The following is a 55,751-nucleotide window of genomic DNA, read 5'->3' on the forward strand; positions in this document are numbered from 1 at the left end:
CAATAATCCTGCGGGCTTTTTCACAAATTCCTTTAAACGGATTTGCTCTAAACTTTCATCCAATGCCAATTGTGCTTCTGGATCTAAACGAGAAAATAAGCTCTTCTTGACTCGCTTATCTCGTGGTGCAGCGAGTAGTAAATTTTCCATGACTGTAAAATTTTCAAATACCGTTGGTTTCTGAAATTTGCGCCCAATCCCAGCTTCCGCAATTTCCTCTGTGCCCATTTTGGCAAGATCATAGTTTTGTCCAAAAAATGCCGTGCCCGTGGTTGGACGAGTTTTACCTGTGATCACGTCCATTAAGGTCGTTTTACCCGCACCATTTGGTCCAATGATGCAGCGTAATTCACCCTCGGCGATGTACAGTGATAAATCATTTAACGCACGAAACGAATCAAACCACACACTGACTTTTTCTAAATACAAAGCAATCCCGTGACTAAAATCTGCACCTTGGGTTTTGGCACGACCATAGCCCTCACCAAGTTGACCGCCATGTTGAGCTGAGTCTATGAATAAATCACTCATTTAATTGCTCTCCTTTTTAAAACGATCAAATAAACCAATCACGCCTTTAGGTAAGAAAATCGTCACTACGATAAATAGCGCTCCTAAGATCAGTAACCACGCTTCGGGCGCAGCCACCGTGAAATAAGTTTTCACCGCATTAATCAAACCTGCCCCTAAAATCGCCCCAATCAAGGTGCCACGACCACCTGCGGCAACCCACACTGCCATTTCAATCGAGTTGACTGGATTCATTTCACTTGGGTTAATAATGCCAACCTGTGGCACATACAACGCCCCTGCGATACCTGCAATCACTGCCGATAGCACCCATGCTGAAAGCTTGTACCACAGTGTGCGATAGCCCAAATATTGCAAGCGGTTTTCACTGTCACGAATCGCGCCAAGAACTCGACCATAAGGACGATTCATCAGTTGACGTAAGCCGATAAAACACAGCATTAACACCAAAGCAGTGACAAAACATAAAGTGGCACGCATTGGTGCAGAAGTGATATCAAAACCCAATAAGGTTTTAAAACCCGTGAAGCCATTGTTACCACCAAAACCTGTCTCATTGCGGAAGAACAAGAGTGCCGCTGCAAAGGTCATGGCTTGAGTAATAATCGAGAAATACACGCCTTTGATTTTGGAGCGAAAGGCGAAGAAACCAAAAATAAAAGCAACTAAGGCAGGTACAGATAAAACCAAGATCATTGCCCAAGCAAAATGCTCAGTGCCCACCCAATACCAAGGGAGTTCTGTCCAACTGAGGAAACGCATGAAATCAGGTAAGCCATCGCCTGCGGATTCACGCATCAAATACATGCCAAAGGCGTAACCACCGAGGGCGAAATATAAACCGTGCCCCAAGCTTAAAATCCCCGCATAGCCCCACACTAAATCCAATGCCAAAGCGACCAAAGCCAAGCACATGATTTTGCCAATTAACGTAATCCAATATGCTGACAGATAAAATGCTGAATCAGGGGATAACAGATGTAACCAAGGTAAGCTCAATAACACGGCGAAACAAATCGCAATCGCAATTGCGCTATACGGTTTATCTGCAAATAAAGAAGTGATTTTCATTGGCTTACTCCACGAAACGACCTTTGATGGCAAACAAACCTTGTGGACGCTTTTGGATAAACAAAATCACAAGAACCAAGAGAATAATTTTTGCTAAAACCGCACCTAAACCAATCTCCAAAACTGTACCGCTAATCCCTAAACCTAAGGCTGCAAGTACCGCACCCCATACTTGGCCCACACCACCGACGACAACAACAAGGAAAGCATCGATAATGTAGTTTTGTCCGAGATCAGGGCCAACATTGCCGACTTGTGCTAACGCACAACCTGCCAATCCAGCTAAACCTGAACCTAAGCCAAATGCCAGCATATCGATACGTGCAGATCGAATGCCCACGGCACGCGCCATTTGACGGTTTTGTGTCACAGCACGAACAAATAATCCGAAACGGGTTTTGTTCAATAAGAAAACTAGAAGCAGTAAGACCGCCACAGTAAAACCAATAATCGCAATACGGTTATATGGCAACATCAGGCTTGGCGTCAGGGCAATACCACCACTGAGCCATGCGACATTGGACACTTCAACGTTCTGTGCGCCAAAGATCATCCGAACCGATTGCATCAAGATTAAACTCACACCAAAGGTTGCCAATAATGTTTCCAATTGGCGACCATAAAGCGGGCGAATCACAGTACGTTCAATCAACATGCCGATCAACGCACTCACCAGAAATGCAGCAGGAATCGCAGCCAATAAATACCAATCGACTAAGCCTGCAAAGTGCGTTTTAAAAAAACTTTGAATGACGTAAGTGGTATAAGCACCGATCATGATGAGTTCACCATGTGCCATATTGATGACACCAAGCAAACCATATGTAATCGCAAGACCAAGCGCTGCTAAAAGTAAAATACTAGCGGTACTGAGACCCGAAAATACATGCCCTGACCATTCACTGATTTGAATACGTGTTTTAATTTTATTTTGTGCTTCAATTAAAGCTGCTTTCAATGCGGGATTATTTTGTGGTTGTTCTAAACTTTGATTGATTAATGCCAATACATCTGGACGATTTGAATCCGCCAAAACTTTTACTGCTTCGATCTTGGTGAATTCATCTGAACTATTAAAATCTAAACGAGCTTTCAGTTGTGCTAAACGGGCTTTAACACCTTCACTTTTTTCATTGAGATAGAGTTGTTTGATCGTTGCGACATCAAGCTCATCCAAGTTATTTTCTAAAATATCAACAGCGGCTAAACGTTGTGATGCATCATCAGAATTCAATTTAACTTTGGCTTGTCCAAAGTTCAGTGCCTTACGCAAGGTATTGACCAAAGTCACTTGAGACAAGTCTGAAGGCCAAGTTTCGATCACTTGTAGTTGTGGGTAACTTAATAATTTTTCATCGTTTTTTAGAATATAAGTATTGCCTGCGCTATCAGTATATAACTCATTTTGATCAATATACGCGACCAATTGATCCAGTTGCTCAATACTGGCTGGCCATTGATTCAACATGGCACGACGAGTAGCAAAGTTAGATTTAACAAAAGTTTGGATGGCATCCTGAGAAGTTGTAGACGTCACTGTTGTTGGTGAAGTGACTTCTGCCCATGCAGGATTAAACATGATCTGTGCCATGATGCAGAGCATTGCCAAAACATAGTGTTTCGCCATAAGACTCCCCTTATATTTTCTATTTAAACCAATCAACAAGAAATAAAACTAAGAAAAACCTACTGCCGAAACAGCAGGTTGCATAGGAAAATTATTTAGGAATATATGGGCTCCAAGGCTCAGCTTTGATGGTTTGAGGCGTTTTATAAACCACATCAAATTGCCCATCACCACGAATTTGCCCAATCATCACAGGCTTATGTAAATGGTGATTGATTTCATCCATTTTGAGGGTATAACCCGATGGTGCTGCAAAAGTTTGACCTGCCATTGCATCACGAACTTTATCAACCTCTGTAGAACCTGCTTTTTCGACCGCTTGTTTCCACATATTGATACCCACATAGGTGGCTTCCATCGGATCGTTGGTCACAACTTTGTCGGCATTTGGAAGCTTGTATTCCACTGCATACTGTTTGAATTTATTCACAAACTCGGTGTTTTTCGGATTTTTAACTGACATGAAATAGTTCCATGCCGCTAAATGACCCACCAATGGTTTGGTATCAATTCCACGTAATTCCTCTTCGCCAACTGAGAAAGCCATCACTGGAATATCAGCAGCTTTAATACCTTGGTTGCCTAACTCACGATAGAAAGGAACATTGGAATCGCCATTGATGGTGGAGATCACCGCAGTCTTTTTACCTGCGGAGAATTTCTTGATATTGGCAACAATAGTTTGGTAGTTGCTATGACCAAATGGCGTGTACTCTTCCATGATGTCTGCATCGGCAACACCTTTAGATTTCAGGAATGCACGCAGGATTTTATTGGTGGTGCGTGGGTAGACGTAATCTGTACCGAGTAAAACAAAACGTTGTGCTTTACCGCCCTCTTCTCCCATCAAATACTCAACTGCAGGAATCGCTTGTTGATTCGGTGCTGCACCTGTATAGAAAATATTTTTTGATTGTTCCTGACCTTCATATTGCACTGGATAGAACAATAAACCATTTAACTCTTCAACCACAGGAAGAACCGACTTACGTGACACCGATGTCCAGCAACCGAAAATAACGGCAACTTTGTCCTGAGTAATTAACTGACGTGCTTTTTCAGCAAATAGCGGCCAATCTGATGCTGGGTCAACAATGACAGGTTCTAGTTTTTTACCCATCACCCCGCCATTGGCATTGATTTCATTAATGGTCATCAATGCAGTATCTTTCAGAGAGGTCTCAGAAATTGCCATCGTGCCAGAGAGTGAATGTAAAATCCCCACCTTAATCGTATCGCCATTTGCTGCAGGTGCCGCTTTCGTTTCAGTTTTTGTTTGTTCTATTTTTTCGGCTGGTTTTGAACAACCTGCCAGACCTACCCCCATCATCGCTGCCATAAGAACGGACATTGACATTAATTTGTTTTGCATCTTTGTTCTCCACAGATTGATCTTTTGATTTTTACTGAGTGGAGTTATTCAATTTTTATGCCAACAATTTAAGCTATTGTTTTATTTTAATATTTATCGGATCAAATAAATAAGAATCCAATCTTGTATACAACATTGCATACAAAAAGAACGAGATGAACTAAAATGATGCGGATTTTTTAAATGATTTGCTAACACATTAATATTCGTTTGTATTAGACCAATAACCTGTAATTAGGGCACTCTTAATTTCCTGATGATCGTATATGTAATCAGGTTCATCTAACAAAAATTGTAAATAGTCTGCAACAACTGCACGCTGTTCGGCATTAAACAAGCAAAATTTTCTTTCTGTATGATCACCTAGATGTATCAATGTAAAAGTGAGCCCATGTAAATAATCACCATTTAAACTTGCCAATAAAAATGCAGGTAAATGAAACAACATACCCTGAGCATCAAAGAAAGTTGGACTGCTGTTACAGCGATTCAAGTCATTGATTGAGATATTATGCCAGTCTAATTTTTCATCTTTGGCACGATAAGCCAGACACTCTGCCTGACTGGCATAATCATCTATTCCTTGCGCTTCATATAAACCAATACCCTCTTGCAAGGTGACCCCAACAAAAGCACTCTCAATCTTTTGTCTAAGCTGATCCAACTGCTGCCAGCGTGGTAATAACTCTTCAGCTTCTGCAATTGTAATGGGATCATAGCCTCTGCGACGCATTTCCTGAATATCATCAGGTGAAGGATATTGTTTCATCACACCACGATATCCGCTAAATTACCTTTCTGTTCTAACCAATGCTTACGATCACTCGAACGTTTTTTTGCCAGCAATTTATCTAATAACCCTGCGGTAAAATGCGCATCATCCAGATCAAGTTGCACCAAACGGCGCGTATTTGGGTCCATCGTGGTTTCACGCAATTGACTCGCATTCATCTCACCCAATCCTTTAAATCGAGTGATTTGCGGATTTTTATTACCTTTCACTTTTTTCAAAATGCTTTCGAGTTCACTATCATCCAACGCATAATAAACATCTTTACCAATATCAATACGATACAGTGGTGGCATTGCGACAAACAAATGACCATCTTCAACTAAAGTCGGGAAATGTTTCACAAACAAGGCACAGAGTAATGTCGCGATATGTAGACCATCCGAATCTGCGTCGGCAAGGATACAGATTTTGCCATAACGCAATTCAGAAAGATCATCGCTGCCTGGATCAACCCCAATCGCGATGGCAATATCATGCACTTCCTGCGAGGCCAGCACTTCATCCGAAGACACTTCCCATGTATTTAGAATTTTTCCACGAATCGGCATAATCGCCTGAAAATTCTTGTCACGCGCTTGTTTAGCGCTTCCACCTGCCGAATCCCCTTCGACAATAAATAATTCGCTGTCTTCACGGGTTAAACCGACACAATCTGCCAGTTTTCCGGGTAACGCAGGACCAGAGACGATCTTTTTACGCTCCACTTTTTTCGCTGCTTTTAAGCGACGTCCAGCTTTAGCAATTGCCATTTCAGCTAACTGCGTTGCAATCTCAGCATGTTGATTTAACCATAAAGCAAACGCATCCTTGGCGATATTCAGCACAATATTGGAGGCTTCACGACTGGATAAACGCTCTTTGGTCTGCCCCGAAAATTGAGGTTCTTGGAATTTCAGCGATAGAATGAAATTGACCCCATCCCAAACATCTTCTGCCGAAAGTTTCATATTACGTGGTAATAAATTGCGTAATTCACAGAACTCTCGTAACGCCTCCGTGACCCCTGCACGCAATCCATTGACATGGGTCCCACCTTGCGCGGTTGGAATCAGGTTGACGTAGCTTTCCTGAATCTGCTCACCACCCTCGACATTCCAACAGATCGCAAATTCACAAGCTGCTCGCTCTGCTTGTCCACTACTGACAAAGGCAGGATCAGGTAGAATCTCTCGATCCTCAAGTTCATCCATTAAATAGTCGACTAGACCATTTTCAAACTGCCATTCAATTTTTTCATTATTGATTTTATCGTCATAAATAATTTTTAAACCTGCCGCTAAAACGGCTTTAGCTTTCAAATTATGCTTCAATGCTTTTAGTGCAAATTTTGGACTATCAAAGTATTTTGCTTCTGGCCAAAAGCGAACGGTTGTTCCTGTCGCACGTTTCGCCACTTTACCTTCTAACACCGATAATGGTGCAACAGGTTCGCCTTGTTCAAATGCCATTTGATACAAGTTACCCTGGCGTTGTACCGCAACCTCAACGCGTGTTGATAAAGCATTCACGACAGAAATACCGACACCATGTAAACCACCAGAAAATTGGTAATTATCGGTACTAAATTTTCCGCCTGCATGTAATTTGGTCAAAATAATTTCAATACCACTTTGTCCATATTCAGGATGAATATCGACTGGCATACCTCGTCCATTATCTTCGACTGACAATGAACCATCTTCATATACGGTGACACAAATTTGATTGGCATGTCCTGCAAGTGCTTCATCCACCGCATTGTCAATCACCTCTTGCGCCAAATGGTTTGGACGTGAGGTATCGGTATACATACCGGGACGACGACGAACAGGATCTAAACCTGAAAGAACTTCAAGGGATTGTGCCGTGTATTGTGTCACTGGGTCTGACTTCCTTATTAGAGGGCTGCCGATAAAAATCGGAGTACGAAAGGTAATTTTTCTTCAAAATCATCCATTGCATGATTACCATCAGCGTCGGTTAAAATCAATGCAGATGGCTGTGCTGCACTATAATAGCGTTGTGCCTGCCGATAATCCAAGACTTCGTCACCTCGTTGCAACAGTACAAGAATTTTATCAGCATGCTTTAACTTCGTGTCAGCAATTGATTGTAATTGCTGCAATTGGTCGGCATCGAGTGTCCATGATTCAGTCACCTTGAGTGGAATTTGCTCAATCCCGAATAAATCTTCGAATAACTGCCATGGTTGCATGGCTGGATTAATCAGTACAGCAGGACAAGCATATTTAGCGACAAAATATGTCGCATAAAATCCCCCTAAGCTACTTCCAACCAACACCACTTGGTCACGTGGTAGACTTTCGATCAACCCAGAGATTTTTTGCAGCACCTTATCGGGAGATCGATTCAGATCGGGCAAATGCACTTGAAACTGATCGTGATTTGCACAATATTGACTCAATTGCTGCCCTTTTTTTGACATGGGGCTGCTTTGAAAGCCATGTAAATAAATAAATTGCATACGCACCATAATAGGCAACAGCTTGACTTATTATCAAATAAATCACATTATTTAGGTTAATAGATAAATAAATAACAATATAAATTACATTTAAGCTTGATATTGTCTGACACAAAAAACGATAGTGCACTCCGTTCATCAGTATTCTAAAAAAATTACTTATGAAACACATAAGATGTAAGCGTTTGTTGTAGTTTATCTACAGAATATTAAGTCAATTACTTCAAACCTTCGGTATATATCAAGGATGGGGAAATCAATATGCCAAGTTTAACGCCTCTGCATGAAACCTACTGCAAATGGGACAGTACACCCCCGAGTCAGGCAGATGTTTTGGAAGGTTTGGCGCAAGTTGTGAGCACGAGCTTAAGTGGTGTTCACGAATTGGTGCAATTAGTGCAAACAGAAGTGTTACGGACAACACTTGGTTTAAGCGCACAAAAAGCTAAAAATTTACAGAAACTTCCACAGTTACAAAAATTTTATCAATTTTCTTATGACACATTACAGAAGTACGGTAGCAGTTTTCTTGCACCAAGTTTACGTCATATTATTGAAAAATTCCCTGTGCTGCATGATAAACCCCTGACACCAACACTGCATTTCGTGGTGGGTGCATTAAACGGGATTTTTGGAGACTTTTTCTTAAAACAACACAACCCAATGGCTTTACCTATGGTGCTTTATGATCATTATGGATCATTACAACAAGGTGAATTAACTGGTCGTATTGTCATTCTTACACATGGTCTGTGTATGAATCATCTCAGCTGGTCAAATAGCCGTTATGGTGGAATTGGTGAACGTCTGCTTGCGCAACGGGACAACAACACCATGTTATATCTGAACTACAATACAGGGCGTCGTATTTCTGCAAATGGTCGAAGCTTTGCCAATGTACTTGAAGATTTAGTACAACGAAATCCAAGAATCACCAGCATTGATTTAATCGGACATAGTATGGGTGGCTTGGTTTCTCGTAGTGCCCTATTTTATGGCAAACAGAATCTCTATCAATGGGTGCATATGGTTGAGAATTTAGTTTGTATTGGTTCGCCACATCATGGTGCGGCGCTAGAACGCTTTGGTTTTATTTTGCAGGATAAATTGGGCGCGTTTCCTTTTATTAGCTTAATTGGTCAACTGATCAACATTCGTAGTAATGGTATTTTAGATTTGCGTCATGGCAGTGTTCGAGATGACGATTGGGAACATAATAATGCACGTATTGGCTTTGCTGATGATAATCGTAAACCTGCACCATTACCCTCTCATATCAATACCTTCTTAATCGCAGGTACTTTAGAATTTGAGAAATTGCGTAATAAAGCACTCTCTGTCATTGGCGATTATTTGGTCAGTGTGGAAAGTGCGCTAGGTGAACATCAAAATCCACGCTTCCAACTCAAATTACCAGAAACCCATAAAGCCGTATTCTATGGTTTAAACCATTTTGAAATTCAGTACCATTCGAGTGTTGCTGAACAGATTACACGTTGGTTATATCCCGATGTTGACGAAGTCGTTGAGGAAGGTATCCAAACACATTTAATCAATGTTCCGAATAATTATACTTTTGATGATTTAGATGGCATCGTAGAAACCTGATGTCAGTCTTCTTGATCTAAAAAAAAGCCAACGTATCGTTGGCTTTTTTATTATTTAGCAACACTATAATGTCTAAACAACTGCCACAAACATACCAATAAGATCAAACTAAAATACAGCAACGACCACACGGGTAGAGATTGTCCTAAGAAAGTCCAATCTATTGCTGCACATTCGCCTGAACCTGAAAGCACTTCCTGAAATACCGCTTTCATTGGCAATGCATCAACTAAATAGTCCAAGCCTGGACCACAACTTGGCACCTTATCAGGTGGTAAATGCTGTAGCCAAACATGACGAGATGCCACGCCCACTGACCAACCGATGGATAGGGTTGCTAATAGTGCATAAAAACGTTTAAAACCATTTGAAATCGGATTATGAATAAATGCGACTAAGGCAATCAATCCCATTCCAATTAAGCCAATACGTTGGAAAATACACAGTGGGCAAGGCTCCAAACCTTGCACATGTTCTAAATACAACGCAAACGAGATACCAATAATACTCGTTAGTACCAATAATGCACTAACTAAGCGGTAAGTCCATCGCATGGGAAGTCCTCTAAAATTTTAACGGTATTGCGCAAGATATTGTTCAAAGCTGATGTCGTTATCTTGTTCAAGTTGCGCCTGTTTTTGCAACGATGTTTGCGCTAATTCTGCAAAATATTGTTCTCTTTCTGCACTCAATTGATGTTGTTCATAATGATTGACATGTTGTTGAGCCATGATACTCCCAAAGCTCCATGTCCCACCATTATCCAAAGTATCTTTAATCACATGCGCGGAAAGGGTATTTTCAACATGATCTAAACGCTGCTGCATCACTTGGATTGCCTCAGAATATAACTGTGAACCATCCATTTGATCTAACAAAATAGCGCAGTCTTGAATCGCATTTAAATGACGTTGTGCCCAATCATGCAGTGAAACTATTGTTTCACCTTCTATAATTTTAGCATCTACTGCACGTCCACGATTGACCACTTCAGTTTGATTATGATCAATTTGCTCTTGCTCTTCTGCAAACAAATCAGGACTGTCATTTAATAAACAATACAATGCTAAACTTTCAAGAAAACCCGCTGAAATTTCATCAATTCCAATCGCACTATAAGGGTTCACATCTACGGCACGTAATTCTACATACCCAACACCACGATTCTTCAATGCTTGTGATGGGGTTTCACCTGCTTGTGGTACTTGTTTCGGACGAACTAGACTGTAGTATTCATTTTCGATTTGGAGCACGTGATCATTGATTTGAATCGGCTCACCCTGTTCATCATTTAAACCTAAATCGGTAAATTCAGGATAAGGGGTATGTACCGCTTTTTGTAATCCATCAAGATAATCGTGTAGATCGTTATAATGAATGCCCAATTCTTTTTGTGCTGAATTTTGGTAGCCCAAACGCCCCATGCGTAAGGCAGTTGCCTCAGGTAAATAGAGAGTGCCCTTGACCAGTGGCTGTAGATGATGTTCACGGCCTGTTAGGAAACAGCGGCAGACCGATGGGCTTGCACCCAACAGATACATCACTAAAGGGGTAAGTCGGATAAAGTTCCGAATCAGGCCAAAATAACGATGGCTACGATAATCCTGCAAACTGAGTTGTTTTAATTCTGGCTTGGTTTCATGTTGTTGCAATACTGCAAACAATTGATCCGGGAAAGATAAGTTGTAATGCACGCCAGAAATGGTTTGCATACGGCGGCCATAACGTACACCTAAACCATGACGGTATAAGGTTTTAAAGCGGCCAATATTAGAAGTGCCGTACTGTGCTAATCGAATATTTTCTTCATTATCATCCAACATACACGGCATGGACAGTGGCCATAATCTTTCGCCTTCTTCTAGCTGCTGATGTACCACGCTATGAATATCTCTTAATTCATCTAATGCAGCCGTGATGGTTGTTTTCGGTGTAGTAATAAACTCCATCAATGCTTCTGAATAATCTGTCGTAATATGCGGATGTGTTAGTGCAGAACCTAAAGCTTCAGGATGATTTTTTTGTGATAAAAATCCATTGCTTTGCATACGTAAACTTTCGCGTTCAATGCCGCGTAGCATCCCCTTTAATAGCGAAGCATCTACACAAGTCGGTATCACAGAGGAAGAATGTATGCTGGGTTGATTCATAATTTATATGCTCGCTTATTTAAGATCAGCCAACCACATAAATGGTCGCGACTTGGTTATTCTGCCAATTATAACGACAATTGTGATCTAGTCATCTGATTTAGTTTGGCAATTTTTATCACAATCTTGTTATATAAGACATGCTGAAATTGTGATTTTATTAAAAATAAATCTTCTCATGAGCACTGAACTATGCAAGCACAGGACATTATTAACTTCTGGTTTGACCCTGAGCATCGTTCACTTTGGTTTGCCAAAAGTGATGAGTTTGATGCAAAAATTCGCGACCAATTTCAAATAATTCACCATCAAGCGATCCAAGCAGAGCTTTGGTCTTGGCGACACACACCAGAGGGTCGTTTAGCCGAAATCATTGTGTTGGATCAATTTTCTCGCAACTTATACCGTGATCAAGCGCAAGCTTTTGCCTATGACAGCATGGCATTGATGCTTGCTCAAGAAGCAATTAGTTTACAACTCGATGCTCAACTGAATCCCGAACAACGCTCATTTTTATATATGCCATTTATGCATAGTGAATCTAAATTAATGCACGAGTTTGCTTTAAAACTGTTCCAACGTTTAGGGAACGAAATTAATTTGAGCTTTGAAAAAAAGCATAAAGTGATTATTGACCGTTTTGGGCGTTATCCACATCGCAATGCCATCTTAGGTCGAAGCTCGACACCTGAAGAACTGACCTTTTTAACACAACCGAATAGCAGCTTTTAAGTCTCTCGTCCCCTGAGATATTGAACATAGGAATTGCAAAATGAAATCTTTATTCATATGTGCCCCTCTCCTTGTTACATTAACACTGGCAGGATGTGCAACTGTTCCATCAAAACCCAAAACCTTCGATCAACTGGGTCAATTCACCGCTTATCCACTAAACAATAAAACGTTCCGTGTCGGTTTTCAGGCAGATAATAATTTGAGTTATGGTACGGCAGAAGAAATTACTTTACTCAAAGCCGCACAAACTACAGTCAAAAACGGTTTCCGTTATTTTACCGTTGTTGATGATCCAAGTAATGCACGACATAAAACGCAACGCCAAGCTGTGATTTATCCGACACCCTCTTATTACCCATATGGTTATTATCGCCGACATCCTGCCTTTTGGCCTGACCCATTCTATGATATGCCTCAAGTGGTCAATCTTGATCCAATCCAAGTGTCGTATACTATCGAGTGTTTTCAGACTCAGCAGCAATCACCTGATGCTTTTGATGCGCAACTCATTTTGCAATCATTAGGGCAAAAATACGGATTGAGTCCAACAGGAGATGTGTTGCAGCCCCCTGCGCCACCTCAAAACAAAAAGTAAATTGATAAGGATGACTCAATGAATTCAGTCGAAGAAATTCACGTACCGAGCCTGCAAAGAAGTAAGTACTTCGCCACTATGGCATTGATCATTGCGGTTGTAGCATGGATTGGCTTAATGGTCGCGGCGCATTTTTTACCTGAATATAAATGGGTCATTCATATTTTTATGTTAGGTGCGGAAGCAGGTGTAGTTGGTGGGCTGGCTGATTGGTACGCTGTCACTGTACTTTTCCGCAATCCTTTTGGAAAAATGCCTTTACCCAAACTATTGCGTGACCATACCGAAATCATTCCACGGAATAAAGCGCGTATTGCAGAATCAATGGGCCGCTTTGTACAAGAAAACTTTTTATCTCCTCAAATCGTTGAACGCAGTTTAAAAAATGCTGACCTCAGTTTGGCCGTCGGTCAATGGCTAGCCAACCCTCAAAATAACCAACAAGTCGTACAGATGATTCAACATACTGTACCGAAAATTTTTGAATTTGTGAGCCAAGATCAAATTGCCTACTTTGTGCAAAACAATAGTGTGCAATGGGTACGCAGTACCAAAATCAATAAACTCGCCAGTGAAATGTTACGTGCTGTTTTGGAAAATGATTTCCATCAAGACGTATTACAACGCGGTCTTGATCTGGCGCATGAGTGGATGGTCTCTCATCCTGAAAAGGCACGAGATCTATCACGTAAACTGTTCCAAGAATTAGGTGTTTGGAAACTAGCCAAAGGCGCAAGCTGGATTGGGATTGATGTGCAACAACGGACAATTGACTCACTGATTGAAAAAGTTGAATCGATGTTGGCCAACCCTGAACATCCGTGGCGGCAGGACATTGAAACCACCACGCATAATCTGATGTTGCAGCTTGCGGACAGCAACAGTGAAGCCAGCAAGCGCTTAAATCAGAGCAAGGATGATGTGCTGGACAGTCCACAGGTGCTGAACTTTATTAGTGGTGCTGTGGCAATTTTATGTGATGCGATTAAAACGGATTTAATGCAGGCAGATTCTGGTATTGCAACGAATTTACAGGCGGCATTACAACAGCTTGGTGAAAGCCTGATTCAGAATGAAAAAGTACGTCAAGTATTGAATGAGAAAATGGTCGGCTTAGCGACTAATTTCAGTGAGCAATACAGCGACAAGATCATCCGTTATATCAGCGAACGTATCCACGAGTGGGATTCACGCGAAATGATTGCCAAAATCGAAAGTGAGGTCGGTGGTGACTTACACATGATCCGTGTCAATGGCGTGATTGTCGGGGCGTTTATTGGTTTGGCGCTGGGTATCATTCGTGCCATTGTTGAAAATGTTTTGTAAATAGCAACAGAACGATGGGGGAATTTGCTCCTCATCGTTATGCAGATTGCGCCAGTTGCTGTTTACTTTCTTGATAATAACGAATCAAAGTATCTGTATCTTGTTTTAAAAATGCAGTTAGATAGGCTTTCACTTGTACCAATGAAAGTTGTTTAAAATGAACTTTTTCTTTCGCCTGTCGTGTAACTAATCCAAATATTTGTTTTTTAGGGACAACCACTGGAATGTCTGTCTTGACGATAAAGTTAAGTTCCTGAGATGATCCGTAGGTATTCAATACGATTTCTATGGTCTGTTCTGTCTTTTCATCGGTAATGGTAAACGTTGGGCTAGCACCATCAAGCTGCAGCCAACGGCTTAATTGTTTTTTCCAGCCCATTTTATCAAAACGAGTTAATACCCCAATGGTATTCAGTGCCTCAAGCTGCTCTACATCTTTTAAATCAATATGATGTGGGTAGCGTATTTTTAGATCGAAACTGTCCATTACTCTATGTCCCATTTCACGATAATTGGTATTTAATTGAACCCCTCGATAGAAATTATAGCGCTTTACAGCAGCAACTAAAATAGCGTATCATCATGAAAAACAACAATTTTTTAGACAATTTTCAATAAAAAATGACCAATTCCGTCACTATTGTTTTTATTCAGACACAATTACCTGCTTTTTCCTGACATAAGACACCTTTTTCAGTCGATTAACGGCAAAATTCAACATTTACCTTAATCACAATAACTTGGTCAGGCATCACTTTTCACTATACAATCACGGCAAAACAAAACGTCAATCAGGTTAAAAACAATGTTGCAGCTTCAGTCAAAACTTCCAAGCCAAGGCGTGACTATTTTTAGCGTGATGACTGAACTCGCACAACGACTGAATGCACTGAATCTGTCTCAAGGCTTCCCCGATTTCCCTGCTCCACCTGCATTGCTTGAAGCGCTGAGCCAAGCCACGCTTTCAGGTTATAACCAATACCCTGCGGGAGATGGTGTTTTAGTACTCAGAGAACAACTGGCCAAACAGTTTTTACAACGAGATCAACTGCAACTCGATCCTGTCACCGAAATCACCATTACCCCTGGCGCAACCATTGCGATTTTTTGTGCCATTCAAGCCTGTATCCATGCAGATGATGAAGTTATTATTTTTGACCCGAGCTATGACAGCTATGCCCCTGCAGTACAACTGGCAGGGGGGAAATCCGTTCATATTCATTTAGAGGTACCAACATTTCAGGTGAATTGGCAAAAAGTTAAAGATTGTATCAATGCAAAAACTCGCATGATTATCGTCAATACACCGCATAATCCGACTGGTGCGATTTGGTCAGAACAAGACTGGCATCAACTGATTGAACTCATTCAAGATAAAAATATCGTTGTGCTCTCTGATGAGGTCTATGAACATCTCGTTTTTGATGGACAAAAACATTTTAGTGCACTGCAATTCCCCGAATTACGTGAACGCAGTTATGTAATCGGTTCTTTTGGCAAAAGTTATCATGTCACAGGTTGGAAAACGGGTTATTGCGTTGCAGCACCACATTTAATGCGTTTGTTTCGTCAAATATATCAATTTGCCAATTTCTGCGGCACCACACCTTGCCAAATAGCATTAGCGAACTATATGCAGCAACATCCTGAGCACGTTCAGGAACTCCCGAACTTTTATCAGGCAAAACGGGATCTTTTTAATACCCAAATTCAAAACTCACGTTTGCAATTTATTCCATCACAAGGCACTTATTTCCAAAATCTCGATTATAGTGCGATTCGCCCTGACTTGAATGATGTGGAAATGTGCCAATTCCTCGCAGAGCAACACAAAATTGTCGCGATTCCTATTTCCGTTTTTTATCAACAAGCGCCCGAGTCACTACGCCTGATTCGATTCTGCTTTGCCAAAACTGATCAGACTTTACAACGTGCAGGAGCAATCCTTGCAGAGTGTTGATCAACAAAAATAAACCGAACAATCATGACGTCAATATGACCGATGATGGTATGGTGGAAAAATAGAAACGTTTCTGGGCGAAGCGTGAAGGAAATAGAATGACACCCCGCCAACCTTTGGTCATGCAACCCAATCTCTGGAAAACATTTTTTGTTTTTCTGGTTCCCTTGATTGCCACCAACATTTTACAGAACTTATCAGGAACGATTAATACCATCTTTGTCGGACAAATGATGGGAGTAGATGCGATTGCTGCGGTGTCTGTATTCTTCCCAATTCTTTTCTTTTTATTGGCATTTGTGATCGGGATCTCCGCGGGAACGACTGTACTGATTGGACAGGCATGGGGTGCGCAAAATCTTGAAAAAGTCAGAAGTGTGATTGGCTCTACCCTATTTATGACCTTGATTGGTGGCAGCATTATTGCTGTTTTAGGTTGGAGCTTTGCCGAGCATATTTTGCAATTATTAGGTACAGATCCTAAAGTCATGCACCTCTCTCTGCCCTATGTTCGATGGATGCTGGTGGGTAGTCCATTATTGTTTGTCTATATTATTTATACTTCGATTTTACGCGGTGTCGGTGATAGTGTTACCCCTCTAATTGCATTGAGCCTAACCAGTCTGATTGGTTTGACGGTCACGCCTGTTTTGCTCAAAGGCTATTTTGGATTCCCTGCTCTAGGCATTGTCGCGCCTGCTGTTGCAACAATCATGGGATATGCCGCAGTCCTTATTTTTCTGAGCTTCTATCTCAATTATAAGAACCATCCACTGAAAATAGATGCCCGTCTATTGAAAAGTATTCGTCACGATAGCAACCTAAGCAAACTAATCTTAAAGCTTGGTATCCCAACAGGCATCCAAATGGTGACAACTTCATTGGCAGGCTTAGTCATTATTGGTTTGGTTAATCGTTATGGCGCACACGCAACTGCCGCATATGGCGCAGTCAATCAAGTTCTGAACTACATTCAATTTCCAGCCCTCTCTATTTCAATTGCGGCTTCTATTTTTGCCGCTCAAGCGATTGGTGCAGGCAAACCCGAACTATTAGCCAAAGTCACACGAACCGCTTTGGGAATGAATGTCATATTCACGGGCAGTTTGATCACTTTAGCCTACTTATTTTCCAAATATTTAATGGCTCTATTTATTACCGATCACAGCGTCATTGAACTTGGGCAGCAGCTCTTATTTATTGTGTTATGGTCAATTTTATTCTTCGGTGCGAGCGCTATTTTTGCTTCAATCATGCGAGCTAGTGGAACCGTCAATGTACCAATGATGATTAATATTCTCACTATTATTTTAATTGAAGTTCCTTGTGCCTATTGGTTTAGTTCGTTATGGGGCTTAACGGGCATTTGGACTGCTTACGCGCTTTCTTTTGTGTGCTTATGTGTATTACAAGCCTCTTATTATCAGTTCGTTTGGAAGAAAACCAAGATCAAAGTCCTTATTTAAAAATTTCTTTGATCCTCAAATAAAAAAGCCATTCTCTAAGAATGGCTTTTTCTATCATGATGCCAAGACTTACATCATTTTCGTTGCAATCGCTGCAAGACGTTGATAACCCGTTGGGAATAAACGCTGGAAAGAATCCACAATACGCGCATCTGTTCCAATTAACAGACGGCGTTTATCTTTCAACACTGCATTTAAAATCTGACGTGCAGCTTCTTCTGGCGGTGTACGTAAGAATTTATCAAACTGCTTGATCGATTTGTTTGGATCCATGCCCAAGCTCTTTAAACTGTCATTCATTTTCGCCGCTTTTGCGATATTGGTACGGATACCACCTGGGTGTACACAAAGAGAACTTACGCCACTCTTTTCAATATCAAGTTCTTGACGTAATGATTCAGTAAAACCACGTACCGCAAATTTTGTTGCATTGTATGCAGATTGTGTTGGTTGCGAAGTTAAACCAAAAATACTTGAGATATTGATGATATGACCATCTTTGGTTTGCTTAATGAATGGTAAAAATTCTTTGGTGCCGTAAACCACGCCCCAGAAGTTAATTCCGACGATCCACTCTAAATCTTCATAACTTGCGCCTTCAACAGTTGAGCCAAGTGCCACACCTGCGTTATTAAAAATCATATTCACTGAGCCATGATCTTGAACAGTTTCTTGCGCCCATTGCTTCACCGCTTCACGGTTTGAAACATCAAGAACTTTGGTCGTTACTTTGATTGGATTTTGTTTTACCAACTCAACAGTTTGCGCTAATCCTTTCTCATTGATATCACTCAATGACAAATGGCAACCTTGTTTAGCCAATAAAATTGCCAATTGCTGTCCAATCCCAGAACCTGCACCTGTGATCGCTGCGACTTTATTTTTAAAATTTTTCATTGCCTATCCTTTGTATTTCGAATGATATGCACACATTTGTCTTGATCATGTGCAGTTTAAGCTATAACCAATATAATTTTGACAATACGGGTTGTCAATATAGTACACTACAGCTTTAAGACAAATGGCAATAACCAACATATTGCTTGTCATATTAGGTCTATTTACATTTCATGACGTAAGATGTTTAGACACGATGAAATAAGTTTTACGAAATTTAGTTATTATAAATTCGCAAGACCTGTTTAAAATGCAAATAAATCTTAGACATACGATTTAAAGACTTTTTAGGGAACGGTTTTTCCATGGCAACTGAAGATCTAGCGACACGCAAGAAAAATAATACCGAAGCGAAAGAGCGCCAGTTTAAAGGTCTCTCTTTAACTGAACGCAAAGAAGCTCGCCGCGAAAAATTGATTGAAGCAGGCATTGCGACCTATGGTACACAGGGTTTTTTTTCGGTCACTGTCAAAGATGTCTGTAATGAGGCGAAGCTGACTGAGCGTTATTTTTATGAATCATTTAAGAAAAGTGAGGAACTTTTCCAAACGGTATTCTTAAAAATGATTGGCAAAATGCAAAATTGTTTAACCCAAGCTGTGCTCATGGCTGCACCTGAACCTAAGAATATGGTCACGGCAGGTTTATCCGCATTATTAAGTGCAATTAAAGATGACCCTCGTATGGCACGAATTATTTATATCGATGCCATGTTGGTTCAAGACCTGCATAATCAAGCCACGATTCAGGAAACTTTGACCCAATTTGATCGTATTATTCAAGCATTCATGATGATTACCATGCCAAATGTGCCACAAAGTGATGAAGAAGTTTCATTAATGGCAACAGGTTTAAATGGATATGTGACGCATATTATTATTCGTTGGGTTTCCGAAGGTTTTAAACAGCCTTTAGAAGATGTGTTATCTGCTTGTTGTGCTGTGTTTTTATCATTTATTGAAACCACCTCACAAAAAAATTAAAATCGTTTTACAGTTTTGTGACGAACAAAATAAAAAGGTTTCGATGGTATTAACCAAATGAATTCATTTATTTTATTTGCAAACAACTTGTCATTATTTGGTCACTACTCTGCCTTAGAATTGTCACAATTTATTGCTAAATTCGACTTTATTAACTCTTTTGCAATGATATTGTCATAATTAATCTTTGTAATAAGCCTGTCATAACAACAAAACGGTTCACCGTTACAGATTTTAAGGGTATTGCGCAGTGAAAGATGACTATATTTTAATTGTCGATGATGAGCTACCGATCCGCGAAATGATCCATACCTCTTTGGATATGGCAGGCTTCCAATGTTTACAAGCTGAGGATGCAAAACAAGCGCATCAGATTATCGTCGATCAGCGTCCTGCTCTTATTTTGCTGGATTGGATGCTACCGGGTGGTGTCAGTGGTGTAGATCTATGCCGTCGTCTCAAACGTGATGAAAACTTAGCTGAAATTCCTGTCATCATGCTGACAGCACGTGGTGAAGAAGACCATAAAGTGCAAGGGCTAGATGCGGGTGCAGATGATTACATGACCAAACCATTCTCTACACGTGAATTGGTTTCTCGTATCAAAGCTGTATTGCGTCGTGCAAATGCACTCAGTGGCGAAAAAGTCATTGATGCTAATGGCTTAATGCTTGATCCAGTCAGTCAGCGTGTGAGCTTTGGTAACAGTATTCTCGATATGGGTCCAACCGAATATCGTTTATTGGCTTTCTTTATGACGCACCCTGAACGTGCGTATACACGTGCACAATTACTGGATCAAGTTTGGGGCGGTAATGTCTATATCGAAGATCGTACCATTGACGTGCATATCCGACGTTTACGCAAAGTCTTAGAACCTTTTGGCGTAGATCGTTTTGTACAAACAGTACGTGGCACAGGCTATCGTTTTTCTACACGAGCTGATTTAGCAGCAGGTTAAAATCCTTTATGTATGAACCTTATCCCGTCCCTGAACTGGCACGTGAACATCAACGTTTCCGTCACAGCAATTTATGGACGTTTGCAAAACAAGATCTAAGACTGCTACTTTTTTTCTTATTGATTGCGAGCTTAATTGGATTCGGGGTTGGATACTTTTGGAGCTGTATTTTTGTCGCGTTTGTCGTTTTTTTTATACTCCAACTGCGCTCACTGTATTTAGTCAATGAGTGGATCTCAAATCGTCCCTATGATGTTCCCCCAAATCTAAGCGGTATTTGGGGTGCATTATTATTTAATGTCTATCGAGCGCAGCGACAAGAACGTATCGTTCAAGCCGAAATGGTAGGTTTGATTGATCGTGCTCAATCATCTCTGGTTGCATTGGCGGAAGCTGTCGTTTTGATTGATGACCAACATCAGATTGAATGGTGGAACCCCGCTGCCGAAAAGTTATTAGGTATCAATCCTTTGGATCGCGGACGTAATTTACTGGCTATTTTGCGTCAACCCAGCTTTATTGAATATTTTAATCATATCGATCAAGCACCTGATGGTATCCGTTTACAGGCTCAAATGGACGAAGACCGATATGTGCAAGTCAAGTTAACTCGTTTTGGTGGTGAAAGCCGCTTATTGGTGGCATATGACACTACTCGCGTACATAATCTTGAACAAATGCGTAAAGACTTCGTGGACAACATTTCTCATGAATTACGTACACCGCTCACCGTATTGAGTGGTTATATCGAAACATTTATCGATCAAGATGACATTACTCCTCGCTGGAAACGCGCTTTCACTCAAATGCAATCACAAACCAAACGCATGAATGCATTGGTGAATGATTTATTGCTTTTATCCAATTTAGAGAACAATAAAAAAGTTGCTAAAAATCAAATTATTGACATGGCAAATTTGATGAATCAATTATTTGATGATGCGCGTGCTTATAATCTCGATTATGGTCATACTTTAAATTTAGATATCGACAGTCATTGTGATTTAATCGGCTCTGATATGGAAATTGCCAGTGCGTTTAGTAATTTAATCACCAATGCAATTAAATACACACCGAAAGGTGGCATTATTACGATTGGCTGGCATGAAGATGGCGATCACGCTTACTTTACCGTACAAGATAATGGGATTGGCATTAATCCAAAACATCTACCCCGTTTAACTGAGCGCTTCTATCGTGTTGACAGCGCACGTAGCCGTCAGACAGGGGGGACAGGTTTAGGCTTAGCAATTGTCAAACATGTGTTAATGCAACATGGCGCCCATTTAGAAATTAGCTCCAAAGAAAACGAAGGCTCAACCTTTACCGCTGTCTTTCCCAAAGAACGTTTGTATCGTATAGGTTAAAATAGAGGGAGCTAAAATTGCTCCCTAAATATTTGATATTACAATTTAATTACAATAATAATATAATAATATTTTGATTAATTTCACCGCTCACACATTTCTCTTTAGACGTAATATATTTTATGAATTCTCATTTCTTTCGTAGTTTCGCCTTTCTCCTAGGCTTAAGTAGTTCATTTTCAGCAATCGCCATGCCTACTGATCCATTGATCGGTACTTGGAAAGTGGTAGATGAACGGAGTGGTTCTTATCTATCTGATATTGTGATCAGACGTAATTCTAAAACTGAACAATACAGTGCTGTCATTGTGAAAATGTACCCTCAAGGCAAAGAGGCGATTCCTACACTATGCACCCCTTGTACTGGTGCTTTAAAAAATCAGCCGATTATTGGTATGGAAGTACTGAGTAATCTTAAAATGCTGAATCTAAATGAAGAGTTTGGACAAGGTGTATGGATCAATCCTTATGATGGATATAAATATACTTTGAATGCGCGTTTAAGCAAAACAGGTAAAATGCTCACAATAAATGCGAAAAACCCGAATAATAATACGTTTAGAAATATGACGTGGATTCGTCTCTAAATTTGAAATCTTTCCTTCAAATTAGATTAAAAATCCATCAAAAAGAGCGTATATAAATACGCTCTTTTTTCAAATAATTCTTTGATTTTGAGATCAATAACACATAGATAAAAATACATTTCAAATGAAGGAATGACTTAAACAGATACAGGTTTCGACTCTACCAAATGACTGGGTAAATCAAAAATATGGTCGAAAAGATAATTATAAACAAAGGTATAACAAGGTATCAGAACCATCAGGCTTAAATCTAACAAAAATGCTTTTATTAAACTGATCTGCATGATCCTAGACAAGTTATTGTGGCGAGTAAACATTATGCTTTACCCGATCCACGCATTCTGGTTTCTGAAACTTATTGGATGACTGATAATTTGTCGATGGCAATTCAGATGGTCGAGCAAGGATTGGGCTGGGGAAATTTTCCCCTTTCTGTTGTGAAAGCGCATTTTAACCAGCAAAGTTTAGTTCGTTTAGCATTTAGTGATACGACCAATCGGTTAGATATGCCAATTCATGCGATTTGGCCAAGCTACAAACCGCTCAGCCAATCTCTGCAATTTCTTATTGAGTTTTGGGCAAAACAAATTCAAATCGAATAAAAAAAAGCCCGACATCCTGTCGGGCTTTTTCGTATTTCGCACTTTAGGTATAACTCCTGTTCTACCTCACGTCCTGATGCTCAAACTTATCATTCTTGTTTTATGTTTTGGAACTTCCTGTTCCTGATGAGTTGATATTAGGTGATTTGGATCGGTACGAATATGGGTCATTGACTGGAATTGGTGTAAGAAAAAACGTACAGATACGATTAGAGCTCGGCAAAACATATCAAAATTTCTTAGAGAGAATATAATTTTTTTCAAATCGACCTCTCTACAGGCTATTGAGATTTAAAAAACGAATAGGATATCGATCTTAATAAAATAAGATCAAAGCATTTCACATAGTGCCAATTGTGTTAAATTAATCAGTAATTTTTTATAAATAATAGTAATATATTTTTTTAATTTGGCGAACTATTATGTCTAATACCAATAGAGTAAACTCATTTAATGACTTCAAAAATGCCATGCCTCACCAAATTAATGAATATTTTTCTAATAAAAAATTAGAGGAGTTATCAATTCATGAATTAGTTTATACTTATTTGAATGTGAACTGGAATGTAACTAAACTTAAAAATCGTAAAGTTAGTACAAGCTTGCATGATTTAGTAGAAAATATTAGAGCTTCTTACAATAATAATCGAACTAGAACTTATACACCATTACTTGGTTGTTTTATGATTTTAGATCAGTTGGGTAGTATTGTTAATGATCCAAATAAATCATTAAAAAATGGAATAAAACAGATTCTAGATTTGCATACATATGATGAAAAAACTATCCAATATTTATTGGCTCTAAGGAATGGACTAATCCATGATGGGAGTTTGACTAGTCGTGCGCAATATGCAGGACAATATCATACTATTCTTAGACTTGAACCGACATTAGCAACAACCATTGAATTTCCATCAACTGATTGGAATGGTGTTTTTGAAAATGAATTAAGTATTTACTGCTCTAAAATTAATTCAAAGCGATTTTTTGATGAGGTCTTAATAATAATTGACTTGGTTAAAGAAGCTCTCTTGGATAACCGATTAAACTTAAAGATAAGTGATGAAAAAGAATTTTTCTATAAGTTTTTATTTTAAATATTTTCTAAAACCAACATAATACGCCTTATGCGAAATACGTAAAACAAAAAGCCCCTATCTAGGGGCTTTTTAAACTCAACTCTAAATTAAACCGAGTGACCTAAACGCTCACCCATCACTACAGTAGAATTGGCTTTAAACTGCTCTTCCCACACCATTTTATCTTTTTCAAATAAAACCACAGCAGTAGAACCTAAGTAGAAACGACCTAACTCAGCACCTTTATCTAACTGCATTTGATGATGCTGTAATTCAACTTTACCTGAAGGTTTTACCTTACCTGTTGCAACAGTTTCAATCCCAGCCACAATCATCGCACCAACTAAAACCACCGCCATACGACCAAGTTCTGTATCAAACAAACATACCATCCGCTCATTACGCGCAAACAAACCTGGTACATTTTCAGCAGTCGTTTGATTAACTGAGAACAACTCTCCTGGAATGTATAAAGTTTCAGTCAATGTACCTGCAAATGGCATATGTACACGGTGATAATCTTTTGGTGATAAATAAACAGTTGCAAACTGACCATCTACAAATGGCTTTGCAAGTTGCGGATCACCAATCAATTTCTCTACAGAAAAACTTTGACCTTTGGCTTGGAAAATATCACCTGCCTCGATCTTACCCAACTGAGAAATTGCACCATCTGCAGGACAAACAATACTATCTGCACGCTCGTCCACACCGCGTACACCTTCCTTCAATGCACGGGTGAAGAACTCATTAAATGATTTATATTGATTCGGATTAGTCTGCTCAGCAATGCTCATGTCAATGCCGTATTTCGCTTTGAATGCCTGAATCACAGCAGTTTTTACCAAAACATTTTCACTGGCTGCCACTTTGCCGATAACACGGCTCAGTTGATGTTGAGGTACTAAGTTTTGTGCTTTGATAAAAAGTTGTTTTTTTAGGTCTGCTGAAAAACTCAAGATGGTGACTCCCCTGAAATAATAGGACTATCGAGGCGATTGCCCCATTCACTCCACGCACCATCGTAGGCTCTCACTTGCCAATTGAGTAATTTTGCCAAGATATACGCCAAGCCCGAACGGTGATGTGACTGACAATACACCACCACAGGTTGTTGTAAATTAAAGCCTAATTGTTCCAAACGTTGTTGAGTGCGTTCAAGCGGGTGTAATTTTAGATGATTTTCACGATTTAGGGCAGTACTCCATTCAAAATGCAAAGCATTTGGGATGTGACCACCACGTCGCGCAGCAAGACGTAAACCCGTATATTCATCTATGGTACGGCAGTCCCAAAGTTGAATATTCTTATGATTGACTTCATTGAGGAGTTCATCATATTCAATACGATGCTGTTGTACTGCCTGCTCATCAATAGCAACTAACTCTGCAACAGGTTTATATGGTTCAACTTCAGACGTGGTTGGTAAACCTGCACCTAACCAGCCATGAATACCACCATTAATCAAACTGGTGCGGTTAAAACCAAGACAATGTAAATTCCAGATTAAACGCCCTGCCCACGCACCACCTTCATCGTCATAAACGACAATATGATGTTGAGATGAAATATTTAATTTTTCGACGAGAGCTTGTAAACCTGCTAAATCAGGTAATACACCATTCGCTTGTTCATGCTGTGCAACCAAGAATTTAGGCTGTAAATGAATGGCATGGGGAATATGCAATTGTTCATAAACCGATGCTCGGCTTAAATCAACGACACGAATCAGCTCATGTCCTAAATAAGGTACAAGTTCTTCAGGCTCAATCAGTAAACCCAGTTTAAAATCTACATCAGTCATTTTTATGCTATTTTCTATCCGCATTGAATCAATTTTAACATAGCCGACTTTTTATCTTTGTCTGATTTTTTGCTTTCAATTAGCAGAAAATCAGCTATAGATTAGCTGACCTCTTCGATCTCAAACACCTGTCTTAAATATGCAAGGAAAGTTTCATTGTCAGTCATGGTTTTGCCCGAACTATCGGAAATTTTGGCCACCGATTGACCATTACACTCAACTAACTTCAATACAATATTTAGAGGTTTTTGCCCCATATCATTGGTCAGATTCGTCCCAATACCAAAACTGACTTGAAAACGATCTTTAAAATATTGATGCAATAGCCATGCTTTTTCTAAATTGAGACCATCACTAAAGGTCAGCATTTTGGTTTTGGTATCAATCTTTAATTTGCGGTAGTGCGCATACGCTTTATCCCCCCATTCATAGGGATCGCCACTGTCATGACGTAAGCCATCAAACAGCTTGGCAAAATACAGGTCAAAATCACGCAGGAACGCATCCATTCCAACCACATCGGTCAAAGCAATGCCTAAATCGCCACGATATTCTTGCACCCATGCTTCTAGAGCCGCTTTTTGAAAATTACGTAATCGGACATCTAAAGCTTGAAACGCTTGTAAAAACTCATGTGCCATGGTTCCAATCGGGCTAATACCCAACTCTTTCGCCAATAGTACGTTGCTGGTGCCACGAAACACTTGCGGTGCAGCCTCATGAAACGCCTGCACTACATGCTTTTGCCAGTCAAAACTATAACGGCGGCGAGTACCAAAATCTGAAACCAAAAATGGCGGATCATTGTCCTGCTGTAGCTGGGCATAGTGTTGCAGTTGGACCAACTTGTGCTGTAATCGGCGCTCACCCTCAACCCAGACCTCATCGGTACGGATGCGGCGGAAATACAACTCATTGACGATCGCCAATACAAAAATCTCAAACATCATGGCCTGAACCATCGGCCCTTCAATCCGAATATCTAACCGACCTGATTCATCAATACTGGCTTGGATAAAACGTCTTTTTAGCTGGAATAATTCAAGGTAATCAACAAAATCACTTTTGATGAAACGTAAAGAACGAAGATATTGCAACTCATCTTCAGCAAAACGCAATTCACAGAGTAAATCAAGCTGATGATTTAGATCTTCTAGAATCTCAACCAAAGGATAAACCGTATCTTCTAAGTTTCGACAGCGAAATAAATACACGCTATGCGTCTGTGGAAATTGATGCAGCACCACTTGTAGCATGGTGAATTTATATAAGTCAGTGTCGAGTAAAGATCGAATAATGGCAGACATAGCGGATGGTTATAACCGATTCTTTTGCATAATAGCTATTCTTATACAACCAAATGGCTGGGATTGAATAGTAGACTTTTGCTGCACAACTCATTTTTATATGCGGTGTCTGTTACACTGCCTCACTCTATTTCACCTATTTTTTAATCTTATGCGCGCATTAATTCAACGAGTTTTAGAAGCGAAAGTCGTGGTTGAGGGTCAAACCACTGGCGAAATTCAGCACGGCTTACTCGTATTCTTAGGTCTAGGTAAAAGCGATACTTTAGAGCAAGGACAAAAGCTCATTGATAAGATTTTAAAATATCGAATATTTGATGATGAACAAGGCAAAATGGGGTGGAATCTAAGCCAAGCTCAGGGTGGACTTTTATTGGTTTCACAATTTACTTTGATGGCGCAAACACAAAAAGGCTTACGCCCTGACTTTGGACCTGCCATGCCGCCAGCCGAAGCGAAAGCTTTGTATGAGCAATTGGTTGAGTATGCACGTCAACAATTTGCTCATGTCCAAACAGGTATTTTTGCTGCTGATATGAAAGTTCATTTAATTAATGATGGGCCTGTGACTTTTAATTTAGAAATTGAATAAATGAGACATAAAAAAAACTCCCTTTTAGGGAGTTTTCTTTCAGGTTGGTTTATTTACCTGTTTTTTCTTTAATAAATGCACGTGCTTGGCGAATTTTTTCTTTTACTGGTTTTGGCACTTTCGGTGGAATCAATTTAGCTGCTTGGTTAAACCAAACTAACAAGCTGAAGTCACCTTCCATTTTAATGCTGCCATCTTGCATACCTGTCATGAATGCAGTTGGATCACCCTTCACCAAAGTTTTTACGCCTTGCTCACTTGAAGCAAATTGCAAAATAAAATCAGCTTTTTCAGGACTACCCGCAACCGTATCAATTTTGCCACGGTTCACAATAATCTGGCGTGCCAAACCTAAATCTGTACCAATTTGAATACGAAATTCACGATCATGAACCAATTCAATAAACTTTGGGCTTGTACGTGCCAATTGCTTCATACGTAACGCCAAACCTGCCACTAATAGATCAAGTGGATCAGTGCTTACATCAACGATCGGTAACTGAATCACAGGTAAAGAAGAAAGCTTCATGACATTTATGCCTACAGTATAATGATGAAAATTAAGACAACCGTATCCTAGCACAATTGTCGATAGGTCTGTAAAAGCTTTGTTGCAGAAAGTTAGCACAAAAAAGGCATGCTGAGCATGCCTTTGATGTAGTTCAAATTATTATAAATTATCGGCTAGAACATTGTTGTTGGTCATCCTTATAGACTGGCGTATGTTCAATATACTGACGTTTCGCCAATTGCTTTTGTGTTTGTTTGTCTTCACGTAAAAGTATGAATGTAACCGTTACCATCGCAAGGCTTAAGGCTGTCAAATAACTATAGGCGACCGACATTTCGAACATGGTTTGCATACCAAAGCGCACCGCTTCTAATAATCCCCAACTCAACATACCCGCTAGCATAAAGCCTAACCAACGACGATAAGGAGAAAAGAAAACAGCAATAACTGCGACAGCGATTAAGCCAAATCCAACCCACATGGTGAAATTCGCTGCTTCCATAGAAACCTCCGTCTTTAAAAAGTGGTTTGGATCGTGTCCAAACCTCATATTTGTTCTGTAATCTCTAAACAATATTCGGTGTTGCATTAACGTCTTTATGCATTATGGAGGGTTTTTTATAGAAAAAAAGAGCTTGAAATTAACCATACGACACAAGGTGTCGCAATATGCTTTTGTCATTACATTTTTTAAAATTACAAAAGTCTCAAAGTGCTATATAGCATCAATTACGGCGTGTCATTACAAAAAAATATCGATCTTTTTAATCATTCAGAAACTTTTTTCAGAATTTTTTTATCGTTGTTTTTCTATACATTTAGACATAAATATGACGGAATTGTGACGTATTTAAAATAAAAAATGCCGCTTGAAAAACGGCATTGGATAAAGCTTAAACAATTTGGGCATTTTTAGAACAATCCGTCTTTAAGCACGGTTCAGGTCCTTGTCATGCATTCCTAGCAAGTACAAGACACCATCCAGACCGACACTTGAAATTGCCTGATTGGCATTTTGACGCACCAGTGGTTTAGCGCGGAACGCCACGCCTAAACCTGCGATTGATAGCATTGGTAGATCATTAGCACCATCACCAACAGCCATCGCCTGCTCTAATGAGATTCCCATTTTGTCTGCCAATTGACGCAATAATTCAGCCTTACGTGCGCCATCCACGATCGCACCTTTGACTTCACCTGTCACCAACCCGTCTTGTACATCTAAAATATTGGCATGTACCTCATCAATACCGAGCTTTGCTTGTAAATATTCAGCAAAATACTGGAAACCACCCGATAAGATTGCCGTTTTATATCCCAATGCTTTCAGAGTTGAGATTAAACGTTCCGCCCCTTCCGTCACGGTTAAACGTTCTGCAATTTTAGGTAATACAGAAGCATCCAAGCCTTTTAATAATGCAACACGTGCACGAAAACTTTGTTGGAAATCGAGTTCACCTTGCATGGCACGCTCAGTAATTTCAGCGACCTGTTCACCGACACCTGCTTCTAGCGCCAATTCATCAATCACCTCTTGTTCAATCAAGGTTGAGTCCATATCGAAACAAACCAAACGACGATTACGACGGTAAGCATTATCTTCTTGTACCGCCACATCAATATTCAGCTCACCTGACAAACTCAAACATGCAGCTCGCATCGCTTGTGCATCCAACATTTGTCCACTTAAACCAAACTGAACACAGGCACGACGTGGAAATTGGCTTTCTCCATCGAGATCTAAACGACCAGATAAGCGTGTTACTGTTTCAATATTGAAGCCCTGACTCGATACAATTTTAGTGACTGCCTGCAAATGCGCAGCGGTAAGCTCTGGTGCAAGTGCCGTCACGATATAACGGGTACGCCCACCTTCACTCACCCATTGATCATATTCTGCGTTGGAGATTGGTTTAAATCGCACAGTTAAGCCAATATCATGTGCTAAAATCAAAATCTCTTTCATTGCTAATGCTGTTGCAGTCTCATTATCCGAAGCAACAACAATTCCTAAAGTGAGTTGATTATGGATAACAGCCTGACCCACATCGAGTATTTGCAAAGAATGCACGGAAAGTACCTGCATTAATCGAGTAAACTGATTCGGTTGATCTGGTCCTAAAAAGGATATAAGAATGATTTCACGCATGAATTGACTCGTGTTTGAGCGACAACTATTGTATGTAAGAATCATAACATAACCTGACCTGAATCTATTTGACTCTTATTTATCTTGGAAGTTTAACTTGAATGCGCCACGCCAAGGGCTATTTGCTAGCCTGCTGATCGTAAGTTTTGCACTGCATACCTTTTTACTGGTGATTGCAACGACACATCAACTCAATGAAAACCGCACCAGTCAGGGACAACTGATGACCAGTCAGCTTGTGGCAGATAGCCTTTCAGAACTGGAACCTGCCAACACGGTCTCATTGGCACTGGTGGCCAACCGTTATGCAACCAACCCAAGTGTCGCATCCATTCGTATCCTCGATGCCAATAAACAAGTCCTTGCAACCAGTGGTATGGCAAAGACGCGTCAAGGTGAAGTCTTTGTTCGAGATGCACTACAAAATGAAAAGAAAGTTGGAACGGTTGAAATTACGCTTATCCAACCAAGTATTGGTGAAATCTTACGCACGCAGTGGCTGGCGATTTTGGCATCTTTATTTATTCATGGGTTGATCTGGTTGGCGTATCGTGCCATTGCACGTCCAACCCGTAGTGAATATTTAGCTCGTATTAACCAAGAAAATCATCTTAAACATGAAATTCAACGTTTAACTCAGGCTCTCGCACTTGAGAAGCAAAATACAGTCACGTTAGTTGCACAAGCACAGCAACAGGCAAAAGCTCAACCAAAATCACGTATTGAAAAAGCTTCAACAACAGATCAACAAGTCAATTTAGATCATCAAACCGTCGCACTGAATATCCAGTTTTATGATCCAAAACAACTGTTGAGCAGTGTCAACCAATCCGTTTCTGTGCCTTATTTTAAACTCTGTCAATTATTCTTGGATAAAAGCATTGATCTCTGTGCGAAGCATTACCAACTCGACGCTGCACAAATGAACGTCGTTCAAGAATTTAATGCTGAAGGCGCAACCTTGTCGACGACATCAGAACATCCCCATGCATTAGAATGTCTGATGATGATTGGTGCTGTTTTCCAGTTATTGGCAGATGTTTTATATAAGCGTTATCGTGAAGATAAACGTTTTGCACTACAAACACGCGGTGCTGTTGCTAGTGCTGTAGACGCGATGCAATTAGATGCGATTGAGGCAGCCAAGCGCTTAACTCAACACTTACAAGCCAAGGAAGCAGCTTTACACCTCAATCATGAGCAACTCAAAACGGTTCAAAACAGTTATGAATTAGTTGTGATGCCCAATCCGAGTAGTATTATGACTCGTCATGCCTTTATGATTAATGGCATGAATGAGCAATGTGCCACCGTGGCACAAAACCTGCGCACTGAAATTTTGATGGGTAAAAAAGTAAAAGCTTCGACTGAATCTTAGCTCGATCGAATGTATCGGTTCAAATTCAAAATGCAACGCTCCCTTACAGGGCTATAAATGCTCATTAGGATAAAGCGTTGCTTTATTATTTGCTTGATTCACTTTTTTAATTGATAAAGAAGCACAGGCGAAATTTATTAAAATACGGTAAACTACACCAGATTTATCGAATACTAGTGCCCTAAAAGGCAGCATAAAAGGTGAAAGCGAATGCCGCTGAGTCGTGTTGAAGAGCTTGTCGCAGATATTCGTGCAGGCAAAATGGTCATCCTGATGGATGATGAAGATCGTGAAAATGAAGGTGACTTGGTCATCGCTGCAACGCATGTTCGCCCTGAAGATATTAACTTCATGATTACGCATGCGCGCGGCCTAGTTTGCCTAACTTTGAGTCGTGATCGCTGTAAACAGCTTAATTTACCGCTAATGGTAGATCAAAACGGTGCACAACATGCCACTAACTTCACGCTGTCAATTGAAGCAGCCGAAGGAATCAGTACGGGTATCTCCGCTGCTGAACGCGCGCATACAATTCGCACCGCAGTTGCAGCACATGCTAAACCAAGCGATATCGTTCAACCTGGTCATATTTTCCCATTGATGGCTCAACCAGGCGGTGTATTGCACCGTGCAGGTCATACGGAAGCAGGGTGCGACCTCACCCGTTTAGCAGGTCTAGAGCCTGCCTCTGTTATCTGTGAAATTATTAATGAAGACGGTACCATGGCACGCCGTCCAGACTTAGAAGTTTTTGCAGAAAAACATGGTTTAAAAATCGGTACAATTGCGGATCTGATCCATTACCGCATGACCAATGAACAAACTGTTGAACGTTTGTCTCAAGAAACCATTGATACTGAATACGGTACATTTGAACTGTATAAATATCGTGAAATTGGTAATCCAGATATCCATTTAGCTTTGGTAAAAGGCGAACCAAAACAAGGCATCACCACTGTTCGTGTACATGGTTTTAATCCTGTTCGCGACTTATTAAAATTAAATAAGGCCGATGGTTCGGCAGCGTGGAATCTTGATCTTGCAATGAAAACGATTGCTGCAAGTGACCGTGGTGTATTGGTTTGGATTGGACAAGATCACTTGGAAGATTTAGGTCATGCCATTCATCACCTGAATCAGCCAAAGCCATTGAAATCCAATGCTGCCCTTTCCCAGCAATATCAAACAATTGGTGTCGGTGCACAAATTTTACGTGATCTTGGTGTTGAGAAAATGAAGTTGTTGAGTTCTCCACTTCGTTTCAATGCTTTATCAGGATTTCATTTAGAGGTAGTGGAATATATCACTGCCGATCAAATCACAGCAAAATAATCGAGGTTGCTATGGCAATTCGCCGAATTGAAGGTTTATTACATCTCGCAAGCGAAGGTCGTTATGCGATCTTAGTAGGACGTTTCAACAGCTTCGTAGTTGAACATTTACTTGAAGGCGCGATCGACACTTTAAAACGTCATGGCGTTTCAGAAGATGCGATTACTGTTATTCACGCACCAGGTGCGTGGGAACTTCCTATCGTTGCAAAAAAATTAGCGGCTTCAAACAAATTTGATGCCATCATTGCACTCGGTGCAGTGATCCGTGGTAGTACACCACATTTTGATTTTGTTGCAGGTGAATGTGCGAAAGGTTTAGGTGTAGTTGCACTTGAAAGCACAATGCCTGTGATCAATGGTGTCTTAACGACAGACAGCATTGAACAGGCAATCGAACGTTCAGGTACGAAAGCAGGAAACAAAGGTAGCGAAGCTGCATTGACTGCAATCGAAATGGTTAACTTATTAAAGGCAATTTAAAGCATGTCGCAAACACTTCAGGCCGCTTATGCAGCGAAACGCAAAGCACGTCGTTTTGCTGTACAAGGGATTTATGAATGGCAAATGAGTCATAACCCTGTCCATGAAATTGAAGCACGTACCCGTGTTGAAAATGCAATGCACAAAGTTGACCTTAACTATTACCATGAATTGCTCACTCAAGTGGTTGCTCAACATGAAGCTTTAGATGAGTTACTCATCCCTGTACTTGATCGTGAGTTAACTGCACTAGATGGTGTAGAACTTGCAACCTTACGACTTGGTGCTTATGAATTACGAGATCATCTCGAAGTTCCATACCGCGTTGTACTTGATGAAGCAATTGAGCTAGCAAAACACTTTGGTGGTGCAGACAGCCATAAATACATCAATGGTGTATTAGACCGTCTTTCATCAAAGCTTCGTGAAGCTGAAAAACAACAAGCAAAATAATAGGCTTGATGTTGCATGGCTGAGTTTTCAATTATTGAGCGGTACTTTAAACGTACATCAAAATCTGATGTCAGTTTAGGTATCGGTGATGACTCAGCCATTGTTACCCCTCCTCCCTCACAACAACTCGTGATCTGTGCAGATACATTGGTTGCTGGTCGACATTTTCCCTTAGATACCTCTGCCCATGCCATTGGCTGGAAAAGTGTCGCGGTCAATTTATCTGATCTCGCCGCAATGGGTGCAAAACCCCATAGTATTTTACTCGCACTCAGCCTCCCTACCGTTGATCATGACTGGTTGGCTGGATTTAGTCAGGGTCTTTTTGATTGTTGCGATCAATTTGGTGTTAGCCTAATCGGTGGCGATACTACTCAAAGTACCCAACTGACCATCACGGTCACGGCACTGGGCTGGATTGAACAAGGTCAAGCCATCACGCGTGCTGGTGCACAAGTCGGCGACTATGTCTGTATTAGTGGACAGATTGGTGATGCCGCGTTTGGATTAAAACACTTAGGACATCCTCTACAACAACGCTTAGATTATCCAACACCTCGTTGTAATTTGGGGCAACAGCTAAAAGGTTTAGCCTCAAGTATGATTGATGTCTCAGATGGACTCGCACAAGATTTAGGACATATTCTGAACGCCTCAAAAGTAGGTGCAACATTACAGCTTGAGCAACTTCCGATAGATCAGTCACTAAAAGAATTAGATTTGAGACAAGCTTGGCATTATGCGCTTGCAGGTGGTGATGATTACGAATTATGTTTTACAATATCACCTCAAAATTTTGAAAAACTGTCGCGACAACAATTAGATGTTCCGCTTACAATAATTGGCAAAATTACCCAACAAACTGGATTGTTATTTGAGTATATGGGTGAAAATTACCCACTACAAATTCATGGATACCAACATTTTGCATAAGCCTCCCATTCACTTCAAACAGATGACTTGGTTCGATCGCTGCATCGTTTTCTGCGGGGTTGGATTTGGTTCTGGCCTAGCGCCCAAAGCGCCTGGAACATTCGGTTCAGCCTTTGCCCTGCTGTTTGTGCCATTGTGGCTACAATTAGGTTTCTATGGCAGCTTGATTGCCATTCTGATCATGTCTTTGGTGGGCATATACATCTGTGGGCAAACAGCGAAAGTCATTCATGTACACGATGATGGTCGAATTGTGTGGGATGAATTTGCAGGACAATCTATTACGCTCCTACCCTTGCTCTATCTACAGCAATTAAATTGGTTATGGGTCATTGTCGGTTTTATTTTTTTCCGTATATTTGACATCTGGAAACCATTTCCGATTAGTTGGGCAGACCAAAAAGTTACTGGTGGTCTAGGGATTATGCTTGATGACATCATTGCAGGTCTTTGGGCTGCGCTTTGTATTTTTATTATTCTTTTTTATTTTTTGACTTAAGCCATTGAATTAGAGTTAGTTATGTCAACAACTGTTATTATTCTTGCAGCGGGGAAAGGAACGCGAATGCGTTCACAACTACCAAAAGTATTACAACCACTTGCAGGCCGCCCCCTCCTCGGTCACGTCATTCAAACGGCGAAAAAATTACATGCCCAAAATATTATTACGATTTATGGTCATGGTGGTGAACTCGTTAAGCAAAGCTTTGCTGCTGAACAAATAGAGTGGGTTGAACAAGCAGAACAGTTAGGAACAGGTCATGCTGTTCAAATGACTCTCCCTGTATTACCTCAAGATGGTATTTCTTTGATTTTATATGGGGATGTTCCTCTGGTTCGTCAAAGCACGCTTGAGCAGTTGCTTGAAGCTTCTAGCCAATCTGGTATTGGTATGATCACCCTAAATGTTGAAAATCCAACAGGCTATGGTCGTATCGTTCGTCAAGCAAATAAGATTCAAGCGATTGTTGAGCATAAAGATGCCAATGACGAACAGCGTCTAATACAAGAAATCAACACGGGTATTTATTGTGTAAGTAATGCCAAATTACATCAATGGTTGCCAAAACTTTCGAATAACAATGTTCAAGGTGAATATTACCTTACGGATATCGTGGCAATGGCCGTTGCGGATGGCTTAGAAATTGCTTCAATTCAACCTGAGCTTGAATTTGAAGTTGAAGGTGTGAATGACCGCCTACAACTTGCAACTTTGGAACGTCAATTTCAGCAACAACAAGCAAAAGAATTAATGCAACAAGGCGTACATTTAATTGATCCAAATCGTTTTGACCTACGTGGAACTGTGAAATGTGGTCAAGATGTACAAATTGATATCAATGTCATTATTGAAGGTGATTGCGAATTAGGTGACAACGTTCAACTTGGCGCAGGCTGTATTTTAAAAAATACTCGTATTGCGGCAGGCACTAAAGTTCAAGCCTATAGCATTTTTGAAAATGCGATCGTTGGAGAAAACACTCAAATCGGTCCTTTCGCCCGTCTTCGTCCAGGTGCAAATCTTGCGAATGATGTGCATATTGGCAACTTCGTCGAAGTTAAAAATTCTAATATTGGTGTAGGCTCTAAAGCCAATCACTTTACTTATCTAGGTGATGCAGATATAGGTGCTGATTGTAATATTGGTGCAGGCACAATCACTTGTAATTATGATGGCGCAAATAAACATCGTACTGTGATTGAAGACAATGTATTTATTGGTACCAATAACTCATTGGTTGCACCAATTAAAATTGCTCAAGGTGCAACCACAGGTGCAGGCTCAACTTTAACTCGAGATGTGGCAGAGCATAGTTTAGCTGTCGAACGATCAAAACAGTTTGAAAAAGCAAATTATCAGCGCCCCCAAAAGCTGAAAAAATAAGAGGATAAAATTATGTGTGGTATTGTTGGAGGCGTTGCTCAGCGTTGTGTAACTGATATTTTGATCGAAGGACTTAAGCGTCTTGAGTATCGTGGTTATGACTCTGCTGGTTTAGCATTACTCAATAATCAAAAAATTCTACGTGAGCGTCGCGTAGGGAAAGTTGCCAATCTTGCCGAAGCTGTTTCAGAACAACATTTAACGGGTCATATCGGAATTGCACACACACGTTGGGCAACTCATGGTAAACCAACTGAAAATAATGCACATCCACACGTTTCTGGAAATGTCGCTGTCGTACATAACGGTATTATTGAAAATTACCAAGAATTAAAAGACGATCTACAAGCCTTAGGTTATGTATTTACCTCTCAAACAGATACCGAAGTTGTTGCTCATCTTGTCAACGATGCTTTAAAGCAAACTGATAGCTTACTTGAAGCTGTACAAAAAGTTATTCCTCGCCTAAAAGGCGCTTTTGCACTGGGTATTGTGCATACCGAACACCCTGATGAACTGATCACTGTGCGCGAAGGTTCACCATTGGTGATCGGTGTAGGTATTGGCGAGAACTTTATTAGTTCAGACCAATTGGCTTTATTACCTGTTACTAATCGCTTCGTTTATTTGGAAGAAGGCGATATTGCCCGCTTAACCCGTAACAGCATTGAAGTATTTGTTGATGGTGAACGCGTTGAACGTCCAATCAAAGAACTGGATGCAACCGTCAGCAATGCATCAAAAGGCGAATATAAGCATTTCATGCTCAAAGAAATTTATGAGCAACCAGAAGCGATTCAACAAACGATTTCACAAGCATTAAATGGCAATAATTTGCGTGAAGATTTTCTTCAACATGCCAATGCGGATTTTGACAAAATTCAGCAAGTACAAATCATTGCCTGCGGTACTAGCTACCATGCAGGTATGATTGCAAAATACTGGTTCGAGCAATTGATTGGTGTACCTTGCCAAGTTGAGATTGCCAGTGAATTCCGTTATCGCACGCCTGTCATTGTTGCTCATACACTGTATATCTGTATTTCTCAGTCTGGAGAAACTGCGGATACGTTGGCTGCATTACGCGAAACACAAAAACGCGCTCAAGCTCAGAACATCGACATTAGTACCATGACCATTTGTAACGTTGCCACTTCATCAATGGTTCGCGAAACAGATCATCATTTACTCACGCTTGCAGGTCCTGAAATCGGCGTTGCATCAACCAAAGCCTTTACCACTCAACTTGCAGCATTGATGTTGTTGATCTTAAAAATTGGTCAAGTTAAACAACGTCTTGCAGATGCTCAATTGAAGGAAATTACAGAAGCGCTATGGCATTGCCCGAAAGTAATTTTAGATACTTTACAAGGCAATACTGAAATTCTGCGTCTATCAGCACTCTTCGTTGAGAAAAACCACTGCTTGTTCTTAGGACGTGGCACACACTTCCCTATCGCTCTAGAAGGCGCATTGAAACTGAAAGAAATTTCATACATTCATGCTGAAGGATATGCGGCTGGCGAATTAAAGCATGGTCCATTGGCTTTAGTAGACAATGAGATGCCAGTCGTGATCTTGGCTCCACAAGATGAAATGCTCGATAAGTTAAAATCGAATATGGAAGAAGTTCAAGCTCGTGGTGGAGAACTATTTGTTTTTGCTGATGAAAACAGTGGTATTCATGGTAAAGATCGCCAACATGTCGTTCATGTTCCAGCTGTCAATGAATGGTTAGCACCAATTGTGTACAGTATTCCTGTGCAATTGCTCTCGTATCATGTGGCTGTATTACGTGGTACCGACGTTGACCAACCACGTAACCTTGCCAAGAGCGTAACAGTCGAATAATTACAAAATAAAAAAAGGAGGGTTATGTATGAGAGCAATAAAGTATCATCCTAAGTAATATAGTTTCATCTTAGGTAATAAAGTATCATCTCATATTGATCAAAATGCACTTTAGAGATGTAGGTACTATCGTATAGCAAATATTAAAGGATGAAACTTTATTACTTCTACTTTTTGAAATACGAGAAGAATTTATAATGTAGGATGAAACTTTATTTTTCTTAAGAATCTTGCTAAAAGCCTAAAATCAATAACTTGTATTGATTTTAGGATGATACTTTATTACTCAACCACAGGTTAGCCCTCCTTTTTTATTGCCATTGATGATCAGATTTAAGCCACATACCGACTGCTTTTATGATTCAAAAGAATAATTGAATTTAAAATAACAGCCCCTAAAATTGAAATTAGAATCAATTTCCAATCTACGAAAAACAACGAAACTAATAAGATGGTAACATCAATTCCCATCTGCACTTTACCTGCTGGAATGTTAAAGCGTTCTTGTAAATATAGAACCAAGAGGTTGATTCCTCCTAAGCTTGAACGATGGCGAAATAAAATCAGAAAGCTTACCCCCATCAACACATTCGCAAAAATCGCAGCATAAATTGGATTTACACTAGATAAATGAAAAAAATGAGGAATAATTTCAGTAAAACCAGCTAATAATCCAACGGCAATAAATGTCTTGACGACCAATGCCATGCCCATTTTTTTATAAGCAAAATAATAAAATGGAATATTGATCAGGAAAAATAAGATGCCAAACTTCAGGTCGGTAATATAGTGGATCAACAACGATAAGCCCGCTGTACCACCTGTCATAATCCCTGCTTGCTGCAATAAATTCATGGCAAACGATAGAATGAATGTACCAATTAACATGGCCAATCCATCTTCAATCTTAGAGTGTTGGTCAATCACGGGCATGACTGGACTGACCAAAGATATATTCTGATCGGTATTCATAAGGATAGAACTCAATAGGAGAACAACAGCAGGGAGAAAGATCTTTCAAAGAAAGACATGGTATATTTGATCATTTTTATTAAAATTTCGCAATTTATTCTTATATTTTCACCATAAATGCAATTTATACTCAAAATATCCTTTTTTGAATAATCTTTATGCAACAACGTCGAATGCTTCAGTTTGAATGGTATTCATCTAAGAGAAAGATTTTTTACTTAATCGCGATCCCATTTTCTTTTAATTTTTCCAACACAATCGATGTATTTAAATTACTGACGCCAAAGTTACTAGATGACAAAATCCCAATCAATTTGACCATTTCATCTAAATTTTTCACTGCAACCTTCAGTGCAAAATCATAACTTCCTGTGAGTTTATGAATATCTTTCACCGCAGGTTCATTTAAAAGAAAGTCAACAAAGCGATCGTGTGTCGCATCATTGTAGTTTTGCAATTTCACTTCAATAATACCCATGATCGGTGTCGGATCTGCGCTTAATGCGATTTGCGCATAGTAACCCGTAATAATTTTATTTTGTTCAAGCTGAATACGACGACGTGAACATTGAGAAGTTGATAATCCCACCAATTCTGCTAATTCTTGATTAGCTAATCTTCCATTCATTTGTAAATAATGAATAATTTTCTGATCAAAATCATCAAGTTCAGCTGACATAAAACGCTCAATTCTGTCTGAAGTTAGAGTTTAACTGATATTGATTTATCAGTTTTATAAGTTTAACGCCTTTGGATCAAGCGGCTCAAGCTTATGACAAAATTGTAGTCGATTGAATACGCTCAATCCCTTGCTCTAACATTCTTTGCCATGCGCTTTGTAGTGAACCATCCAAATCAATCGCTTTACAGGCATCTTCAATCACATAAGTTTTAAAGCCCATCTGTGCAGCATCTAAGGCGGTCCACGCCACGCAAAAGTCTGTGGCAATCCCTACGATATATACTGTATCAATTTGATGTTCTGTTAAATAACCCTTTAAACCTGTTGGAGTTTTACGATCTGCTTCCATAAAAGCAGAATAACTATCAATATCTGGATGAAAGCCTTTACGAATTATCAGTTGTGCAGTTGGAACATCCAAATCAGGATGAAATTCCGCATCGTGAGTGCCTTGAACACAATGTTTCGGCCATAACACTTGGGTACCATATGGCAATTCAATAGTTTCAAACGGTACTTTATTGTCGTGATTATCTGCAAAAGAAATATGTTGCTCAGGATGCCAGTCCTGTGTCAGCACGATATGCTCAAACTTTTTTGCAAGTTGATTAATAATCGGAATAATTTGATCTGCTTTTGCAACGGCCAAATTCCCCCCAGGAGTAAATCCATTTTGGACATCAACAACAATTAATGCGACATGATGAGTTTGTGTCTGCATAGCATGCTCCAGTTTTAAGCTTGTATTTTTACAATACCCTGCTGATTATGTTCTGGCTACTCATGTTTTCACTTTTACAAAAGATGAAAACGATTCAAGATAAAGATGAATTAAAGTTTTCCACAGTTTGACTAAAGCATATTGTTCTTATGCCTCCGATCAGTCATAATTTGCGTAATTGTCATTCAACCCGATCGAATTGTTGGATGACCAATCAAAATACTGCAACCATCCAATATTTCGTTTCAACTAATTCAATCTCGGATGGGAAAATAGGATAGTTTTTTAAAATGACTCAGCTAGCACAGAATATTCAAGGCTCAATTGTCGCAATCGTCACCCCTATGTTTGAAGATGGCAGCGTAGATTGGAAGAGTCTTGAGAAGCTCGTTGAGTGGCATATTCAACAAGGTACACATAGTATTGTTGCGGTCGGCACGACGGGCGAAGCGTCTACATTAAGCATGGAAGAACACACACAAGTCATCAAAGAAGTGATTCGTGTAGCCAACAAACGTATTCCAATTATCGCAGGCACAGGTGCAAATTCAACGCGTGAAGCGATTGAATTGACTAAAGCTGCAAAAGAATTAGGTGCTGATGCGGCCTTACTCGTTACGCCATATTATAATAAACCAACACAAGAAGGCCTATATCAACACTACAAAGCAATTGCTGAAGCCGTTGATATTCCACAAATTCTTTATAATGTACCAGGTCGTACTGGTGTCGATATGCAAAACGAAACCGTTATTCGTCTTGCTGATGTTAAAAACATTATTGGTATTAAAGATGCAACAGGCGATGTACCACGTGGTCAAGCCCTCATCGAAGGTTTAAATAATAAAATCGCTGTTTATTCAGGTGATGATGAAACTGCTTGGGAACTGATTTTACTGGGTGCAAAAGGTAATATCTCTGTAACAGCCAATGTTGCACCAAAGCAAATGAGCGAAATTTGTGAAGCTGCGTTAGCTGGAGATAAAGCAAAAGCACAAAGCTTGAATCAACAAATTGCAAATCTACACAATATTTTGTTTTGCGAATCAAACCCAATTCCTGTGAAATGGGCATTGCATGAGATGGGCTCAATTGGTACAGGTATTCGCCTACCATTAACCGCTCTAGCACAACAATATCGTGAACCGCTCCGCACAGATTTAAAAGCTGCGGGAATTATTTAATACGAGCAATTTATGATGCAATTACGTCTTGGTGTTGTCCTAGTCATTTCAGCTTTAAGTTTGGCTGGTTGTGGTCGTTTTGCCCTCAATAATCATTCTTTAGATTATAAAAAAGCACAAGCACTTGAACCACTCAAATTTCCTGAGGGCATAACGGCAAGACCATTTACGCCATTGTATCCAGCGCCTACGGTTGATCCACTTGCAATTGAGCATGCACCAAAGCTTGAAAATGAAAGTGGCAACCGCTATGCATTGCCTCGTCCAAAAGCGATGCAAAATTCAGCCGATAATACTTCAGCAACCGCTTCAACAGTGGGTCGTCCACAGCTTGTCACTGATGGGAATAAAAACCCATTACTCAAAGTTGATGGCCCGACAGCAAGTGCATGGCAATATACTTTTGCAACCTTGAGCAGCCTCAACTACAAAGTTATTTCACAAGCAGAAAATGGCTATGAAGCAACGATTAAAGTAGGTGATCAAAATTACCTACTTAAATTATCGGCTGTAGGCTCAAGCAATACAGTTGCGCTATTCAAACTTGATACAACATTTGCAGACCCTGCCGTTGCAGCTGAAGTGTTAACCCAGATTTACCAAAATTGGCCAGCCTAGTCGTTTACTAGGCATACTTTTTCAAAAGGTTCCCCCATGTTAAAACAAACCTTGCTCTATACTGGTAAAGCAAAATCTGTATATGAAACAGATAATGCTGATCACCTGATTTTAGTCTTTCGTGATGATGCATCAGCATTCAATGGCGAAAAAATCGAGCAACTAGATCGTAAAGGCAAGGTGAACAACCGTTTTAATGCCTTCATCATGGAAAAGTTGGCTGAAGCGGGTATCGAAACTCATTTTGAAAAGTTACTTTCTCCAACAGAAGTGCTTGTGAAGAAATTACAAATGATCCCTGTTGAATGTGTTATTCGTAACTACGCAGCAGGTTCATTATGCCGCCGTTTAGGTGTTGAAGAAGGTAAAGAGTTAACACCACCAACATTTGAATTGTTCTTCAAAGATGATGCGCTTGGCGACCCAATGGTCAATGAATCTCAAGCAATTGCTTTAGGTTGGGCAACAGCACCTCAACTTGAAAAAATGAAAGAACTGACTTACCAAGTGAATGATGTACTGAAAGCATTATTCGATGCAGGTAATATGATTCTTGTTGATTTCAAACTTGAATTCGGTGTATTCCACGATCGTATCGTATTGGGTGATGAATTCTCTCCAGACGGTTGCCGTTTATGGGATAAAGACACCAAGAAAAAATTAGACAAAGACCGTTTCCGCCAAGGTTTAGGTGGTGTGGTTGAGGCTTATGAAGAAGTTGCTGCACGTTTAGGCATTAACTTAGATAATATCTAAGCCTTAAGCTGCCGTTCTTAATAAAAACCAGCCTGATTAGGCTGGTTTTTTATTGGTTTATCTAATTTCCCAGTTTCTGATAAATCAGATTCCCTTAAGTTATCGTGCCCTTATGTTCATCTTCAAAATATTGATAAGCTGCCCAATCCGTCATAGATTTTAAAGCCATATAGGGACTCACGCACTCATCTGCACCTAATACATAATTACTGCGTGTCACTCGATTTACAGTTGCATCTAACATCATCAAACTATTCGGCGACACAACTGGTGCATCATGATGCTCTGTAAAAATAAGCTGTTTCTTCAAAGCACTTGCAGTCGGTGAAATACGTGCTGCTCTCGCCTCACCTAAGGTTTGTTGACGATGCCAATCCCCCCCAATAGAACGTATGCAATGAGAAGAAAGATGGAATAATATCCAAGGCTTTCAGTTGATCCAGTTGATCGTCACGAATCGTTTGAGGACGAAATGAATACTGTGAAATTAAAATATCTTTGTAAGGCTACTAGAGACTTTAATTGCAATATCATCCACATAGCGACTATAGGGAGTAGCTAAAACAATACTTATCATCACTGTAAACAAACTCGCCCACAGACCCGCTACCCAATACGAAAAACCCAATTGAATATGAAATAGATTAAAACAAGGAATTGTTAAAGCATAAATCACAGCAAGATGAATTAAATAAATAGAAAATGAGATCTTGCCTAAGAAAACTAAAAATGGTGAATCAAAAAATTGTGCTAACCATTTGCCTTTTAATACCGCATACACGATACAAAAACCGCCAATAAAATTCAGATAATCGTAGGTTTGCTCACCTAAAAATTGAGCAAAAATCCGATAACTCAGACTTTCATTATGCGCACCACAGAAATATAGCCCCAGCGTGAATAGCAACACAGATAGCCCTGTTGCTAATTCTGATGCATATAGAAGTAAACCCATACCTAAAATAAAACTCAGGATACCGAGTAATACTGTTTGTGAAATCGTATAGGCTGTCGCAATACTCAACAGCAAGAACAGACCTGCAAGCATCGGTCGTTTGCTATAAAAATAACTGGCGAAATAAATTACCAATGAACCGAGCAGCTCAATCTGCATCGTCCACAACACCCAGTTATAGCTTGAGTCCCCAAATAAAAACGCTCCGATACTGCCCTCATACAAAGCTATACTTAATTTTGGATAAGGATTTGCCAAAGCGGCCCCCCATTCAGAAACATGCGAAACATCAACAGGAAGGAAACACACGAGGTAGGCAATAATACAAGAGATAAACGCGGGAATAGCCAAACGTGGATAGCGTTTCAGCAATGACTTTTTTAATCGCTCAGTGGCATTGGGCTTGTTTAAGTTGGACAGGCTCAGTACATAGCCGCTCAGGACAAAGAACACAAAAACTGCGCCTGTTCCTGAATAGAAAAATGCCAGTGGTGAGTTATGCAACAGGGCGAAAAAATTATATTGCGGAACCGCACTTTCTCCAAAATTATGCAGTTGTGGAAAGAATGTCAGCGACAGGTGCGACAACACCACTGCAAGGCAGGCCAGACCCCGAATACTTTCCGCAGCATTAATTTTTTGGGTGGACATTGATGGAACTTTATCATCCGTGATATGCCGCGATAATGCGATCTTTTATATGAAGTGTCTAGTAGCCTCTTACAAAAATATAGTGACTATAAAGCACTTAAATAATAATTCCGCTATACACTTAAACTAAGTTGATGATTTCACTCGAGTCGAATACCAACATAAGATCGACCCAATACACACCATAAAAGCACCATACCAAAAAGAAATCGTCAGTGGCGTACTGAGTAAGATTGCAGAGCAAAAAGCTGAGAATACAGGAATGAAATACGAAGCACCTGCCAACAACGTGACATTGCCATGCAAAATCCCGACATTCCATGCAGCATAACCAAAGCCCATAGCGGCAGCGGCAAAAAGTAAGGACGTGGAAGATGACCAATCAAAATCAAATGCGCCGCCACCGACTGCACCAAAATGCGAACTGACATCCTTGATCAAAGCAACGATCATGCTCCAAAGGAAGATCGCAAGCAATCCAACGAATGTGGCTTTTTTTGAGTTCATGTTGAAATAAATCGAATATAAAACCGCAGCAAAATTCCCATTTACAGTTTTGGGAACTTGACTAGGTGAAATGTGAAAATACAACTCATCTATTTAAACAGATCTTTATTGCTGCTGTTGTTCCTGCTGCCAACGGCGTTGCTGCAAACGTTCGGCTTCAACTTCACGTTTGTTTAAGGCACGCTCATACAGCTTCGTACCCCTCAACTCAGGCGGCAAATATTCCTGTAAAACAAAATGCTCAGGGTAATGATGCGGATAGAGATAATCCACGCCATAACCTTGTTGCTTCATCAATTTGGTTGGCGCATTACGTAGATGCAACGGCACAGGTAAATTCGCAGTTTTTTCGGCAAGCTCCAAAGCTCGGTTAATGGCGAGATAGGTACTATTACTTTTCGGGCTGGTTGCGAGATATACAGCACATTGACCTAAGATAATTCGTGCTTCAGGCATACCGACCGCTTGTACTGAACGAAAACACTCACCTGCCAACAACAAGGCATTCGGATTCGAGTTGCCAATATCTTCTGATGCTGCAATCAACATTCGACGTGCAATAAAAACAGGGTCTTCACCACCTTTGAGCATGCGTGCCATCCAATATAGGGTCGCATCCGCATCGCTACCACGAATCGACTTGATAAAGGCCGAAACCAAATCATAATGCTGCTCACCTGATTTGTCATAACGTGCAATATTCTGCTGTGCGACTTTAACCACAATTGCATTGGTCACGATATTTTCAATATCAGGCTCAAAAGTACTGGCAATTAAATCAATCAAATTAAGCGCTTTACGTGCATCACCCGCAGCAAATTGAATCAGCGCATCATATTCTTCAATCTGAATAAAACGCTCTTTCAAAAACTTATCACTTTGAATGGCTTTATTGATCAGGGTTTGAATCGCATCAGCATCCAAACTATTTAAGGTATAAACCTGACAACGAGAAAGCAGTGCACTATTCACTTCAAAAGATGGATTCTCTGTGGTTGCACCAATCAAAGTGATTTTGCCTTTTTCAACTGCATTCAGTAAGGCATCTTGCTGCGACTTATTAAAGCGGTGGATCTCGTCAATAAACACTACTGATGTCAGTAAATCACCGCTTTCCGCAATCACTTCGCGCAGCTCTTTTACGCCCGTACTTAATGCAGATAAACTAATAAAAGGGCGATCAACTGCCTGTGCCAATAACAAAGCAATTGTAGTCTTACCCACCCCTGGCGGCCCCCAAAAGATAATCGAAGGCAAATGCCCCTGATCAATCATTTGGCGTAACGGTGCATGCTCACCGAGCAAATGATCTTGCCCGATGATTTCTGACAAATCACGAGGGCGTAAGCGTTCAGGTAAAGGAATATGCGTATCTGACATCATCACGGACTTTATACTGTTTTATCCTAGTCTATTGCGTCTGGTTCAAATCTACAATTTGAATCTGCAACCACGCGACATTCTATTGCGCAGTATTCTTTTGAAGTAACTGCTGCATGACATGGTAGCTTGCAGTAATTCGAGCTTCATTCGGAAAATTAGTGTTAGCGAGCATCACAATTCCAATCTTCTGCTGCGGAATAAATGCAGCATAGGCACCAAAGCCATTACTTGAACCAGTTTTATTAAACAATGTTGCTGCTGGAGCACGCTTTGGTTGTTTGATCGGTGTGACGATATGACTTTCTAAAGCCATTTTGCTGGAATTATCTTGTAAAAGTGTTTCAAGCTTAACAGGATAAGCATATTGCTCCCAGCCTAGCCCTTGGGTCATCGCACCAACTTTAAAATATCCCACATGCGTTGTTTCAACCGCTGCTCTTAAAGACTGTTTTAGCTTTTGTGGGTGAATTTGAATATTGTCGTGCCGTACCAACGTTGGTCTTTGGCTGCCATCTTTGAAAATATTGAAGCATGTCCTGCTGACTAACAACTTCATCTGGAAATTGCAGCGGAAAGCCACCTGCAGTATATATACCTAAATTTAAAATCGTAGCTTTATTCACTGCGGTATTTTTTAATTCTGGGAAATACTTGGCGGGATGATCCGACAATAATAACTGCCCTTGCGCCTGTGCATAGCCCGCCAAAGTTGCATTAAAGGTCTTACTGACTGAGCCAAGTTCAAATAAAGTATGGTTACTTACGGGTTGTTGGTTTGATTTTGATGCCAAGCCATAATTGATAAAATAATGCTTACCATCGAATGTGACACCGACCGCTAATCCAGGAATCTTATATTGATCTAATAATGGTTTAAATTGTTGATCTACAATTTCCCTAACTTGCTGCTCACTGAGCGGTTTTGCCCAAATCGAAGAATTACAGAATAAAAGCCCTGCAAGTAAAAAAAGCATTCTTGATGCGATCATGTCTATTTCCCAAACCCATTTCATTCAAACAAAGAGGCTCTCAAACCACATCGAACTCTCAGTGTTCATCATATGGGAATGTATAGATAAAATACTGCTAAAGTATTGTTTTTTATTGATAAAAAACACAGTTATAAGAAATATATATCAAGATCTAACGTACCCAACGTACGACATAATCTTCTATATCATCTTCATTTATATCTTGTTCTGAAATACAGCGTCCAGCAGCCGATTTCTTCGCTTTAATCACACTCTGACGTGAACCCGTATTTAAATAATGCCATGACGGTAAATTTTTACCTTCATTCAAACGACGATAAGCACAACTAGGAGGTAACCATGTAATTGTTTGCAATCGTTCAGGTGTCAATTGAATACAATCTGCAACATGCTGTTGACGATTCGGATAATCAGAACAACGTGCCGTTTTACAATCTAATAATTTACATGCAACTTTGGTATATGCGACTTCTGCCGTTTCTTCATCTTCAAGCTTAACCAAACAACATAAACCGCAACCATCACACAATGCCTCCCACTCAGTATTATTCAACTGATCAAGTGGATATAGTTTCCAAAAGTTAGCGCGCAATTCGGTAGACATGGCAAATGTTTTAGGCTTTAAAAATTTGTGTTGATTATAGCATTTATTCTCAATCAAGCCGTTTTCCAAGCGACTTAAGCGATTAACAATACTTAAGTTATTGAACATTTCAACCACAGAAACACCACATTTGGTGCGAAAAATACACGCTATAGTAATCTCATAACGATAAATTTAGGAGTAAGTAATATGTTCCGTTGGGCTATTATCTTTGCAGTGATTGCATTAATCGCCAGTTTATTAGGTTTTGGTGGTGTTGCTGGTTTATCCAAAGACTTTGCCGTCATTTTATTAGTGGTCGCGGCTATTCTTGCTGTAGTGGGTTTCTTATCACGCGGTAAAGTTTAGTTTAAACAGAAATAAAAATTCAGAAAGAAAAAAGAAGAATCGCCGTATTCTTCTTTTTTTATTATCATCATTTCAGCCGAATAAAAATTTGTCTTTCCGCTAGCATCATCAATTTTTTGCTGTTTTATGCTTTAATCAAAGCATTGAAAATATAGATCAGGATTAAAAAATGAGCTTTCCAATTACAACGCGTGAAATTGAATATACCGCCCCAGATGGTCAACGCCTTATTGGCTATTTTGCGACACCTATCCGAGATGTACCAGTTGCAGGAGTTATTGTTGCTCCAGAGTGGTGGGGACGTACCGAATATACCGAGCAACGTGCGCGTGAACTTGCAGAACACGGTTTTGCCGCTCTCGCAATTGATATGTATGGAGACAAAAAAGTTACCTCTGATGTTCCTCAAGCATCTGCATGGATGATGCAAACATTTGATCATGTAGACACCGTGGTTGAGCGTGCTCAAGCAGGCTTAGATGCTTTAAAAGCACAACCAGAGGTCAATACTGAAAAATTGGCAGCAATTGGTTTTTGTTATGGTGGTAAAGTAGTTCTGGATTTGGCGCGATCTGGTGCCGATTTGAAAGCTGTAGTGACCTTCCACGCGAATTTAAGCCCGAAAGCACCTGCACAAAAAGGAAAGATTCAGGCTGAAATTCTTGTATTACATGGTGAGATCGACACCATGGTTTCTTTAGATGATGTCGCAAGCTTCCGTCAGGAAATGCACGATGCAGAAGTCGATCATGAAGTGATTATTTTTGAAAATGCCAAACATGGCTTTAGTAATCCCCTCGCAGATGAGCGAGCTAAAGCAAATAATGTTGACTTAGGCTATAACGCCGAAGCTGAACATCAAGGATTAGAAGCCATGTATGAATTACTAGATAAACATTTAACCTGATTCAAAATATTGGCATAAACTTTCACAAAGACTTCATTCTGTGTAGGTGGCATTTATGTCTCCTACACACGAACAAATGTTTTTATCATTTAAATAAGTCCACGATTATATTTTCATTATACTAAGCCTCTGCTTTTGATTGTTCTGATTCATGTCTGATTTCTCATTTTCTGATGCACTACTCACGTGGTTCGACCAACATGGCCGCCACGATTTACCATGGCAAGTCGCTGATGATCCCTACAAAGTGTGGGTATCAGAAATCATGCTACAACAGACTCAAGTTAAAACTGTTCTGCAATATTTTGATCGCTTTATCGAAAGATTTCCAACCGTAGACGATCTTGGTCAGGCCAGTTGGGATGAGGTTGCCCCTTATTGGGCTGGTTTAGGCTACTATGCCCGTGCACGCAATCTGCACAAAGCCGCTGTTATCGTAAAGCAGAAAGGAAAGTTTCCTGAAACATTAGAACAGTGGATTGAATTACCAGGCATTGGCCGTTCAACCGCTGGTGCATTAATGTCTCTTGGCTTACGACAATATGGCGTCATTATGGATGGCAATGTGAAACGAGTTTTAGCACGTTTTTTTGCGATTGAAGATGATTTATCCAAGCCACAGCATGAGCGTGCTTTATGGCAAATTGCGGAACAGCTGTGTCCGAAAGAACGTAACCATGATTACACCCAAGCAATCATGGATTTGGGTGCTACAGTCTGCACACCGAAAAAGCCTTTGTGTTTATACTGCCCAATGCAACAACACTGTCAGGCCTATCAACAAGGTTTAGAACAAGAACTCCCATTTAAAAAAGCAAAAAAACCTGTCCCTGTTAAAACGGCGAATGTGCTCCTAATTCAAGCAGGTCGTGAGTGGCTTTGGCAACAACGTGAAGCCCACGGTCTATGGGGAGGTTTGTATTGTCTGCCTATCATTGAAGAGGCAACTGAATTACAACAGATTGAACAACAATTTAAGCTGCAAGCTCAAGTATCATCACTACAGATTAGTCATAGTTTTACTCACTTTACATGGATACTGCATGAACAACTGTTCCACGTGGAACATGACCAAAAAGAACAGCTCAGCATTGAACTGAATGGAATATGGCTCTGTCCAGAAGCCGCGATTGCCAAAGGCATTCCAACGGCCATGAAAAAACTGATTACAGCCAAACAAAAGGCCTAAAACCTGCATGCTGTAAATTCGAACGCAAGGAGTTTGTGTGCGTTACCTGATTTCCCATACGGTTCTTGCCCTATTGATGCTGATCCTTTCAGCCTGTACCACTGCACCAAAGAAGCCCGTGCCCTTGCCTAATACACAGGTGAACAAGCTCCAGATGATGCGTCTGGACAGTCGCCTGCCCGTTCCCGTCAAGGGGATCAGTCGAACTCAATTGCGAGATAGCTGGGGCGCAGCACGCAGTCAGGGGCGTAGTCATGAAGGCATTGACATCATGGCGGAACGTGGTACGAAAGTGTATAGTGCCACTGAGGGCTTAGTGGCTGATTTACGTAATAATAATCTAGGCGGCAAGGTGATCTGGATTCTTGGACCTGCTGGTTCATGGCATTATTATGCACATCTGGATGGTCACAAACGTGGTCTCAATGTTGGGGATTATGTCCGCAAAGGTGACCTGATCGGCTATGTGGGCAATACAGGCAATGCTCGCCATACCGCCCCACATTTACACTATGGCATTTATCTCAATGGCAAAGGGCGTGGCGCAGTCAATCCATACCCATACTTACGTTAGGAATACAGCATGTCAGAAGCATTGATTGAACGTCTGGTTGAATTTGCAGAATCAGGTAATCAGCAGAAAATCATTATCAATGGCACCAGCTATCAGGGCTGGATCATGGAAATTACTGAAGATGCCCTACTGATCAGCACAGGTTTTGCAGATAAATCAGGCAAGGACTTTTGGCTGAAATTTACTGATTTAAATACAGCTGAACTGTATTATTGGGACACTCGCCCAAATGAATGGGTGGCATTCACACTTTCATGATTTTATATGAATAACAATAGGAAGCATCAAATATGACGATTCAACGCTGTGGCTGGTGCTCCAATGATCCACTCTATATTAGCTACCACGATGAAGAATGGGGCAAAGTAGAACAAGATGAAAATCGATTATTTGAGATGCTTTGTCTTGAAGGTCAACAAGCTGGATTATCATGGATTACGGTGCTAAAAAAGCGCGAGAATTACCGTTCACACTTCTTTCACTATCCAATTACTAAGATTGCAGAGTTTACTGATGATCAACTCGAAGACAAACTGAGTGATGCAGGATTAATTCGTCATCTAGGTAAACTTAAAGCGATTCGAGACAATGCAATTGCATGGCAGCAACTCAAAAATGAAGTTGGTGATGTATCTGATTGGCTATGGGCCTTTGTTGACCATCAGACTTCAAATAACGATGTCATTCATTATCGTGATGCACCTGCACAAACCGAAATCAGTCAAAAACTTTCAAAAACACTGAAAAAACGTGGTTTTAAATTTGTTGGTCCCACAACATGTTATGCGTTTATGCAAGCGGTAGGAATGGTCAACGATCACGAAAATCACTGTCATTTTAAATAATACGAATTTATTTTGCTTTCCAAGGAGTTATCGAATGAGCAATAACCAAATTCGTGCTTATGCTGCAATGAAAGCAGGCGAGCAATTGGTTCCTTATCAATTTGATGCAGGTGAATTAAAGCCACATCAGGTTGAAGTTAAAGTTGAATACTGCGGTTTATGTCACTCAGATTTGTCTGTGATCAATAATGAATGGCATTCATCCGTTTATCCTGCTGTCGCTGGACATGAAATTATTGGCACAATTATCGCACTCGGTTCAGAAGCCAAAGGACTGAAACTTGGTCAACGTGTTGGCATTGGTTGGACAGCTGAAAGTTGCCAAGCATGCGATCCTTGTATTGGTGGTCATCAAGTTTTATGTACGGGTGGCAGCGTTGCGACTATCGTTGGTCATGCGGGTGGCTTTGCAGAAAAAGTTCGCGCAGGTTGGCAATGGGCCATTCCTCTACCAGAGGGTTTGGATCCTGAGAGTGCAGGACCATTGCTTTGTGGCGGCATTACCGTGTTTGATCCTTTACTTAAACATCAGATCCAAGCAACACATCACGTCGGTGTGATTGGGATTGGTGGTTTAGGGCATATGGCCATCAAGCTACTTAAAGCTTGGGGTTGTGAGATTACTGCATTTAGTTCAAATCCAGACAAAACTGAAGAGCTCAAAGCCATGGGGGCTGACCATGTGGTGAATAGTCGTGATGCTCAAGCGATCAAAGCACAACGTGGCAAATTTGATCTATTGCTTAGCACCGTCAATGTAACGCTGAATTGGCAAGCCTATCTCAATACCTTGGCACCGAATGGTAGTATGCATTTCTTGGGTATTACCTTAGAGCCTATTCCAGTTTCTGTAGGTACTATCATGAGTGGTGCCAAATCGGTTACAGCTTCACCAACTGGGTCACCTTTAGCACTGCGTCAACTACTACAATTTGCCGCACGTAAAAATATTGCGCCACAAATTGAGCTATTTCCAATGTCTCAACTCAATGAAGCCATTGAACGACTGCATTCAGGTCAAGCACGTTATCGTATCGTACTTAAAGCAGACTTTGATTAATTTAAAACCGACGACATACGCTCTCTCACCCAATCCGCCAACTGTTGAATTGCTTGGCGGATTTCGGTGGTCAACGCATGCCCTGCATTTAAGCGAATGAAGTGCTGATAACGCTGATCTTCACCAAACACTTCCCCTGGTACGATATTAATCCCTTGGCGCTGCGCTAAATAATATAACTCTAAGCCCGTAATATTTTCTGGCAGTTGCAACCACAAAGCATAACCCCCTTCTGATTGACTCAAGGCGATTGGAATCCCACCAAATACTTCCAAAATATAAGCACGATACTGTTGGACTTGTTGCATCAACTTCGGTCTTAACTCATCCAAATGCTCACGATAACCACGACTATAAATGAAATCAGCCAAGCCTAACTGTAAGGGTGTATTGACACCGACGTTATTTGATAAGAGTTGTGGTCGTAAGTGTTGCAATTGTGGTCCCAAGCAAAACCATCCTACACGATAGGCGGTAGACAGTGACTTCGAGACTGAACCACACCAAATTACGTAGCCTTGTTGATCCCAATAACGAATCGGCAAAGGTCTCTCTTTTTGGAAACTGCATTCACCATAAATATCATCTTCTAAAATAAAACATTGGTATTGCTGCGCAAGTTGAGCAATTTTTTGCTTCTGTGAATGACTTAAACAGTAGCCCAATGGATTTTGAAAATTAGCAGTGAGTAAACACAGCTTGGCATCGCCCTGTTTCATAAAAAACTCAAGACGTTCAAGATCAATACCACGATGATCTGCTGGAATCTCAATAATCTTACGCTTAAGACTTGCCAACATTTGCAACTGGCCATTAAAGGTAGGTGTTGGAATTAATATACTGTCCCCTTCCTGACTGATCTGCTGAATTAACAAGGACAAAGCTGGCATACAGCCATTGGTAATAAAAATATCTTCCGTAGCGACATAAATCCCATCTTCACGCCAATGATCTGATAAAGCCTTACGTAACTGCTCATGTCCCTGTTTATTACAATATAAAAAATCTTCGGGCTGACAGTGTTTAAGCGCACGCTGTAAGGAACGACGTAGCCCATCTACAGGAATTAAATGGGGCGACAACTGAATAGCCCCTAAAGGAGTTAAATGATTTTGAATCGATGCTGTTTGAATCTGATTCTGTAAGTCTAAATTCGAGACTTGCCGTGCTTTGGACTCAAAGCTTGGACTTTTAGGGGCAGCACTTTGATATTGTCTTGAACTTACAAAATAGCCTGATTTGGCTTTGACATAAATCAGTCCTTTGGCTTCTAACAGTTCGTAGCATTGTTGTGCGGTACTCAAACTAATACTTTGCTGACGAGCAAATTCCCTTAAAGAACTTAACTTTTGCTGTGGCTGTAATTCATGTTGATAAATTTTATGAGCCAATTGATCTGCTAGGCGTTGATATTGAAAAGTCATATCTGTACTGCTTTTTTATAAATTTCTGCTTTGTACACGACAAAAAAAGACAACTCATTGAAATAATGGCATAATACTTGTTTTCTGACGACGAATATGATGACACATTTCAATGAGTTACATCTCATCTTAAACAAATATCTAAAGTGGAACAAGTCACGTGTAAAATGTTTTACACTGATTATGCTTGCATTAATTGTAAAACAGACATGTAATCTTTCTTCTGCATCTAAAGCCTTACCCATCAAGTGCTTACCACAATCATTTTATCGACGTATACAACGCTTCTTTGCAGATCAGTACTTCGATTATCGTCAAATTTCTCAGTTAATTTTCAATATATTTTCATTCGATAAAGTCCAATTAACTTTGGATAGAACCAACTGGAAATGGGGAAAACGAGATATCAATATCTTGATGTTAGCCATCGTCTATCGTGGAATAGCGATACCTATTGTTTGGACATTGCTCAATAAACGTGGAAATTCAGATACAAAAGAGCGTATTGCTTTGATTCAACGCTTT

At 40.3% G+C, this 55,751-nt stretch carries 54 protein-coding genes and 6 pseudogenes (1 of these 60 only partly in view); 32 read left to right on the forward strand and 28 right to left on the reverse strand.

All coding sequences use genetic code 11. The features are described from left to right. The 7 genes from urtD to F908_RS02680 form a co-directional block, all read right to left on the reverse strand. Positions 1–531, reverse strand: partial view of an urea ABC transporter ATP-binding protein UrtD gene (gene urtD, locus F908_RS02650; protein ID WP_005156952.1) — the 5' portion only. It extends 297 nt beyond the left edge of the window; only the first 531 of its 828 coding nucleotides appear in the window; it begins with the start codon at positions 529–531; its stop codon lies off the left edge, out of view. Beyond that, positions 532–1,602 (reverse strand): urea ABC transporter permease subunit UrtC, encoded by a 1,071-nt coding sequence (urtC, locus tag F908_RS02655; protein WP_005156955.1) that lies wholly within the window; start codon positions 1,600–1,602, stop codon positions 532–534. It abuts the gene before it with no gap. A 4-nt stretch (positions 1,603–1,606) separates the two neighbouring features. Next, positions 1,607–3,229: an urea ABC transporter permease subunit UrtB gene (gene urtB / locus F908_RS02660; protein WP_005156957.1), complete on the reverse strand. Its 1,623-nt coding sequence runs from the start codon at positions 3,227–3,229 to the stop codon at positions 1,607–1,609. Between the two features lie 91 nt (positions 3,230–3,320). Beyond that, complete coding sequence (urtA, locus tag F908_RS02665) at positions 3,321–4,601, reverse strand: urea ABC transporter substrate-binding protein (protein ID WP_005156961.1); 1,281 nt, start codon at positions 4,599–4,601, stop codon at positions 3,321–3,323. A 199-nt stretch (positions 4,602–4,800) separates the two neighbouring features. Then, positions 4,801–5,370, reverse strand: a complete 570-nt coding sequence (locus F908_RS02670; RefSeq protein ID WP_005156964.1) for a DUF6714 family protein — start codon at positions 5,368–5,370, stop codon at positions 4,801–4,803. Next, a complete protein-coding gene (gene parE / locus F908_RS02675; protein ID WP_005156967.1) occupies positions 5,370–7,253 on the reverse strand; it encodes a DNA topoisomerase IV subunit B in 1,884 nt (627 codons plus the stop codon). Before parE ends, F908_RS02670 begins: the two co-directional genes overlap by 1 nt. Positions 7,254–7,270: 17 nt before the next feature. After that, positions 7,271–7,858, reverse strand: a complete 588-nt coding sequence (locus F908_RS02680; RefSeq protein WP_034602608.1) for a YqiA/YcfP family alpha/beta fold hydrolase — start codon at positions 7,856–7,858, stop codon at positions 7,271–7,273. A gap of 261 nt (positions 7,859–8,119) precedes the next feature. On the opposite strand from F908_RS02680, the gene F908_RS02685 reads away from it, so the two are divergent. Further along, positions 8,120–9,466: a PGAP1-like alpha/beta domain-containing protein gene (locus F908_RS02685; protein WP_005156973.1), complete on the forward strand. Its 1,347-nt coding sequence runs from the start codon at positions 8,120–8,122 to the stop codon at positions 9,464–9,466. Between the two features lie 50 nt (positions 9,467–9,516). Here the strand turns inward: F908_RS02685 and F908_RS02690 are convergent, their stop codons facing one another. Together F908_RS02690 and gshA are read right to left on the reverse strand one after the other, a co-directional pair. Then, entirely contained in the window at positions 9,517–10,020 is a 504-nt protein-coding gene (locus F908_RS02690; RefSeq protein ID WP_005156976.1) for a disulfide bond formation protein B, read from the reverse strand. 18 nt (positions 10,021–10,038) lie between these two features. Beyond that, a complete protein-coding gene (gene gshA / locus F908_RS02695; RefSeq protein ID WP_005156979.1) occupies positions 10,039–11,616 on the reverse strand; it encodes a glutamate--cysteine ligase in 1,578 nt (525 codons plus the stop codon). A 192-nt stretch (positions 11,617–11,808) separates the two neighbouring features. Here gshA and F908_RS02700 point away from each other — a divergent pair, with 192 nt between their 5' ends. From F908_RS02700 to F908_RS02710, 3 genes are read left to right on the forward strand one after another with little or no spacing between them, the layout of a single operon-like run. Beyond that, complete coding sequence (locus tag F908_RS02700; protein ID WP_005156982.1) at positions 11,809–12,348, forward strand: DUF924 family protein; 540 nt, start codon at positions 11,809–11,811, stop codon at positions 12,346–12,348. Between the two features lie 40 nt (positions 12,349–12,388). After that, the gene (locus F908_RS02705) at positions 12,389–12,946 is read left to right on the forward strand and encodes a CC0125/CC1285 family lipoprotein (RefSeq protein WP_004659808.1); all 558 of its coding nucleotides are present in this window, start codon (positions 12,389–12,391) and stop codon (positions 12,944–12,946) included. An 18-nt stretch (positions 12,947–12,964) separates the two neighbouring features. Continuing rightward, complete coding sequence (locus tag F908_RS02710) at positions 12,965–14,272, forward strand: DUF445 domain-containing protein (RefSeq protein WP_005156984.1); 1,308 nt, start codon at positions 12,965–12,967, stop codon at positions 14,270–14,272. A gap of 37 nt (positions 14,273–14,309) precedes the next feature. Here F908_RS02710 and F908_RS02715 read toward each other — a convergent pair whose 3' ends face one another. Further along, a complete protein-coding gene (locus F908_RS02715; protein WP_005156986.1) occupies positions 14,310–14,759 on the reverse strand; it encodes a hypothetical protein in 450 nt (149 codons plus the stop codon). Positions 14,760–15,077: 318 nt separating this feature from the next. Here F908_RS02715 and F908_RS02720 point away from each other — a divergent pair, with 318 nt between their 5' ends. Beyond that, positions 15,078–16,232, forward strand: coding sequence for a methionine aminotransferase (locus tag F908_RS02720; protein WP_005156988.1), 1,155 nt, complete (start codon positions 15,078–15,080; stop codon positions 16,230–16,232). 98 nt (positions 16,233–16,330) lie between these two features. Next, the gene (locus F908_RS02725) at positions 16,331–17,698 is read left to right on the forward strand and encodes an MATE family efflux transporter (RefSeq protein WP_005156990.1); all 1,368 of its coding nucleotides are present in this window, start codon (positions 16,331–16,333) and stop codon (positions 17,696–17,698) included. Positions 17,699–17,767: 69 nt separating this feature from the next. Here F908_RS02725 and F908_RS02730 read toward each other — a convergent pair whose 3' ends face one another. After that, complete coding sequence (locus F908_RS02730) at positions 17,768–18,595, reverse strand: SDR family NAD(P)-dependent oxidoreductase (protein WP_005156992.1); 828 nt, start codon at positions 18,593–18,595, stop codon at positions 17,768–17,770. A gap of 305 nt (positions 18,596–18,900) precedes the next feature. Here F908_RS02730 and F908_RS02735 point away from each other — a divergent pair, with 305 nt between their 5' ends. From F908_RS02735 to F908_RS02750, 4 genes are all read left to right on the forward strand, one after another. Further along, positions 18,901–19,578: a TetR/AcrR family transcriptional regulator gene (locus tag F908_RS02735; RefSeq protein ID WP_005156994.1), complete on the forward strand. Its 678-nt coding sequence runs from the start codon at positions 18,901–18,903 to the stop codon at positions 19,576–19,578. 250 nt (positions 19,579–19,828) lie between these two features. After that, complete coding sequence (gene phoB, locus F908_RS02740) at positions 19,829–20,539, forward strand: phosphate regulon transcriptional regulator PhoB (RefSeq protein WP_004659793.1); 711 nt, start codon at positions 19,829–19,831, stop codon at positions 20,537–20,539. Positions 20,540–20,547: 8 nt separating this feature from the next. Continuing rightward, a complete protein-coding gene (phoR, locus tag F908_RS02745; protein ID WP_004659791.1) occupies positions 20,548–21,906 on the forward strand; it encodes a phosphate regulon sensor histidine kinase PhoR in 1,359 nt (452 codons plus the stop codon). Between the two features lie 122 nt (positions 21,907–22,028). After that, on the forward strand, positions 22,029–22,493 hold the full coding sequence (locus F908_RS02750; RefSeq protein WP_005156997.1) for a DUF2147 domain-containing protein: 465 nt from the start codon (positions 22,029–22,031) through the stop codon (positions 22,491–22,493). Positions 22,494–22,630: 137 nt separating this feature from the next. Here F908_RS02750 and F908_RS16430 read toward each other — a convergent pair. Beyond that, positions 22,631–22,777, reverse strand: a pseudogene (locus F908_RS16430) (chlorhexidine efflux transporter); the annotation flags it as partial. Between F908_RS16430 and F908_RS02755 the strand changes: the two are divergent. Both F908_RS02755 and F908_RS02760 read left to right on the forward strand, forming a co-directional pair. Continuing rightward, positions 22,766–23,095, forward strand: a pseudogene (locus F908_RS02755) (LysR substrate-binding domain-containing protein); the annotation flags it as partial. The pseudogenes F908_RS16430 and F908_RS02755 sit on opposite strands and share 12 nt — an antisense overlap. 422 nt (positions 23,096–23,517) lie before the next feature. Next, positions 23,518–24,195 (forward strand): hypothetical protein, encoded by a 678-nt coding sequence (locus tag F908_RS02760; RefSeq protein ID WP_005157002.1) that lies wholly within the window; start codon positions 23,518–23,520, stop codon positions 24,193–24,195. An 89-nt stretch (positions 24,196–24,284) separates the two neighbouring features. On the opposite strand, the gene asd is transcribed toward F908_RS02760, so the two are convergent. The 3 genes from asd to pncB form a co-directional block, all read right to left on the reverse strand. Next, positions 24,285–25,136 (reverse strand): archaetidylserine decarboxylase, encoded by an 852-nt coding sequence (gene asd, locus F908_RS02765; RefSeq protein WP_005157005.1) that lies wholly within the window; start codon positions 25,134–25,136, stop codon positions 24,285–24,287. Beyond that, a complete protein-coding gene (locus tag F908_RS02770; protein ID WP_005157008.1) occupies positions 25,133–25,981 on the reverse strand; it encodes a sulfurtransferase in 849 nt (282 codons plus the stop codon). Before F908_RS02770 ends, asd begins: the two co-directional genes overlap by 4 nt. A gap of 101 nt (positions 25,982–26,082) precedes the next feature. Continuing rightward, entirely contained in the window at positions 26,083–27,288 is a 1,206-nt protein-coding gene (pncB, locus tag F908_RS02775) for a nicotinate phosphoribosyltransferase (RefSeq protein WP_005157017.1), read from the reverse strand. Positions 27,289–27,439: 151 nt separating this feature from the next. Between pncB and dtd the strand changes: the two genes are divergently transcribed. Next, positions 27,440–27,880, forward strand: coding sequence for a D-aminoacyl-tRNA deacylase (gene dtd, locus F908_RS02780; RefSeq protein WP_005157019.1), 441 nt, complete (start codon positions 27,440–27,442; stop codon positions 27,878–27,880). A 49-nt stretch (positions 27,881–27,929) separates the two neighbouring features. Here dtd and F908_RS02785 read toward each other — a convergent pair whose 3' ends face one another. The 3 genes from F908_RS02785 to serB all read right to left on the reverse strand — a co-directional run bounded on the left by F908_RS02785 (position 27,930) and on the right by serB (position 30,540). Further along, positions 27,930–28,409: a hypothetical protein gene (locus F908_RS02785; RefSeq protein WP_004659770.1), complete on the reverse strand. Its 480-nt coding sequence runs from the start codon at positions 28,407–28,409 to the stop codon at positions 27,930–27,932. Positions 28,410–28,557: 148 nt separating this feature from the next. After that, the gene (gene aciT / locus F908_RS02790) at positions 28,558–28,893 is read right to left on the reverse strand and encodes a ciprofloxacin tolerance protein AciT (protein ID WP_005157022.1); all 336 of its coding nucleotides are present in this window, start codon (positions 28,891–28,893) and stop codon (positions 28,558–28,560) included. Positions 28,894–29,319: 426 nt separating this feature from the next. Then, the gene (gene serB / locus F908_RS02795) at positions 29,320–30,540 is read right to left on the reverse strand and encodes a phosphoserine phosphatase SerB (protein WP_005157023.1); all 1,221 of its coding nucleotides are present in this window, start codon (positions 30,538–30,540) and stop codon (positions 29,320–29,322) included. A gap of 97 nt (positions 30,541–30,637) precedes the next feature. On the opposite strand from serB, the gene F908_RS02800 reads away from it, so the two are divergent. The 8 genes from F908_RS02800 (at position 30,638) to glmS (ending at position 38,854) form a co-directional block, all read left to right on the forward strand. Continuing rightward, complete coding sequence (locus F908_RS02800; protein WP_005157031.1) at positions 30,638–31,918, forward strand: hypothetical protein; 1,281 nt, start codon at positions 30,638–30,640, stop codon at positions 31,916–31,918. Positions 31,919–32,128: 210 nt separating this feature from the next. Next, positions 32,129–33,250, forward strand: coding sequence for a bifunctional 3,4-dihydroxy-2-butanone-4-phosphate synthase/GTP cyclohydrolase II (gene ribBA / locus F908_RS02805; RefSeq protein WP_005157033.1), 1,122 nt, complete (start codon positions 32,129–32,131; stop codon positions 33,248–33,250). 11 nt (positions 33,251–33,261) lie between these two features. After that, positions 33,262–33,732, forward strand: coding sequence for a 6,7-dimethyl-8-ribityllumazine synthase (gene ribE / locus F908_RS02810; RefSeq protein ID WP_004659764.1), 471 nt, complete (start codon positions 33,262–33,264; stop codon positions 33,730–33,732). A gap of 3 nt (positions 33,733–33,735) precedes the next feature. Next, complete coding sequence (gene nusB, locus F908_RS02815; protein WP_004659763.1) at positions 33,736–34,185, forward strand: transcription antitermination factor NusB; 450 nt, start codon at positions 33,736–33,738, stop codon at positions 34,183–34,185. Between the two features lie 15 nt (positions 34,186–34,200). Next, positions 34,201–35,118 (forward strand): thiamine-phosphate kinase, encoded by a 918-nt coding sequence (gene thiL / locus F908_RS02820; RefSeq protein WP_005157036.1) that lies wholly within the window; start codon positions 34,201–34,203, stop codon positions 35,116–35,118. Further along, the gene (locus tag F908_RS02825) at positions 35,096–35,617 is read left to right on the forward strand and encodes a phosphatidylglycerophosphatase A family protein (RefSeq protein ID WP_005157038.1); all 522 of its coding nucleotides are present in this window, start codon (positions 35,096–35,098) and stop codon (positions 35,615–35,617) included. The genes thiL and F908_RS02825 overlap by 23 nt, the downstream gene beginning before the upstream one ends. Before the next feature lie 21 nt (positions 35,618–35,638). Continuing rightward, complete coding sequence (gene glmU / locus F908_RS02830; protein WP_005157040.1) at positions 35,639–37,003, forward strand: bifunctional UDP-N-acetylglucosamine diphosphorylase/glucosamine-1-phosphate N-acetyltransferase GlmU; 1,365 nt, start codon at positions 35,639–35,641, stop codon at positions 37,001–37,003. A 12-nt stretch (positions 37,004–37,015) separates the two neighbouring features. Next, positions 37,016–38,854, forward strand: coding sequence for a glutamine--fructose-6-phosphate transaminase (isomerizing) (glmS, locus tag F908_RS02835; protein WP_005157041.1), 1,839 nt, complete (start codon positions 37,016–37,018; stop codon positions 38,852–38,854). 333 nt (positions 38,855–39,187) lie between these two features. On the opposite strand, the gene F908_RS02840 is transcribed toward glmS, so the two are convergent. The 3 genes from F908_RS02840 to pncA all read right to left on the reverse strand — a co-directional run bounded on the left by F908_RS02840 (position 39,188) and on the right by pncA (position 41,229). Next, positions 39,188–39,826 (reverse strand): YitT family protein, encoded by a 639-nt coding sequence (locus tag F908_RS02840; protein WP_005157043.1) that lies wholly within the window; start codon positions 39,824–39,826, stop codon positions 39,188–39,190. Between the two features lie 214 nt (positions 39,827–40,040). Beyond that, positions 40,041–40,505, reverse strand: coding sequence for an Lrp/AsnC family transcriptional regulator (locus tag F908_RS02845; protein WP_005157045.1), 465 nt, complete (start codon positions 40,503–40,505; stop codon positions 40,041–40,043). 91 nt (positions 40,506–40,596) lie between these two features. Then, a complete protein-coding gene (gene pncA / locus F908_RS02850; RefSeq protein WP_005157046.1) occupies positions 40,597–41,229 on the reverse strand; it encodes a bifunctional nicotinamidase/pyrazinamidase in 633 nt (210 codons plus the stop codon). Positions 41,230–41,519: 290 nt separating this feature from the next. Between pncA and dapA the strand changes: the two genes are divergently transcribed. The 3 genes from dapA to purC are packed head-to-tail and all read left to right on the forward strand — an operon-like array spanning position 41,520 to position 43,787. Further along, positions 41,520–42,413 (forward strand): 4-hydroxy-tetrahydrodipicolinate synthase, encoded by an 894-nt coding sequence (gene dapA, locus F908_RS02855; protein ID WP_005157049.1) that lies wholly within the window; start codon positions 41,520–41,522, stop codon positions 42,411–42,413. A gap of 15 nt (positions 42,414–42,428) precedes the next feature. Then, positions 42,429–43,031 (forward strand): hypothetical protein, encoded by a 603-nt coding sequence (locus F908_RS02860; protein WP_034602567.1) that lies wholly within the window; start codon positions 42,429–42,431, stop codon positions 43,029–43,031. Positions 43,032–43,067: 36 nt separating this feature from the next. Next, on the forward strand, positions 43,068–43,787 hold the full coding sequence (purC, locus tag F908_RS02865) for a phosphoribosylaminoimidazolesuccinocarboxamide synthase (protein ID WP_004659747.1): 720 nt from the start codon (positions 43,068–43,070) through the stop codon (positions 43,785–43,787). A gap of 97 nt (positions 43,788–43,884) precedes the next feature. Here purC and F908_RS15360 read toward each other — a convergent pair. From F908_RS15360 to F908_RS02895, 6 genes and pseudogenes are all read right to left on the reverse strand, one after another. Continuing rightward, positions 43,885–44,251: pseudogene (locus F908_RS15360) on the reverse strand (amidohydrolase family protein); the annotation flags it as partial. A gap of 23 nt (positions 44,252–44,274) precedes the next feature. Further along, positions 44,275–45,393, reverse strand: coding sequence for an acyltransferase family protein (locus F908_RS02875; protein ID WP_005157052.1), 1,119 nt, complete (start codon positions 45,391–45,393; stop codon positions 44,275–44,277). Between the two features lie 126 nt (positions 45,394–45,519). Then, positions 45,520–45,924: pseudogene (locus F908_RS02880) on the reverse strand (EamA family transporter); the annotation flags it as partial. Positions 45,925–46,005: 81 nt separating this feature from the next. Next, the gene (locus F908_RS02885) at positions 46,006–47,280 is read right to left on the reverse strand and encodes a replication-associated recombination protein A (protein ID WP_162620846.1); all 1,275 of its coding nucleotides are present in this window, start codon (positions 47,278–47,280) and stop codon (positions 46,006–46,008) included. 82 nt (positions 47,281–47,362) lie between these two features. After that, a pseudogene (locus tag F908_RS02890) lies at positions 47,363–48,296 on the reverse strand (serine hydrolase). Between the two features lie 130 nt (positions 48,297–48,426). After that, entirely contained in the window at positions 48,427–48,879 is a 453-nt protein-coding gene (locus tag F908_RS02895) for a YcgN family cysteine cluster protein (protein ID WP_034602613.1), read from the reverse strand. Positions 48,880–49,068: 189 nt separating this feature from the next. Between F908_RS02895 and F908_RS15365 the strand changes: the two genes are divergently transcribed. The 7 genes from F908_RS15365 (at position 49,069) to ahr (ending at position 53,802) form a co-directional block, all read left to right on the forward strand. Beyond that, entirely contained in the window at positions 49,069–49,227 is a 159-nt protein-coding gene (locus F908_RS15365) for a DUF1328 domain-containing protein (RefSeq protein WP_004878181.1), read from the forward strand. A gap of 169 nt (positions 49,228–49,396) precedes the next feature. Further along, positions 49,397–50,134: a dienelactone hydrolase family protein gene (locus F908_RS02905; RefSeq protein WP_005157062.1), complete on the forward strand. Its 738-nt coding sequence runs from the start codon at positions 49,397–49,399 to the stop codon at positions 50,132–50,134. A 151-nt stretch (positions 50,135–50,285) separates the two neighbouring features. Continuing rightward, the gene (gene mutY, locus F908_RS02910; RefSeq protein WP_005157068.1) at positions 50,286–51,323 is read left to right on the forward strand and encodes an A/G-specific adenine glycosylase; all 1,038 of its coding nucleotides are present in this window, start codon (positions 50,286–50,288) and stop codon (positions 51,321–51,323) included. Positions 51,324–51,399: 76 nt separating this feature from the next. Then, positions 51,400–51,897, forward strand: a complete 498-nt coding sequence (locus tag F908_RS02915) for a M23 family metallopeptidase (RefSeq protein WP_218647818.1) — start codon at positions 51,400–51,402, stop codon at positions 51,895–51,897. 9 nt (positions 51,898–51,906) lie between these two features. Further along, positions 51,907–52,155: a hypothetical protein gene (locus F908_RS02920; RefSeq protein WP_005157074.1), complete on the forward strand. Its 249-nt coding sequence runs from the start codon at positions 51,907–51,909 to the stop codon at positions 52,153–52,155. Between the two features lie 32 nt (positions 52,156–52,187). Continuing rightward, entirely contained in the window at positions 52,188–52,742 is a 555-nt protein-coding gene (locus tag F908_RS02925) for a DNA-3-methyladenine glycosylase I (protein ID WP_005157077.1), read from the forward strand. A gap of 34 nt (positions 52,743–52,776) precedes the next feature. Beyond that, the gene (gene ahr, locus F908_RS02930) at positions 52,777–53,802 is read left to right on the forward strand and encodes an NADPH-dependent aldehyde reductase Ahr (protein WP_005157081.1); all 1,026 of its coding nucleotides are present in this window, start codon (positions 52,777–52,779) and stop codon (positions 53,800–53,802) included. Here the strand turns inward: ahr and F908_RS02935 are convergent. Then, positions 53,799–55,226 carry an aminotransferase-like domain-containing protein gene (locus F908_RS02935; protein ID WP_005157084.1) on the reverse strand — a complete coding sequence of 476 codons (1,428 nt, stop codon included), beginning with the start codon at positions 55,224–55,226 and terminating at the stop codon, positions 53,799–53,801. The genes ahr and F908_RS02935 overlap by 4 nt on opposite strands. Positions 55,227–55,325: 99 nt before the next feature. Here F908_RS02935 and F908_RS02940 point away from each other — a divergent pair. Beyond that, positions 55,326–55,751: pseudogene (locus F908_RS02940) on the forward strand (IS4 family transposase); the annotation flags it as partial.

The sequence above is a fragment of the Acinetobacter sp. NIPH 284 genome, from assembly GCF_000369425.1.
Classification (GTDB): domain Bacteria; phylum Pseudomonadota; class Gammaproteobacteria; order Pseudomonadales; family Moraxellaceae; genus Acinetobacter.

Excerpts from the sequence above, each read along its gene's own strand:
- F908_RS02905 (WP_005157062.1), top strand. The coding sequence starts at position 49,397 with ATGAGCTTTCCAATTACAACGCGTGAAATTGAATATACCGCCCCAGAT.
- F908_RS02915 (WP_218647818.1), top strand. The coding sequence starts at position 51,400 with ATGCTGATCCTTTCAGCCTGTACCACTGCACCAAAGAAGCCCGTGCCC.
- dtd (WP_005157019.1), top strand. The coding sequence starts at position 27,440 with ATGCGCGCATTAATTCAACGAGTTTTAGAAGCGAAAGTCGTGGTTGAG.
- phoR (WP_004659791.1), top strand. The coding sequence starts at position 20,548 with ATGTATGAACCTTATCCCGTCCCTGAACTGGCACGTGAACATCAACGT.
- pncB (WP_005157017.1), bottom strand. The coding sequence starts at position 27,288 with ATGTCTGCCATTATTCGATCTTTACTCGACACTGACTTATATAAATTC.
- F908_RS02690 (WP_005156976.1), bottom strand. The coding sequence starts at position 10,020 with ATGCGATGGACTTACCGCTTAGTTAGTGCATTATTGGTACTAACGAGT.
- serB (WP_005157023.1), bottom strand. The coding sequence starts at position 30,540 with ATGCGTGAAATCATTCTTATATCCTTTTTAGGACCAGATCAACCGAAT.
- F908_RS15365 (WP_004878181.1), top strand. The coding sequence starts at position 49,069 with ATGTTCCGTTGGGCTATTATCTTTGCAGTGATTGCATTAATCGCCAGT.
- F908_RS02920 (WP_005157074.1), top strand. The coding sequence starts at position 51,907 with ATGTCAGAAGCATTGATTGAACGTCTGGTTGAATTTGCAGAATCAGGT.
- urtB (WP_005156957.1), bottom strand. The coding sequence starts at position 3,229 with ATGGCGAAACACTATGTTTTGGCAATGCTCTGCATCATGGCACAGATC.
- thiL (WP_005157036.1), top strand. The coding sequence starts at position 34,201 with ATGGCTGAGTTTTCAATTATTGAGCGGTACTTTAAACGTACATCAAAA.
- F908_RS02735 (WP_005156994.1), top strand. The coding sequence starts at position 18,901 with ATGGCAACTGAAGATCTAGCGACACGCAAGAAAAATAATACCGAAGCG.
- F908_RS02925 (WP_005157077.1), top strand. The coding sequence starts at position 52,188 with ATGACGATTCAACGCTGTGGCTGGTGCTCCAATGATCCACTCTATATT.
- F908_RS02680 (WP_034602608.1), bottom strand. The coding sequence starts at position 7,858 with ATGCAATTTATTTATTTACATGGCTTTCAAAGCAGCCCCATGTCAAAA.
- F908_RS02770 (WP_005157008.1), bottom strand. The coding sequence starts at position 25,981 with ATGACTGATGTAGATTTTAAACTGGGTTTACTGATTGAGCCTGAAGAA.
- F908_RS02700 (WP_005156982.1), top strand. The coding sequence starts at position 11,809 with ATGCAAGCACAGGACATTATTAACTTCTGGTTTGACCCTGAGCATCGT.
- gshA (WP_005156979.1), bottom strand. The coding sequence starts at position 11,616 with ATGAATCAACCCAGCATACATTCTTCCTCTGTGATACCGACTTGTGTA.
- F908_RS02720 (WP_005156988.1), top strand. The coding sequence starts at position 15,078 with ATGTTGCAGCTTCAGTCAAAACTTCCAAGCCAAGGCGTGACTATTTTT.
- F908_RS02935 (WP_005157084.1), bottom strand. The coding sequence starts at position 55,226 with ATGACTTTTCAATATCAACGCCTAGCAGATCAATTGGCTCATAAAATT.
- F908_RS02840 (WP_005157043.1), bottom strand. The coding sequence starts at position 39,826 with ATGAATACCGATCAGAATATATCTTTGGTCAGTCCAGTCATGCCCGTG.
- F908_RS02885 (WP_162620846.1), bottom strand. The coding sequence starts at position 47,280 with ATGTCAGATACGCATATTCCTTTACCTGAACGCTTACGCCCTCGTGAT.
- purC (WP_004659747.1), top strand. The coding sequence starts at position 43,068 with ATGTTAAAACAAACCTTGCTCTATACTGGTAAAGCAAAATCTGTATAT.
- mutY (WP_005157068.1), top strand. The coding sequence starts at position 50,286 with ATGTCTGATTTCTCATTTTCTGATGCACTACTCACGTGGTTCGACCAA.
- F908_RS02730 (WP_005156992.1), bottom strand. The coding sequence starts at position 18,595 with ATGAAAAATTTTAAAAATAAAGTCGCAGCGATCACAGGTGCAGGTTCT.
- F908_RS02860 (WP_034602567.1), top strand. The coding sequence starts at position 42,429 with ATGCAATTACGTCTTGGTGTTGTCCTAGTCATTTCAGCTTTAAGTTTG.
- F908_RS02750 (WP_005156997.1), top strand. The coding sequence starts at position 22,029 with ATGAATTCTCATTTCTTTCGTAGTTTCGCCTTTCTCCTAGGCTTAAGT.
- F908_RS02875 (WP_005157052.1), bottom strand. The coding sequence starts at position 45,393 with ATGTCCACCCAAAAAATTAATGCTGCGGAAAGTATTCGGGGTCTGGCC.
- F908_RS02685 (WP_005156973.1), top strand. The coding sequence starts at position 8,120 with ATGCCAAGTTTAACGCCTCTGCATGAAACCTACTGCAAATGGGACAGT.
- aciT (WP_005157022.1), bottom strand. The coding sequence starts at position 28,893 with ATGGAAGCAGCGAATTTCACCATGTGGGTTGGATTTGGCTTAATCGCT.
- F908_RS02705 (WP_004659808.1), top strand. The coding sequence starts at position 12,389 with ATGAAATCTTTATTCATATGTGCCCCTCTCCTTGTTACATTAACACTG.
- F908_RS02785 (WP_004659770.1), bottom strand. The coding sequence starts at position 28,409 with ATGAAGCTTTCTTCTTTACCTGTGATTCAGTTACCGATCGTTGATGTA.
- F908_RS02895 (WP_034602613.1), bottom strand. The coding sequence starts at position 48,879 with ATGTCTACCGAATTGCGCGCTAACTTTTGGAAACTATATCCACTTGAT.
- F908_RS02670 (WP_005156964.1), bottom strand. The coding sequence starts at position 5,370 with ATGAAACAATATCCTTCACCTGATGATATTCAGGAAATGCGTCGCAGA.
- F908_RS02760 (WP_005157002.1), top strand. The coding sequence starts at position 23,518 with ATGTCTAATACCAATAGAGTAAACTCATTTAATGACTTCAAAAATGCC.
- F908_RS02825 (WP_005157038.1), top strand. The coding sequence starts at position 35,096 with ATGGATACCAACATTTTGCATAAGCCTCCCATTCACTTCAAACAGATG.
- nusB (WP_004659763.1), top strand. The coding sequence starts at position 33,736 with ATGTCGCAAACACTTCAGGCCGCTTATGCAGCGAAACGCAAAGCACGT.
- F908_RS02725 (WP_005156990.1), top strand. The coding sequence starts at position 16,331 with ATGACACCCCGCCAACCTTTGGTCATGCAACCCAATCTCTGGAAAACA.
- dapA (WP_005157049.1), top strand. The coding sequence starts at position 41,520 with ATGACTCAGCTAGCACAGAATATTCAAGGCTCAATTGTCGCAATCGTC.
- F908_RS02715 (WP_005156986.1), bottom strand. The coding sequence starts at position 14,759 with ATGGACAGTTTCGATCTAAAAATACGCTACCCACATCATATTGATTTA.
- ribBA (WP_005157033.1), top strand. The coding sequence starts at position 32,129 with ATGCCGCTGAGTCGTGTTGAAGAGCTTGTCGCAGATATTCGTGCAGGC.
- glmS (WP_005157041.1), top strand. The coding sequence starts at position 37,016 with ATGTGTGGTATTGTTGGAGGCGTTGCTCAGCGTTGTGTAACTGATATT.
- pncA (WP_005157046.1), bottom strand. The coding sequence starts at position 41,229 with ATGCAGACACAAACTCATCATGTCGCATTAATTGTTGTTGATGTCCAA.
- ribE (WP_004659764.1), top strand. The coding sequence starts at position 33,262 with ATGGCAATTCGCCGAATTGAAGGTTTATTACATCTCGCAAGCGAAGGT.
- F908_RS02845 (WP_005157045.1), bottom strand. The coding sequence starts at position 40,505 with ATGTCAGCTGAACTTGATGATTTTGATCAGAAAATTATTCATTATTTA.
- urtC (WP_005156955.1), bottom strand. The coding sequence starts at position 1,602 with ATGAAAATCACTTCTTTATTTGCAGATAAACCGTATAGCGCAATTGCG.
- glmU (WP_005157040.1), top strand. The coding sequence starts at position 35,639 with ATGTCAACAACTGTTATTATTCTTGCAGCGGGGAAAGGAACGCGAATG.
- urtA (WP_005156961.1), bottom strand. The coding sequence starts at position 4,601 with ATGCAAAACAAATTAATGTCAATGTCCGTTCTTATGGCAGCGATGATG.
- ahr (WP_005157081.1), top strand. The coding sequence starts at position 52,777 with ATGAGCAATAACCAAATTCGTGCTTATGCTGCAATGAAAGCAGGCGAG.
- F908_RS02710 (WP_005156984.1), top strand. The coding sequence starts at position 12,965 with ATGAATTCAGTCGAAGAAATTCACGTACCGAGCCTGCAAAGAAGTAAG.